At 67.1% G+C, this 42179-nt stretch carries 39 protein-coding genes and 1 pseudogene; 20 read left to right on the forward strand and 20 right to left on the reverse strand.

Annotation, left to right across the window (positions count from 1 at the left end):
* Positions 1 to 360, forward strand: a 360-nt coding sequence (locus A5686_RS02890) for an HNH endonuclease signature motif containing protein (RefSeq protein ID WP_197520460.1), incomplete at its 5' end; no start/stop codon positions are given.
* 137 nt (positions 361 to 497) lie between these two features.
* Here the strand turns inward: A5686_RS02890 and A5686_RS02895 are convergent.
* The 5 genes from A5686_RS02895 to A5686_RS02915 all read right to left on the reverse strand — a co-directional run bounded on the left by A5686_RS02895 (position 498) and on the right by A5686_RS02915 (position 5960).
* Positions 498 to 1826: an SRPBCC family protein gene (locus A5686_RS02895; RefSeq protein WP_067930791.1), complete on the reverse strand. Its 1329-nt coding sequence runs from the start codon at positions 1824 to 1826 to the stop codon at positions 498 to 500.
* A 10-nt stretch (positions 1827 to 1836) separates the two neighbouring features.
* A complete protein-coding gene (locus tag A5686_RS02900) occupies positions 1837 to 3597 on the reverse strand; it encodes an amidohydrolase family protein (RefSeq protein WP_067930792.1) in 1761 nt (586 codons plus the stop codon).
* Positions 3598 to 3726: 129 nt separating this feature from the next.
* Entirely contained in the window at positions 3727 to 4863 is a 1137-nt protein-coding gene (locus A5686_RS02905) for a phosphotransferase (protein WP_369829665.1), read from the reverse strand.
* A 216-nt stretch (positions 4864 to 5079) separates the two neighbouring features.
* Positions 5080 to 5523: an ATP-binding protein gene (locus A5686_RS02910; protein ID WP_082947447.1), complete on the reverse strand. Its 444-nt coding sequence runs from the start codon at positions 5521 to 5523 to the stop codon at positions 5080 to 5082.
* 59 nt (positions 5524 to 5582) lie between these two features.
* Positions 5583 to 5960 (reverse strand): STAS domain-containing protein, encoded by a 378-nt coding sequence (locus A5686_RS02915; RefSeq protein WP_067930796.1) that lies wholly within the window; start codon positions 5958 to 5960, stop codon positions 5583 to 5585.
* 354 nt (positions 5961 to 6314) lie between these two features.
* On the opposite strand from A5686_RS02915, the gene A5686_RS02920 reads away from it, so the two are divergent.
* The 3 genes from A5686_RS02920 to A5686_RS02930 all read left to right on the forward strand — a co-directional run bounded on the left by A5686_RS02920 (position 6315) and on the right by A5686_RS02930 (position 9061).
* Complete coding sequence (locus A5686_RS02920) at positions 6315 to 7466, forward strand: catalase family peroxidase (protein ID WP_369829666.1); 1152 nt, start codon at positions 6315 to 6317, stop codon at positions 7464 to 7466.
* The gene (locus tag A5686_RS02925) at positions 7463 to 8029 is read left to right on the forward strand and encodes a cytochrome b (RefSeq protein ID WP_067930802.1); all 567 of its coding nucleotides are present in this window, start codon (positions 7463 to 7465) and stop codon (positions 8027 to 8029) included. Before A5686_RS02920 ends, A5686_RS02925 begins: the two co-directional genes overlap by 4 nt.
* Before the next feature lie 138 nt (positions 8030 to 8167).
* Entirely contained in the window at positions 8168 to 9061 is an 894-nt protein-coding gene (locus tag A5686_RS02930) for a fructose bisphosphate aldolase (protein WP_067930889.1), read from the forward strand.
* Position 9062: 1 nt separating this feature from the next.
* Here the strand turns inward: A5686_RS02930 and A5686_RS02935 are convergent, their stop codons facing one another.
* Both A5686_RS02935 and A5686_RS02940 read right to left on the reverse strand, forming a co-directional pair.
* A complete protein-coding gene (locus tag A5686_RS02935) occupies positions 9063 to 10136 on the reverse strand; it encodes a DUF190 domain-containing protein (protein WP_067930806.1) in 1074 nt (357 codons plus the stop codon).
* Positions 10137 to 10494: 358 nt separating this feature from the next.
* A complete protein-coding gene (locus A5686_RS02940) occupies positions 10495 to 11091 on the reverse strand; it encodes a TetR/AcrR family transcriptional regulator (RefSeq protein WP_067930809.1) in 597 nt (198 codons plus the stop codon).
* Between the two features lie 223 nt (positions 11092 to 11314).
* Between A5686_RS02940 and A5686_RS02945 the strand changes: the two genes are divergently transcribed.
* Genes A5686_RS02945 through A5686_RS02955 form a run of 3 tightly spaced genes read left to right on the forward strand, consistent with a single transcriptional unit; the run spans position 11315 to position 15180 of the window.
* The gene (locus tag A5686_RS02945) at positions 11315 to 13549 is read left to right on the forward strand and encodes an acyl-CoA dehydrogenase (protein WP_067930812.1); all 2235 of its coding nucleotides are present in this window, start codon (positions 11315 to 11317) and stop codon (positions 13547 to 13549) included.
* Between the two features lie 8 nt (positions 13550 to 13557).
* A complete protein-coding gene (locus A5686_RS02950; protein ID WP_067930815.1) occupies positions 13558 to 14766 on the forward strand; it encodes a thiolase family protein in 1209 nt (402 codons plus the stop codon).
* 3 nt (positions 14767 to 14769) lie between these two features.
* Entirely contained in the window at positions 14770 to 15180 is a 411-nt protein-coding gene (locus A5686_RS02955; RefSeq protein ID WP_067930820.1) for a Zn-ribbon domain-containing OB-fold protein, read from the forward strand.
* Between the two features lies 1 nt (position 15181).
* On the opposite strand, the gene A5686_RS02960 is transcribed toward A5686_RS02955, so the two are convergent.
* Entirely contained in the window at positions 15182 to 16159 is a 978-nt protein-coding gene (locus A5686_RS02960; protein WP_067930823.1) for a LacI family DNA-binding transcriptional regulator, read from the reverse strand.
* Positions 16160 to 16453: 294 nt separating this feature from the next.
* Here A5686_RS02960 and A5686_RS02965 point away from each other — a divergent pair, with 294 nt between their 5' ends.
* Genes A5686_RS02965 through A5686_RS02990 form a run of 6 tightly spaced genes read left to right on the forward strand, consistent with a single transcriptional unit; the run spans position 16454 to position 22752 of the window.
* Entirely contained in the window at positions 16454 to 17809 is a 1356-nt protein-coding gene (locus A5686_RS02965) for an amidohydrolase family protein (protein WP_067930826.1), read from the forward strand.
* A 2-nt stretch (positions 17810 to 17811) separates the two neighbouring features.
* Positions 17812 to 20145 carry a CoA transferase gene (locus A5686_RS02970; RefSeq protein ID WP_067930828.1) on the forward strand — a complete coding sequence of 778 codons (2334 nt, stop codon included), beginning with the start codon at positions 17812 to 17814 and terminating at the stop codon, positions 20143 to 20145.
* 1 nt (position 20146) lies between these two features.
* Positions 20147 to 20488 carry a hypothetical protein gene (locus tag A5686_RS02975; RefSeq protein ID WP_067930830.1) on the forward strand — a complete coding sequence of 114 codons (342 nt, stop codon included), beginning with the start codon at positions 20147 to 20149 and terminating at the stop codon, positions 20486 to 20488.
* Between the two features lie 19 nt (positions 20489 to 20507).
* Positions 20508 to 21674 (forward strand): thiolase family protein, encoded by a 1167-nt coding sequence (locus tag A5686_RS02980; RefSeq protein WP_067930833.1) that lies wholly within the window; start codon positions 20508 to 20510, stop codon positions 21672 to 21674.
* Positions 21671 to 22105: a Zn-ribbon domain-containing OB-fold protein gene (locus A5686_RS02985; RefSeq protein ID WP_067930836.1), complete on the forward strand. Its 435-nt coding sequence runs from the start codon at positions 21671 to 21673 to the stop codon at positions 22103 to 22105. Before A5686_RS02980 ends, A5686_RS02985 begins: the two co-directional genes overlap by 4 nt.
* Positions 22102 to 22752: a PadR family transcriptional regulator gene (locus A5686_RS02990; protein WP_067930838.1), complete on the forward strand. Its 651-nt coding sequence runs from the start codon at positions 22102 to 22104 to the stop codon at positions 22750 to 22752. The genes A5686_RS02985 and A5686_RS02990 overlap by 4 nt, the downstream gene beginning before the upstream one ends.
* On the opposite strand, the gene fadD1 is transcribed toward A5686_RS02990, so the two are convergent.
* The 3 genes from fadD1 to A5686_RS03005 form a co-directional block, all read right to left on the reverse strand.
* Positions 22691 to 24433, reverse strand: coding sequence for a fatty-acid--CoA ligase FadD1 (fadD1, locus tag A5686_RS02995; protein WP_067930840.1), 1743 nt, complete (start codon positions 24431 to 24433; stop codon positions 22691 to 22693). The two genes, A5686_RS02990 and fadD1, sit on opposite strands and share 62 nt — an antisense overlap.
* 434 nt (positions 24434 to 24867) lie before the next feature.
* The gene (locus A5686_RS03000; RefSeq protein WP_067930843.1) at positions 24868 to 25638 is read right to left on the reverse strand and encodes an SDR family NAD(P)-dependent oxidoreductase; all 771 of its coding nucleotides are present in this window, start codon (positions 25636 to 25638) and stop codon (positions 24868 to 24870) included.
* A gap of 57 nt (positions 25639 to 25695) precedes the next feature.
* The gene (locus A5686_RS03005; protein WP_067930846.1) at positions 25696 to 26526 is read right to left on the reverse strand and encodes an alpha/beta fold hydrolase; all 831 of its coding nucleotides are present in this window, start codon (positions 26524 to 26526) and stop codon (positions 25696 to 25698) included.
* A gap of 67 nt (positions 26527 to 26593) precedes the next feature.
* On the opposite strand from A5686_RS03005, the gene A5686_RS03010 reads away from it, so the two are divergent.
* The gene (locus A5686_RS03010; RefSeq protein WP_067930849.1) at positions 26594 to 27202 is read left to right on the forward strand and encodes a TetR/AcrR family transcriptional regulator; all 609 of its coding nucleotides are present in this window, start codon (positions 26594 to 26596) and stop codon (positions 27200 to 27202) included.
* A gap of 135 nt (positions 27203 to 27337) precedes the next feature.
* Here A5686_RS03010 and A5686_RS03015 read toward each other — a convergent pair whose 3' ends face one another.
* Positions 27338 to 28285 (reverse strand): PHB depolymerase family esterase, encoded by a 948-nt coding sequence (locus A5686_RS03015; protein ID WP_067930850.1) that lies wholly within the window; start codon positions 28283 to 28285, stop codon positions 27338 to 27340.
* 74 nt (positions 28286 to 28359) lie between these two features.
* Between A5686_RS03015 and A5686_RS03020 the strand changes: the two genes are divergently transcribed.
* Positions 28360 to 28818 (forward strand): MarR family winged helix-turn-helix transcriptional regulator, encoded by a 459-nt coding sequence (locus A5686_RS03020; protein ID WP_067930853.1) that lies wholly within the window; start codon positions 28360 to 28362, stop codon positions 28816 to 28818.
* Positions 28819 to 28894: 76 nt separating this feature from the next.
* A complete protein-coding gene (locus A5686_RS03025; protein WP_067930856.1) occupies positions 28895 to 29164 on the forward strand; it encodes a DUF4242 domain-containing protein in 270 nt (89 codons plus the stop codon).
* Positions 29165 to 29171: 7 nt separating this feature from the next.
* Here A5686_RS03025 and A5686_RS28260 read toward each other — a convergent pair whose 3' ends face one another.
* Positions 29172 to 32072, reverse strand: coding sequence for a helix-turn-helix transcriptional regulator (locus A5686_RS28260; RefSeq protein WP_067930859.1), 2901 nt, complete (start codon positions 32070 to 32072; stop codon positions 29172 to 29174).
* Positions 32073 to 32227: 155 nt separating this feature from the next.
* On the opposite strand from A5686_RS28260, the gene A5686_RS03035 reads away from it, so the two are divergent.
* Complete coding sequence (locus A5686_RS03035) at positions 32228 to 33604, forward strand: FAD-binding oxidoreductase (RefSeq protein WP_067930862.1); 1377 nt, start codon at positions 32228 to 32230, stop codon at positions 33602 to 33604.
* 12 nt (positions 33605 to 33616) lie between these two features.
* Here A5686_RS03035 and A5686_RS03040 read toward each other — a convergent pair whose 3' ends face one another.
* The 5 genes and pseudogenes from A5686_RS03040 to A5686_RS26350 all read right to left on the reverse strand — a co-directional run.
* The gene (locus A5686_RS03040) at positions 33617 to 34426 is read right to left on the reverse strand and encodes a polysaccharide deacetylase family protein (protein ID WP_067930865.1); all 810 of its coding nucleotides are present in this window, start codon (positions 34424 to 34426) and stop codon (positions 33617 to 33619) included.
* A gap of 252 nt (positions 34427 to 34678) precedes the next feature.
* Positions 34679 to 36079, reverse strand: coding sequence for an alpha/beta hydrolase family protein (locus tag A5686_RS03045; protein WP_067930868.1), 1401 nt, complete (start codon positions 36077 to 36079; stop codon positions 34679 to 34681).
* Between the two features lie 173 nt (positions 36080 to 36252).
* On the reverse strand, positions 36253 to 38538 hold the full coding sequence (locus A5686_RS03050; protein WP_067930871.1) for a cation-translocating P-type ATPase: 2286 nt from the start codon (positions 38536 to 38538) through the stop codon (positions 36253 to 36255).
* Complete coding sequence (locus A5686_RS03055) at positions 38535 to 38747, reverse strand: heavy-metal-associated domain-containing protein (RefSeq protein WP_067930873.1); 213 nt, start codon at positions 38745 to 38747, stop codon at positions 38535 to 38537. Before A5686_RS03055 ends, A5686_RS03050 begins: the two co-directional genes overlap by 4 nt.
* Before the next feature lie 120 nt (positions 38748 to 38867).
* Positions 38868 to 39023: pseudogene (locus tag A5686_RS26350) on the reverse strand (SDR family mycofactocin-dependent oxidoreductase); the annotation flags it as partial.
* A 152-nt stretch (positions 39024 to 39175) separates the two neighbouring features.
* Between A5686_RS26350 and A5686_RS03060 the strand changes: the two are divergent.
* The gene (locus A5686_RS03060) at positions 39176 to 39646 is read left to right on the forward strand and encodes an SRPBCC family protein (protein ID WP_067930876.1); all 471 of its coding nucleotides are present in this window, start codon (positions 39176 to 39178) and stop codon (positions 39644 to 39646) included.
* Here A5686_RS03060 and A5686_RS03065 read toward each other — a convergent pair whose 3' ends face one another.
* Positions 39647 to 40204 (reverse strand): pyridoxamine 5'-phosphate oxidase family protein, encoded by a 558-nt coding sequence (locus A5686_RS03065; protein ID WP_067930878.1) that lies wholly within the window; start codon positions 40202 to 40204, stop codon positions 39647 to 39649.
* A gap of 73 nt (positions 40205 to 40277) precedes the next feature.
* On the opposite strand from A5686_RS03065, the gene A5686_RS03070 reads away from it, so the two are divergent.
* Together A5686_RS03070 and A5686_RS03075 are read left to right on the forward strand one after the other, a co-directional pair.
* On the forward strand, positions 40278 to 40976 hold the full coding sequence (locus tag A5686_RS03070) for a TetR/AcrR family transcriptional regulator (protein WP_082947444.1): 699 nt from the start codon (positions 40278 to 40280) through the stop codon (positions 40974 to 40976).
* A gap of 69 nt (positions 40977 to 41045) precedes the next feature.
* Positions 41046 to 41531 (forward strand): YkgB family protein, encoded by a 486-nt coding sequence (locus A5686_RS03075; protein WP_067930881.1) that lies wholly within the window; start codon positions 41046 to 41048, stop codon positions 41529 to 41531.
* Here the strand turns inward: A5686_RS03075 and A5686_RS03080 are convergent.
* A partial coding sequence (locus A5686_RS03080) for a TetR/AcrR family transcriptional regulator (RefSeq protein WP_231986264.1) occupies positions 41493 to 42179 on the reverse strand: 687 nt, incomplete at its 5' end. The genes A5686_RS03075 and A5686_RS03080 overlap by 39 nt on opposite strands.

Genomic DNA, 42179 nt, shown 5'->3' on the forward strand with positions numbered 1-42179 from the left:
CGCGCACTCGAGTATCGCGACCGCAGCTGTGTGGTGCCCGGCTGTGGCGCCACCCGCGGTCTGCACGCCCATCACCTCGAGCATTGGGAAGACGGCGGCCCAACGGAATTGGCCAACCTGGTGCTGCTCTGCCCATATCATCACCGATTGCATCATCGTGGTGTCATCACGATTACCGGACCCGTCGGCGCACTCCTCGTCAGCGACGACGTCGGCCGACCACTGAGCCCGGGGTCACTGGCGCGCCCACCAACCAAACCCCTGCCGGCGGTGGCGCCCTGCCCGGGGCCCACCGGCGAGCGCGCCGACTGGTGGTGGTACACACCCTTCCAACCCCAACCACCGCCGACCAACAACTGATGTCGTTACCAAGACCGGCCGCTGCCGGCAATGCCTTGAAGCTCAAACACGCGGGGGCATAAGAGGGTTCGTTCGCGCTATCCGGCTGGCGACCGCGTCGTGGACATCGCGGCCGGCGACCCGCTACCCCGAGACCCTCAGCAACACCCGCCGCCGGTCATGCGCTCGGACTCGGGCAGGTCGAGGTAGCGCTCCAGGTTGCGGTGCATGTTGATCACGCGCCGCTCCTCGCCGGAGAGCACCAGGTGGGTGAAACCTGGTTGGTGCAGCCCGCGCTGCAAGCCTGCGAGCAGCTGGATGTCCTGGGTAAGCACCAGGCCCGGTTCGGCCTCCCCGGCGGTCGTTCGCATATCCGTCGGCTTGTTGTGCGGCGCACCGGGTGGCATCCGCATCATCAGAAACATGACCATCTCGCCGTGATCGGGATCCGGTCCGGGCCGCGAGCACATGATCGTCAGGTGGTCGGCGTTGGTCAGAAACGTCATGTTCGGGAACACGTTGTACTGGTGCAGCCGGGTGATGCGATCGGTATCGGCCCAGGCGAGATCGACGCCGCGCTCGGCCGCGAATGCCCTTGTGCGCGTGGCGATTAGGTCCTGAACGGTCTGGCCGGACTCCCGCGCCTGGAACGGCGTGCCTTCGGCGACGCCCATCAGCGCGCCCTGGGTCTCAACGTAAGCATTCCAGACCTCTTCGTCGCTCAGCGCGCCGTCAAAGCGTGGGCTTTGCACACCGTACGGCTGATCGGATTTCCCGGTGTGGCCCCAAATCTGTTGCGGCGCATGAATATCGTCGACACAGCGCAGCAGTTCGGGATGCAGGGTCTGGATATGGTACGTCTCGCTGTACCCGTCGGCGATGGTTTTCCAATTGGCGTCGACCTCGACGGTCAGCGTGGCGTAGCAGCGGAAATCCTCCAGGTGGCACCAGGCGATGTCGTCGGGCACCGCCTCCAGGTATTCGGACAACGAGACCGCGCCCGGGTCGAGGTTGACGAAGACGAGCCCGGCCCAGGTCTCGACGCGGGCCGATATCAATGGAAAATCGGACATCCGCAACGCGCCGAAGCCCTTGCGGTCGGGCACCCGTTTGAGAGCGCCGCCCAGGTCCCAGGTCCAACCGTGATAGCCGCATTTGAGTTCGCGCAGAGCCGAACCGGATCCGGTGCACAGCGAATTGCCGCGATGCCGGCAGACGTTCTGGAACGCGCGCAGCGTCCCGTTGTCGTCACGAACGATCAGCACCCCATACGGGCCGCACCGGTACTCGAAGTAGTCGCCGGCCGCGGCGACGTGGTCCACCATGCAAGCCAGTTGCCAGACCCGCGGCCACATCCGTTGCGCCTCGAGCGCGGCGAATGCGGGGGAGTAGTAGCGCTCGGCGGGCACCAGCGTCGGGCCTTCCGGCGGGGTGCCGATGGCATCCTCGTCTCGGGTTCGCGCCGGATTGCCGGCCTTCGTGGCCATCGAGGAGTTCTTAACGCGCTCCGCGGACCAGTTGCCCGGGCCGGGCGCCGGTGTCGACGTCGTTGCGCCGCGTCACCGTTCCGCTGACGATGGTCGCCGCATAGCCGCTGGCGCCCTGCAGGATTCGGTTGCCACCCGCGGGCAGGTCGAATGCCATCACCGCCGGGTGCAGGGTCAGAGCATCCATGTCGATGACGTTGAGGTCGGCCTTCTTGCCCGGCTCGATGGTGCCGCGGTCGGTCAGGCCGAACAGGTGAGCGGTGTCGCGAGATTGCTTGCGGATCACATACTCCAGCGACAGTTTCTCGCCCCGGTGCCGGTCCCGCGCCCAGTGGGTGAGCAGGAACGTCGGATACGAGGCGTCGCAGATCATCCCGCAGTGGGCGCCGCCGTCGGACAGTCCGAGCACGCCGGCGGGGTGCAACATCATCTCGCGGATCGCGTCGTGATTGCCGTCGGCGTAGTTGAACAGCGGCAGCATCAGCATGGACGTCGCATTGGACTCCAGCATGAGGTCGTACAGCGTGGACAACGGATCCTCGCCGCGAGCCTTGGCGATGGCCGCGACGGTGCGGTCCGGCGTGGGCTCGTAGTCCGGCGGATTGCCGAGCGCGTACAGCCTTCCCAGCGAGTGCTGCACCAGTGCGAACATCCCATCGAACAACAGCGTGGGGTCGGGCGGCAGGTCGTCCTCGGAGAGGATCGCCGCCTTCACGGCGGGGTCGGCCAACCGGTGCGCGAGCTCGTCGCGGCTGGACTCGGCCTTCAGCCGGCGATAGGTGGGCCGATGACTGAAACCGTGATGCCCCTGGAAGCCGATCATCATGCCGAACGGACGAGCCGCGATCTGCGGGTACAGTCGGGCGCCCGCGGCGTGCGCGTCCGCCGAAAGGTCCAGCATCTCGCGCCACAATTTCGGATCGGCATCCACCTGGATGAGCGCGAAGGACACCGGGCGGTCGATCTCGCCACTGAGCCGACGCATCCAGGCCAGTTCTTTCTTTGGCCCGATGATGTCCTCGCCCGCCGCCCCTTGGGGGGCCAGCTCGAACACCGCCTGACCGCCGGCGGCCATGGCGCGGCCGAGGCCGAACAGTTCCTCCTCGGCGGCGAACGTGCCGGGAACCGGTTCGCCGTCCATAGCGCGGTGGCCCATCGTGCGCGAGGTGGAAAACCCGAGCGCCCCGGCCTCGATCGCCTCGCGAACCAGCCGGCCCATCGCCTCGATGTCGTCGGGGGTGGCCGGTTCGTTGCGGGCGCCGCGCTCGCCCATGGCGTAGGCGCGGATCGCGCCGTGCGCGACCTGGCTGCCCACGTCGACGGCGTAGTTGTGCTTCCCGATCGCATCGAGGTACTCGGGGTACGTTTCCCAGCCCCAGGTGATGCCCTCGGTCAGCGCGGTGCCGGGGATGTCCTCAACGCCCTCCATCAACTCGATCAGCCACTGTTCGCTGCCGGGCCGCACGGGGGCGAAGCCGACGCCGCAGTTGCCGGTCACGATCGTGGTCACACCGTGGCCGCTGGACGGCTCGAGCAGGCTGTCCCAGCTCACCTGGCCGTCGTAGTGGGTATGGATGTCGACGAAGCCGGGGGCCACCACATGGCCTGTCGCATCGATGGTTTCGGCCGCCTCCCCGCTCATCGCGGGGCCGTCGGCGGAGCGGCGGAGGATGTCGGCGATCTTGCCGTCCTTGATGCCGATGTCGGCCTGATAGCGTTCCGCGCCCGTGCCGTCGACGACCGTTCCACCGATGATCTTCAGGTCGAACATGAGACTCCTCTTCGCCGCCGTGGGCTGTCTCCGGAGGGCTGAGCACTGAGACGCGCAGCATTTCGATACGGTACGTAGCGTAACTCTTGGCGCGACGATGGCAATAGCCTCAGCCGAATTGGTTCGGTCCTACAGCGAGCGCTTCAGGGCGGCGACGGTCTCCAGATCGTCGAGCGCAGCGACTCCGCGTCGCACGCCTTCCATCGCGATGTTCTCCGCCTGCATTCCGCCCATGCCCGCGGTGATCAAGGGGGCGACGTACGCGTACAGCGCGCCCTGGCGAAACCGCAGCCACAGGTCGTCGCGGTCCAACTCGGGGCCGCCGGCCGCGATCAGTGCCCGCCGGTAGGCGTCGAGAAGTTCGCGCTGGTTGGTCCGCCGATCCTCCGGCGTCAGGCTGGTGATCAGGGTATAGGCCAATTCGCGCGACGGGTGTCCCCGGCGCACCGCCTGCCAGTCCAGCAGCCCGGCCTTGCCGCCCTGGAAGTAGATGTTTCCCGGGTGGGCATCACCGTGCATGACGGTGTGCGGCGGAGTGTCGATGAGTGCGGCGACGGCCCGGTAGTTGTCGGCGATGAAGCCGCCGTCGGCGACCGGAATACTGGTGCGCTCGGCGAGACGCTTGATCGAGGAGTGCATGAGCGAACCGGTCAACAACGAAGTGGCATCGCCGGACGGCGTGTACAGCCAGCCCATCGGGCCGCGCCCGTCGCGCGGCAGCCGGCCCCAAAAGGTGGCGTGCAGGTCGGCCAGCAGTTCGATGACCAGGCTGGCCTGATCGGCCGACAACGGATGCAAGGTGTCCGGGAACTCACACGACTCGGCCGGCAGGTCCTCCAGGACCAGCAGATAGCGGCCGGTCCAGGCGTCGAACGCCGCGCCGTGGCAGTAGGGGACGCCGACGACCTGCGGCGCGAGGTCGCGGTAGAACCGCACCTCGGTGTGTCCCAGACGTCCGAGTTCGCCGATCAGCCGGGTGGCCGCGCTCTGCGCCGCGACCTTGACGAACACCGAATCGGGCACGTTCTTGCCGGTCAGCACCAGCCGGCCCCGCGAGGAGGTCCCCGCGTCCCAGCTCAGGACGCGGACCGACCGAACCCTAGTTCCCATCACCCGGGACAGGACCGCGGGGTCGATGCCTTCGATCGTCCGCGGCAGACCGAATCGAGGACCCACTACCGCGTCGGTGGCCACCCGGCCCGCACCGCGGCCGAGGTGGGCGGCCAGACCCAGGATAGAAAAGGCTTGCGCCAGCGAAGTCTTCATGGCCATCCATCCTGACTTGCGGGCCGGCCGCGGCGCCGCGCGCTTCACACCGGCGGCTCGGTTGCATGCCGGCGATGGTACGGGCCGCGATGTGCGGCTTGGGTGTCGGACGCGAGCAGAGTGCGCCTTGCCCGTTTCAGCGATGAATCCCATTGCAGCACAAGGCCAACTGGGCATCGACGAATCTTCCGGCGGGCACCGGCGGGGCAGTGCTGATCAAGCCTTACAGGTGGGACGCGCCAGGCCGGTCCACGTCAACGTGACACGGGTGCCCTGCTGGGTGCGGTCGATGATGACGTCGTCGGCGAGCGCTTCCATCAGCGGGATGCCGCGGCCGCGCATCTGCTGTTGATATAGCCGCGGCTTTTTCTGTCGCCACCGACCGCGGTCGTCGACCGAGACCGACAGGGTGTCCGAATCGCCGTCGTAGGCTGCCCGGACGGCGACCGTCCCGCGCTTTGCGGCGTCGACGTAGGCGAACTCCGCGGCATTGGCGATCGCCTCGTTCACCGCCAGCAGCAGATCACTGAAGCGGTCGTCGTCGAGCGAGAAATAACGTTCCAGCCACACCGCGAACTCGGCGCGGGTCCGGGCGGCGCTGCGCGCGTCGGAGGCTACTCGCGTCCGGACGAAGCGCGATCGGTCATCGACATTGGACACGTTCTGCGGCTGGCCGGAGCGGCCCATCGTCCCCAGTTGCGTCGTCACTGCGTCGAGGCTCACTCACCAGCGATACCGCTCAGCGCAGCGTCAAGGCTGCTGTAGAGCGAGAGGACGCTGTCGATTCCCATCAGTTTGATCGGCCGGCTGGTGGCCGAGCCGTTGGCGACCACCGCGAACTTGGTTGGCGGCTCGATCTCCGCCTGCGCGGTCACCAGGACGGTCATCCCCGCCGAGGCCAGAAAACCGACCTTGGACAGATCGACGATCAGTGCTGCGGGCTTGGTGGCCACCGCGGTCTGAATCGCATCGGCCAGCAGCGGCGAGCTGAGCATGTCGACTTCGCCCGAGACGGTGAGCACAACCGCCTGATCTACCTGGTGTTTGCCCACTTCAAAAGCGGTTGGATCGACAAAATCGCCGGATTGTTCACCCATGCTCTATCACTCACATTCGGTCCCGTGCGGGACACCGCTAGCTTTAACCGCCACTGCCATATCCGGGGGCTGTGGATTCAACCCCTCGGGAACACGCTTGCCTACCGAGGAGACGCACCCCGTCGATCTGCGCTACTAAATGGAGAACGGTTACAAGTGTTTAGTTAATGGTAGGCCACGCGGTGTACCACGCTCAAAACGCTGAACCATTTCGGGCGCCCCGACGTAGTCCGGATGTGCGCGACGGGTCACGCAAAAGTTGCACGGGCCGCTGGCCCGTGCGTGAACTGCTGTCACCGGCTTCGTCTCCTCGTTGTGTGGCCTGGCCTGCGCAAACGGTAAGGGCGGTGGGCTGTGGGGCCCGGTGATCGCGCCAGCGGGCAATACGCGGGCGAGCCGCCCGGCGGCCCCCCTGGGACCGCGCCGACCGGGTCGCAATTCGGTGCGCTGAATCGCCGGCGTGCGCTACTGGGCATGGGCGCGGTAGCCGGAGTCGCCGCGGCCGACGTGGGCGGCTTCGGGTACGCCGGCGGCTGGTTGCGCCCCGGCGCTCTGACGCCGCCCCGGTTCGCGGATCGTTTCGAACACGTCTACGGCCGCCATGACGGATTCCGGCGAAACCATGCCAAGGGGCTGAGCGCCACCGGGACGTTCGTCAGCAACGGGGCGGCGGCGGCGGTCTGCCGGGCCGCGGTCTTCGGGCGCGGCAGCGTTCCCGTGATCGGCCGGTTCTCGCTGTCCGGTGGGCTGCCCGACCAGGCCGACAAGCTCGACACCGTCCGCGGGCTGGGCTTGCTGTTCGACGGGCCCATGGGCCAGCAGTGGCGCACCGCGATGGTCAACATCCCAGTCTTTCCGGACAGCACGCCTCAGGGTTTCTACGACCGGTTGCTCGCATCCAAAACGGTCCCGGACACGGGCAAGCCCGACCCGCAACAGATGGCCGCCTTCCTGCGGCGTCATCCGGAGACCGCGGCGGCCATGCGCTTGATCAAGCAGGCACCGCCGAGCACGGGGTTCGCCGACAGCGCGTTTCACGCGTTGAACGCCTTCCACGTCACCAACGCCGCCGGCGCGACGGTGCCGGTGCGCTGGTCGGCGATTCCCCAGCAAGGCGTTGACGTGGCGGTCCCGCCATCCGGGCCGCCGGCCAAGGATTACCTGTTCGACGCCCTCATCCATGCGCTGGCACACACGCCGTTGAACTGGCGGCTGGTCCTCACCATCGGCGAGCCGGGCGACGCGACCAATGACGCCACCAAACCCTGGCCCGCGGAGCGGCGCACCATCGATGCCGGCACCATCACCATCTCTGCGGTCCAGACGGAAGACGCCGGAAACGCCCGCGACGTCAACTTCGACCCGCTGGTGCTACCAGACGGCATAGCCGCCTCCGACGACCCGCTGCTCGCTGCGCGATCCGCCGTTTATGCCCGCTCGTTCACGCGCCGCGCCGAGGAGCCCAAAACAGCCAGCGCGGTCGACGTCGAGGCGGTCCTCCGATGACGCTTGCGACCGCCCCGGCCGGATTCACCCTGCCGTCGCGCATTCTGCACTGGCTGATGGCGCCGATGGTCATCGCGCAATTGCTCATCGGCGTGACCATGATCGCCGCGCTGACTTACTACCCGCTCCTGCTGGCGATCCATCGGCCGCTGGGGCTGCTGATTCTCGTGTTCGCGCTGGTCCGGCTGGCGAACCGGCTCAGGCACCGGCCACCGGCTTTCCTGGCCACCATGAGCCCGGCCGAACGCCGCATCGCGACGTGGTCGGAATACCTGCTCTACGGCCTGTTGCTGGTGCAGCCGGTGACGGGGTGGGCCATGATTTCTGCTTCGCGATTCCCGCTCACGCTGCTCGGGCCCGTCGCGCTACCCCGCATCGCGCCCCGCAACATCGACTTTTTCGCGGTGCTCCGGGAGTGTCACAGCGCCTTCGCGCTGCTGCTCTTCCTCGCGTTTACCGCGCACGTGACGGCGGTACTCTTCCACACGCTCGTATTGCGTGACCGCCTCCTCGACCGCATGGCGCTCTGGCGCACCAAAGCTCGCCAGCCAGACCGGCGCTGAGGAAGAAATCGCAGTCTGACGGCCTGTCTGCCCGGGCTCGAGGTGGCCGAATATGATCGGCACGATTCAGACTTGAGTGCGCGGGCATTGGCCGGGCGCGCGGTGCCCGTGAGGGCCATGAGGAACCGGGAGAGTTCAATGTCGAACCAGCAGCAAGCGGAACGGATGACGTCGGGGAAGGGATTCATCGCGGCGCTCGACCAGAGCGGCGGTTCGACCCCCAAGGCGCTGCGCCTCTACGGCATCGAGGACAACGCATACTCCTCCGAGGAGGAGATGTTCGACCTCATCCACCAGATGCGCTCGCGGATCATCACGTCTCCGGCGTTCACCGGTGACCGCGTGCTGGCCGCGATTCTGTTCGAGCAGACGATGGATCGTGACATCGCGGGCAAGCCGTCGACCACCTACCTGTGGGAGACCAAGGGCGTGGTGCCCTTCCTCAAGATCGACAAGGGTCTGGCGGAGGCGTCCGACGACGTCCAGCTGATGAAGCCGATCCCGGGACTCGATGAGCTGCTGGACCGGGCCGCCGGGCTGGGTGTCTTCGGCACCAAGGAGCGGTCGGTGATCGGCGGCGCCAACCCCAAGGGCATCGCGGCCGTCGTCGCCCAGCAGTTCGAGCTGGCCCACCAGGTGCTCTCGCACGGCCTGGTGCCCATCATCGAACCCGAGGTCACCATCTCGATCTCGGACAAGGCCGAGGCCGAGGGCATCCTGCGCGACGAGATCACCAAGCAGCTCGACTCCGTGCCCGAGGGCCAGCGCGTCATGCTCAAGCTGAGCCTGCCCACCGAGGTCAATTTCTACCGTCCCCTCATCGAGCACCCGAAGGTGATGCGGGTGGTTGCCCTTTCCGGTGGCTACTCCCGTGAGGAAGCCAACGAGTTGTTGGCGAAGAACACCGGTTTGATCGCCAGCTTCAGCCGGGCTCTGACCGAGGGCCTCACCGTCGACCAGTCCGACGAGCAGTTCAACGCCACCCTGGACCAGGCGATCCAGTCGATCTACGACGCCTCCGTCGCCGGCTGATCTAGTAACGGTGCCGGGCCATGCGCGGCGGCCCGGGATCGCCTTCGTCAGAGACCAGAGCGGGCACCATTTCACTGGTCACCAGGCCCTCGTGTTGGGTCGATTCGTCGATGATGGCAAAGGATTCGGCGATGTTGGCCGGCGTGTCGATCACGATGGTGACGACGGGCACCCGGCGCGTCAGCGAGAACAGTCCGTCACCGTGGGGCGGGTGGTCGCCGTGAAAACCCCAGACGCCGCGTAGCACAGTCGCACCGTCGGCGGTCTTGGTCTGCCGCAGCCGCTGCACAATCGCGCGGTGGATCGGCACACCGCGATGGTGTGCCGACTCGGACGTGTAGATCGTCACTTGCTGGAAAAGCGGCAGGCCGCGCTCGTCGACGCCGGGCAGAGCGTGCGGCCGCTCCAGGAACCGGCCGTCGCGCTTGCACACCTGAACCCGTTCGAGGGTGAACAGGGGCCTGCGCAGCAGTTCGCCGATATCCGGTAGCACGCGACCGATCCGTTCACCGGATCCGACCACGACGATCATCATCGGGACGTCGGCGTTGCGTCCAAAAAAGCTGGCGCGCTGGCGTTCTCCGTGCGCGACGCCGTCGACGCCGAGCAGCACCGTGGCGCCGGCAAGGCCGCGCCGGTGCATCAAATCGCACAGGGCGATGTAGGCGGGTGAGCCGTTGACGCGTTGCTTGCGCCCAACGTAGATCGTCAACTTGACGGCGCCGCTCAGATCCTGGGCCTGCGTCGCCGCCCCGATGTTTTCGTGGAGCAGCCGAGCGCGTTCCAGGGTCACCAAACCGCGCTGCTTGATGGTCAGCACCGGGTCGAGCAGGGCCTCGATCTTCCTTCTCGTGTCCACCGCGATGATCGCGACCGGGGGATCCTCGGACAGCGTCAGGGACTCGTCGGTACGCAGATGGTGACCGGTGCCGAACCCGCCGATGCCGCGTAGCAGGACACCGCAAGCGATCCGATGCTGTGCGTACAAGCCGAGCAGAACATCGGAGACAAAGCTGTTCCCGGTCCGCCTGCGCTCTGCCAAATAGGTGGTGAGCTTCAGGCAATCGTCGTCCATCGCCGCTCCCGTCGCCTTGTCGGCGAGCCTACTCCGCTCGCAGACATCAAGCGCCGCAGCGGTGTTCGACGCGGGCCGAATCTGCGCAGCTGTTCGGTCGACACCCCGTACCGGTCCTGGTAGGCGCTCCCCGGCTCGCGTACCGCCGCGGCGGCCAGCCCCGGGTCCGACCTGGTGTACCGGTTGCGCCCCCCGTCCGAGGGGTGAGAGGCGAGGAAATGGCCCAACTTCTGCCCGGCGTCGGCGCGCGGCCCGCGGTCGAATCGCCATAGATGCGGCTTCACCGAGGTCGAAACCGAAATCCGCGAATTAGCCACGCCGGCAAGCTCATCGATACGCTGCGGATGAACCGTGACCGTCAGGTCCCGGTGAGGGCTTCGACGATGAGCCGGGTGGTCCGTTCGGCGCGCCGTCGTGAATATGGTTGCGCTCCGGACAGAATCGGGTAGACCACGCCGCCGACGATCGCGTCCGCCGCCGATTCGGCGATGGCCTCGTTGATGCCGTCGGCCAGCAGCCGGGCCCGCACGCTGCCGTGCAGCGGGGCACTGAATCCGGCGCGCAGTTTGACGGCGGTGTCCTCATGTTCCATGCAGGCGACGGTCAGCGTTCGAAGCATGGCCGAACCCCGCGGCGTCGTCAGGCTTGCGAACAGTTTGCCGACCCACCCGACCAGGTCGGTGCTGAGGTCGCCGCTGTGGTTGACCGATGCGAGCAGCTTGTCGGCATCTTCCAGCATGACGTCGGCGACCAGCGCGGGGCGGGTTGGCCACCAGCGGTAGATGGTCTGCTTGCCCACACCGGCGCGGGCGGCGACGGCCTCGATGGTCAGCCCGTCGAAGCCGCGCTCGAGGAGCAGTTCCCGGGTGGCGGTGACGATCGCCGTGCGGGACTTTTCGCTGCGCCTCCTGGGCGAACCCGCTTGCGCGTTCACGCCGCTCAGATCGGTTGGCATCCGTGGTCCTCGCTTCCGCGAACTCAGATCGAAAGCCGGTGATCGTGTGCGCTTTACATATCCTGACTCGCGCCGGTAGTCTTCCGCAAGACGAGACGGTCCGTCTTGTGACGCGGCAGTCGCAAGCGACGGCCCCAAGGGCCGGGCGCGGCGGGTCGCCGCCATCGGACGCGAAAGGATGACAGCTCGTGCGGCCAGCGCCAGTCATCTCTCGGCTGCCCTCGTGACCCTGGGACTGAGCCCGGAGCAGCAGGAGCTCAGCGACGCCGTGGCGCAATTCGCAGCCCGCAACGCTCCGATCGCCGCCACGCGCAACAGCTTCGACGACCTTGGGGCCGGACGAATACCCCCATGGTGGGATGCATTCGTCGCCAATGGCTTTCATGCGGTGCATCTGCCCGAAGATCTCGGCGGCCAGGGTGGACGGCCTATCGATGCCGCATGCGTCCTTGAATCGGCCGGCAAGTCACTACTGCCGGGACCGCTGTTGGCGACGGTGGCCGCCGGCGCGGTCGCTTTACTCGCCGATCCGACGCCGGGCGCACGGGCATTCCTGCGTGAACTCGCGTCCGGCATCACCTCGGCGGTCGTGTTACCCGACGACGATGACGGCGCCGGCCTGCGGGCACGAACCGAGGACGGGCACTGGCTGATCAGTGGCACGTCACAGGTCACCCCGGGGGTGTGCGCGGCGCGGGTCATCGTGGTGGGAGCCCGGACCCAGGACTCCGAAGTCATCTGGGCTCTCGTCGACCGCGAAAATCCCACGGCCACAGTCGAAGCCATCGCCGGCACCGACCTCGTCGCCGACGCCGGGACGCTTCGCCTCGGCGACTGCCGGGCGGGCGACGACGACGTGCTCAGCGGCATCGACGCGGAGCGCGCCCGCTGTGTGGTCGCCGGGTTCGTCGCCAGCATGACCGCCGGCATCGTCCAGTGGTGTGTGCAGGCCGTCACCGCGCACCTGCGCATCCGCGAGCAATTCGGCAAGGTGATCGGCACCTTCCAGGCGCTGCAGCACAGCGCGGCAATGCTATTGGTCAACAGCGAACTGGCCACCGCGGCCGCCTGGGACGCGGTACGCGCCGCGGACGAACCACTCGACCAGCACCGAATCGCCGCCGCCGGCGCGGCTGTCATCGCGATCTCGCCGATCCCGGACCTGGTGCTCGACGCCCTGACGATGCTCGGCGCCATCGGCTTCACCTGGGAACACGACGTGCACCTGTACTGGCGGCGGGCGATCAGCCTGGCGGGATCCATAGGTCCGGCGAATCGCTGGGCGCGACGGCTGGGGCGGCTCACGTGCACCCAGACGCGCGACATGTCGGTCGATCTCGGCGACGCGGAATCGGAATTCCGCTCGTGGGTGGCCGAGACGCTGGATGCGGCCATGCAGTTACGCAACGACAAACCCGCACCGCACGGCGATTACGAGCACCTCGCCACCGGGCCGCAACGCACGTTGATCGCCGACGCCGGTCTCATGGCGCCGCACTGGCCGGCGCCGTGGGGTGTCGATGCGGATCCGTTGAAACAGCTCATCATCGACGAGGAGTTCGCCAAGCGACCCGGGCTGGTTCGGCCATCGTTGAACATCGCCGAATGGATCCTGCCCTCGGTGTTGGCGGCCGCGCCAAAAGAACTGCAGGAGCGGTTGATTCCGGCGACGCAACGCGGCGACATCCTGTGGTGCCAGCTGTTCAGTGAGCCGGGAGCGGGCTCCGACCTCGCGTCGCTGACCACCCGGGCCACCAAGGTCGATGGCGGCTGGCGGATCAACGGCCACAAGATTTGGACGTCGCTGGCGCAGTACGCCGACCTGGGTGCGCTTCTCGCGCGCACCGACCCCGAAGCCAGCAGGCACCGCGGCATCGGGTATTTCATCCTCGACATGCGATCTCCCGGGGTTCAGATCCAACCGATCAAGACCGCGACCGGGCAGGCGCACTTCAACGAAGTCTTCCTCGACGACGTCTTTGTTCCCGACGAGATGCTGCTGGGCGGGCCGACCGATGGTTGGGGCCTCGCCATCGCCACGATGGCCGAGGAGCGTTCGGCCATCAGCGGATACGTGAAGTTCGACCGGGCGGTCGCGCTGCGGCGGCTCGCCGCTGAGGCCGGACCCGATCGTGACGACGCGTTGCGCGCGCTCGGCGAACTCGACGCCTACACCAACGCGATCAGAGCGCTCGGGGTGCGGGAAACCATCCGACTGCTCGACGGCCAGGCGTCCGGTCCGGCGTCCAGCATCGCCAAGGTCGCGATGAACGTGTTGCTGCGGCGCACCTTCCAGGCGACGCTGCAGTTGACCGGGCAAGTCGCGATGGTCGACGACCCCGACGCTGCGGTCGTGGAGCCCTATTTGCATCTGCCGGCCGAGTTGATCGGCGGTGGAACGAGAGAGATCCAGTTGAACATCATCGCACAGATGATTCTCGGCCTACCCCGAAAGTAAGGCACGGCATGGGATTACGTGGCGAAGCCGCAATCGTTGGATACGTCGAGCTGCCGCCGGAGCGGCTCAACAACGCCGCGCCCGCGCCGTTCGTCCTCGAACAATGGGCGGAACTGGGCGCCGCCGCGCTCGATGATGCGGGTCTGCCGGGCGACGTCGTCAACGGGATCGCCGCGTCACACTTGGCCGAGTCTGAGATCTTCGTCCCCTCGACGATCGCCGAATACCTCGGTGTCGGTGCGCGCTTCGCCGAGCATGTGGATCTGGGGGGTGCCAGCGCCGCCGCCATGGTGTGGCGCGCCGCCGCGGCCATCGAATTGGGGATCTGCGACGCCGTCCTGTGCGCGCTGCCCGCGCGTTACATCACGCCGATGTCCAGTAAGAAGCCCAAAGCCTATGGCGACGCATTGTATTTCGGCTCGTCGAGTAACCAATACGGCTCTCCCCAAGCGGAATTCGAGATCCCCTACGGCAACCTCGGCCAGAACGGGCCATACGGTCAGGTGGCGCAGCGCTACGCCGCTGTTTATGGCTACGACGAGCGCGCGATGGCCAAGATCGTCGTCGACCAGCGGGTGAATGCCAACCATACCGACGGCGCGATCTGGAGGTACAAGTCGCTAGGCGTCGACGACGTGCTGGCCAGCCCGGTGATCGCGGACCCGCTGCACATGCTGGAGATCGTCATGCCCTGCGTCGGCGGCGCGGCCGTCGTCGTCGCAAGCGCGGACGTCGCCAAGCGGTCGCGCAATCGTCCGGTGTGGATCAAGGGATTCGGCGAACACGTCCCGTTCAAGACCCCGACGTATGCCGAGGATCTGCTCAACACCCCGATCGCCGCAGCGGCGGACACCGCGTTCGCCATGACCGATCTGACCCGTCAACAGATGGACATGGTCTCCATCTATGACTGCTATACCATCACCGTCCTGCTATCGCTGGAAGACGCCGGCTTCTGCGAGAAAGGCAAGGGCATGGAATTCGTCGCCAACCACGACATGACCTTCCGCGGTGACTTCCCGCTCAACACGGCCGGCGGGCAATTGGGCTTCGGGCAAGCGGGTTTGGCCGGCGGCATGCATCACGTGTGCGATGCCGCTCGCCAGATCATGGGCCGCGCGGGTGCCGCGCAGGTCGCCGACTGTAACCGGGCTTTCGTGTCCGGCAACGGCGGCATCCTGTCCGAGCAGACCACGCTGATTCTGCAGGGGGACTGACAGATGAAGTTCGAACGGCCGATGCCGGTGAAAACGCCTACCAGCGCACCGTTTTGGGATGCACTGAGCGAGCATCGCATCGTCATCCAATACTCGCCGTCGCTGCAGGCCTACGTGTTCTACCCACGGGTGCGCGCGCCCCGGACCCTGGCCGACGACCTGGAGTGGCGCGAGATCTCCGGAACGGGCACGCTGTACTCCTACACGGTGGCCCACCGGCCGGTCAGCCCGCACTTCGCCGATGCCGTGCCCCAGTTGCTCGCCATCGTCGAATGGGACGAAGGCCCAAGGTTTTCCACCGAGATGGTTAACGTCCACCCATCCCGCCTCAAGGTGGGGATGCGGGTGAAGCCCGTGTTTTGCGACTACCCGGAGCACGAGGTCACGCTGCTTCGCTACGAGCCCGCTGACTGAACTAGGTCGACGACCGCACCACCAGATTGGCGATGTCGGTCAGCTCGGGAGACGCCTGCGCGGGGTGACCGAGCCGCTCGAAGACTTCGGCAAGCGCGGCGTCGGCGACTGCGCAGGGATCGAATTGCACGGTAGTCAATGGCGGTGTGCTTACCATGCCCATCGGGCTGGCGTCGACGCCCATCACCGCGAGGTCGCCGGGGCACCGGAGCCGGGCCTGGTGAATGCCGTACAGGACAAGGCAGGCGATTTCGTCGCTTTGCGCGCACACGGCGGTCACCCCGTCGCCCACCCAGCCGGTCACCACCTCGGCGGCGTTGTCCAGGGTGACCTCGGCGACCCGCGGCGTCGGCAGCCGGCGCAACCGCGCCGCGCGCGAAATCCCCTCGAACCAGTAGTCGCCCAGCGGCCGCCATCGGGGAATTCCGGTGTAGGCGAACGCGATTCGGCGATGCCCACGCTCGATGAGGTGATCGACACGCATCTCGCCCACCGACAGATGTGGATCCTTGAGCGCGGGCAATGTTCCGATCTCGATATGGGGGATGCCCGCCGTGGTCACCGCTTGGCGGGCGGCGGCGCTCAACGGGAACAGGCTGGTGATTGCGACGGGGTCGAGATTCTCGATCGCATCGACCACGTGCTGGTCGTCGTCGGTCTCGAAAATCTGTACTTGCAGAAAGCCCTCGCGGGCCAGCGCGGTGGTCATCCGGCTGCCGGCCTGCATCGGCATCTCGCCGACGGCCACATGGGGCACCACGTAGAGCACCACACCGCTTTTGCCGCGAGCCAGGTTACGGGCGGCGAGGTTGGGCCGGTAACCCAAGAGCTTTGCCGCGCGGTACACCGCGTCCCGGGTTCCCGGGGAGATGCGGCGGCCCTGCGCGTTGTTCAGCACATAACTGACCGTGGCGGTCGACACCCCGGCCAATCGGGCCACGTCGGCGGTGGTCGGACGCGCGGCTTTATTGATGCTCAACTTCCGCTACCTTCCGGGCCCGGTCATGCCCCATGGTGGCACGCAATAGTGATTGGTATCGAGACATATCGCGCCGAGAGTTCGCACCAGGCGCGATCAGTTTGACTAATAGTCCGTATATACATGCCGCCCGAGAGATCCGTTTTGGCGCGGCGATGGATCTGCGCGGGGCCTGCGCGATTGTGTCCCAGCGTATTAACGGTCGAGTGCCGTCGCCGATGCGCGGGGGCCTGGTTGACACTGTGATGCGTACCATTATCTACTAGTCGCGGACTGTCGACCGAGGAGCGCGGCATGCACAAGGACGATCTGATCCTGATCAGCGTGGACGATCACATCGCCGAGCCCGCCGACATGTTCGACGCACACGTTCCCGCCGCATATAAGGACCGCGCCCCCCGGGTGGTGCTCGAGCCCGACGGCGTCCAGCAGTGGTACTACGGCGAGATCCGCGGACGCAACATGGGCCTGAATGCGGTCGCGGGAAAACCGCGCGAGATGTATAACATCGACGCCTCACGCTATGACGAGATGCGGCCGGGCTGCTTCAACGTGGACGAGCGGGTGCGGGACATGAACGCCGGTGGCCAGTTGGCGGGGTTGAACTTCCCGAACTTCACCGGGTTCTCAGGTCAGGTACTCAACCAGGGCTCCGACCGCGAGACGAACCTGGTGATGATCAAGGCCTACAACGATTGGCATGTCGACGAATGGTGTGGCGCGTACCCGGGCCGATTCATCCCGTGCGGCATCCTGCCGTTGTTCGACGTGGCCGAGGCCGCCAAGGAAGTGAAACGACTCGCCGACAAGGGCTGTCACGCCGTCACGTTCTCCGAAAATCCAGAGGCCTTGGCGATGCCCAGCATTCACACCAAGTACTGGTACCCGCTCTTCGAGGCCGTCTGCGAAAGCAACACGGTGCTGTGCACCCATGTCGGATCGGCGTCGCGGTCTCCGCAGGTGTCGACTGATGCGCCGCCCAGTGTGCAGATGACCGCCTCGTCGATGATGAGCATGTTCACGTTCACCGAGCTCATTTGGGCCCAGTTCTGGGCCGACTTTCCGCAATTGAAGTTCTCGCTGACCGAGGGTGACGTCGGCTGGATCCCGTACTTCCTCTGGCGGGCCGAGCACGTCTACAACCGGCACTCGGGCTGGACGCTGGCGACCTTCCCGCCCGGCTACGACGGGCCCACCGATGTATTCAAGCGGCACTTCTACACCTGCTTCATCAGCGACAAAGTCGGTGTGCGAAACATGAATTGGTTCAACGAGGACATGCTGTGCTGGGAGTCCGACTTCCCGCACTCCGACAGCAACTGGCCCTTCGCACCGGAGGACATCGTCGCCACCATGGGCCACCTCGACGACTCGGTCATCGACAAGATCACACATCGAAATGCCATGGCCGCATACTCATTCGACCCGTTCCAGCACATCCCGAAGGAGCAAGCACGGGCCGGTTACCTGCGCGCGCAGGCCACCGACGTCGACGTGGTCACCCATGTCGGCCGCAAGGCCAGTCAGCGCGACCGTGACGCGTGGACGCGGATGACGCAGTTCGCCCTGCAAGCACAGGTCTTGGCGCAGTCGCCGGGAACGGTTGAGGCGTCCGGTATCGCGGGCCGCGCCACCACTCTGGGCAACTGAGCGTGGCAGCCGAGGCGCCCTTCGCAGACTGGCGCGTGCTGGAGTTGTGCAACGGCCTGGCGGCGTCATACTGCGGCAAGATGTTCGCCGACGCCGGTGCCGACGTGGTCAAAGTCGAGTCCTCCCTAGGAGACGCGGTGCGCGGCTGGTCGGCCGGCGGACCGCCCGGCGCGTTGTTCGGCTATCTGGCTGCGGGTAAGAAGTCCGTCGTGAATCATGGTCAGGCCGAAATCAGCTCGCTGCTGGCCGGCGCCGACCTGATAGTCACCGACCTCACCGACGGATGGACGCTCGATGCCATCACGGCACACACCGCCGGGTCGGCCGTCGTGGTTGCCGTCACGCCATTTGGCACCACCGGTCCCTACGTCGAAAATCAGGTTGTTGCCAACGAATTCATCCTCCAAGCGTTGTGCGGATCGATCGCCGGCCGCGGTTGGCCGGACGACGAGCCCGTCCAGGCGGGCGGCCGGCTCGGCGAATGGCTGGCAGGTACGTTCGCGGCCGCGGTGGCTGCCGCGACAGCCCGGCATGCCGCCCGAAGCGGTCGCGGCGAGGTCATCGACGTCTCGACATACGAGGCCATGGCGGTCGCCATGGGCGGCCTGTCCGCCATGTCGGCCAGCGTGCTCGGCGCCGATTCGCTGCTGCACGAGCGTAGTTTGGAGCTGCCGTCGATCGTCCCGACGGCCGACGGTATGGTCGGCTTCTGCACCATCACCGCACAACAGTTTCAGGATTTTCTGGTGATGATCGACCGCGCCGATCTGGTTGACGACGCCGAATTGGCATCTTTCGCCGGGCGGGTCGAGCGCCGCGACGAGTTCCTGGGCATGGTCACCGAATGGACCGGCTGCCGGACGACCCAGGAGATCGTCGATCTCGCCGTGGCCTTCCGGATTCCGGTGGCCCCCATCGCGACTCCGGAGATGCTCCCCAAGATCGACCACTTCGTCGAACGCGGGGTGTTCGTCGAATCGCCGGCTGGGGTGCTGGCGCCGCGGGTGCCGTATCGCAGCGACGCGATAAAGACCGGGGTGCCGGCCGAAGCGCCGCAACTCGGTGCCGATAACGGGCGCGTGCGATGGCCCGCGCGTCCCGAGTCGCCGCACGCTGACAGCGCCGACGCACTGCCGTTGTCCGGCGTCCGGGTCACCGACTTCACCGCCTTCTGGGCCGGCCCGGTCGCCACCCAACTTTTGGGCGCCCTTGGCGCGGACGTCATCAAGATCGAGGGCGTGCGCCGCCCTGACGGCATGAGGTTCTCCGCCGGTCGCCCGCTCGACTGGGACCAATGGTGGGAATGGGGCCCGGTGTTCTTGTGCAGCAACAACAACAAGCGCGGCGTCAGCATCGAACTGGGTATCGATGCCGGACGAAAGCTCGCGCTCGAGCTCATCGCCGCGAGTGATCTCGTCATCGAGAACTTCTCCCCTCGAGTGATGGCGAACTTCGGCCTGGAATGGGATGCGGTGCGTTCGGCCAACCCGCGCGCGATCATGGTGCGGATGCCCGCATTCGGCCTCGATGGCCCCTGGCGTGATCGGGTCGGCTTCGCCCAGACGATGGAACAGGCAACCGGCATGGCGTGGATGACCGGACACGCCGACGGCCCCCCGGTGATCCCGCGCGGTGTGTGCGACCCGATCGCCGGCCTGCACGCCGCCTTCGCCGCAGTCGCGGCGCTGGTGATCCGCGACCGCGGGGGCAGCGGAATGCAGGTGGAGTCGACGATGGTCGAGGCCGCGTTGAACGTGGCGGCCGAAATGCTGGTCGAGTATTCCCGCAACGGAATTACGATGCGCCGCAGTGGGAACCGCGGTCCGGGGGCGTGCCCCCAAGGGGTCTACCGTTGCCGCGGTGAGAACGAGTGGGTCGCGCTGGCCGCGATTGATGACGTCGCCCGCGCATCGCTGGCCGGCCTTCTCGGGCAACCCGGGCTGCACGAAACCGGCTGGGCGGAGCGGGCGGACGACGTCGACAAACTGATCGGCGCCTGGGCCGCAGGGCAGTCGGTGGCCGAGGCCGTCGATGCGCTGCGAACCGCCGGGGTGGCCGCCGCGCGCGTCACACCGGCCGCGGCGCTGCTGACCGATCCGCAGCTGCAAGACCGCGGCTTCTGGGAGACGGTCGACCATCCCGTTGCGGGCTCCTTTCTGTGCACCGGAATGCCTTTCGCATTCCTCGGCAGGCCGCGGCGCTGGATCCGGCGGATACCGCCGCTTTACGGCCAACACACGGAGGAAGTGCTGACCGAGGTCCTGGGGCACAGCCGGGCCGACCTTTCCGCGTTGCGGGAATCCGGAACTGTCAGCGCCCGGCCGGCGGGTTTGTGACATGGCGGTCAGCCTGTGCGTGCCGCCCCGGGCCGGAGAGCTGTGTGCGCCAGTGCGGTTTTTGCTGCGCCAGGACTCCGTGGTGATGGAGTTGACCGCCCGCCACCGCATCACCAGCGTCGAATGGGACGACGACGAGCGCGCGGTCGCGATGGTCGTCGAGATCACCGATCCACAGACGGCACGGCCGGTGGACGTGCGCATCGATGTCGTGGGAACCGGTTCGGTGGCCGGCGTTGGAAAGGGTGACGCGCGCGCCACGACGATAGGCACCATCACCCGCGACGGGCGTCGATACGAAGTCCGCGGCACGTATTTGGGTGTCGTCGCGGACGAAAATTGAAGGGCTGGAACGGAATGGGATGTCAGTGACGGCGGCGAAGCGCACCGCGGCGATCGTCGGAGTACACAACACCCGGCAGGGGCGCCGCCTGGAGGGCGAAACCTCGCGCGGCCTGGCGATCAAGGCGATCTTGGGCGCACTCGATGATGCGGGCCTGACTCTCGACGACGTCGACGGCATCAGCGCCAGCCCGCAGTCGACGTCGTTGGTCTACGACCTGCGTATCGGACCGGCCTGGCAGGGCCTGGCCTTCGGTGTCGGCATGATCACCGAAGCGGTCACCGCCATCGAGCACGGCATGGCCGACGTGGTGGTGTTGGTCGCGGCCCAGGCCGGCGAGTACCGGGACCACGAGGCCACCGCCCCCTGGACCCGGCCCGAAAACGAATTCGTCGCTCCCTGGGGCATGTTCACCGCCGCTGAGTTCGCGCTCATCGCTCGGCGGCACATGCATGTCTACGGCACGACGCGCGAACAACTTTCGATGGTGGCAGCGACCATCCGCAACAACGGCTCCCGCAATCCCGAAGCCGTCTATTACGACCGGGGGCCGTTCGGCCCGGACGACATCACCGCGTCGCGGCCCGTCGCCGATCCGTTCCATCTCTTGGATTGCGCCACCACCTCCGAAGGAGGGTGCGCCCTCGTCGTCGCGAACGTCGATGCAGTCGACGTTGCGGGCCGACCCATCTATGTGCTGGGCAGTGGGGCGGATTTCCACGGCCCGTCCTACCAGCACCCACCGGCATATGACCTTTCGGGCCGGCGCGGCGATCACGTCAACGGTGTGGTGGGTCGGCGCGCCGCGGAGTGCGCGTTCAACCACGCCGGGTTGCGCCGCGACGACGTCGACGTGCTAGAACTCTACGACCCGTTCTCGTTCGAAATCATCCGCCAACTCGAGGCTTTCGGCTTCTGCGGCGACGGCGAGGGCGGCCCGTTCGTCGCCGACGGCCACATCGCGATCGACGGCAGTCATCCGATCACCACCGACGGGGGAACCATGTCGTTCAGCCATGCGGGGGCCAATCCGCAAATGATGCAGAGGGCGATCCGCGCGGTGCAGCAGCTGCGCGGTCAGGCCGGCGGCCTGCAGGTCCCCGATGCCCATATCGCGTTGTGCAGCAACGGGGGAGCGGGGGCCCTGTTCACGACGGTCCTGATTCTGGGAGATGAACCACGGTGACTTCAGATCCGTTGCGGCCCCAGAACGGGCCTGTCCCGCACGCGAGCAGCCACGTCAGCGGCCCGTTCTGGGAAGGATGTCGATCACACGAGCTGCGCTACCAGCGTTGCGCGGCCTGCGGATCGGCGAACTTCCCGCCGACCGAGCATTGCCGGCAATGCCTTTCGGAGGACATCAGCTGGCGGCAGGGCAGCGGCCGCGGCGAGATCTACAGCTGGACAGTCGTTTATCGGCCGGTGACGGCGGAATTCGAATCGCCCTATGCCCCGGCGATCATCAACCTGGACGAGGGCTATCAGATGCTGACCAATGTAGTCGGCGTGACACCCGAAGACCTCGATATCGGTATGCGGGTGCGCGTTCAGTTCCACGGCGTCGGCCCCGGCGTGACCCTTCCGTACTTCACCTCCGCGGAAACGGACAGTTCGTGAACCCCAGAACCAGCAACGGCCTGCCGGTCACCGCCTACCTGGTCCTGGGCGTGCTGGCGGCCAACGACGAACAACTCACCGCCGGTGAAATCAAGATGCGCGCCGAACTGTCGGTCGGCCACTTCTACTGGTCACCGTCGGTCAGTCACGTGCGGCGGGAGCTGACCCGCCTGCTGGCGCGGGGCATGGTCAGCGAGACCGGCGCACAATCCGGCAAGCGAGCCATCACCTTGTACGAGACCACCGATACCGGCCTCGACGCGCTGCGCCGCTGGGTCCAGCACTTCCCGGGTCAGGACCGGGTGGTCATCAAACACCCCGTCATCCTCAAAACGTGGTTGGCCCGCGGCCAGGACCCCGAACATGTCCTCGACGTCCTGGACCGGCACCTCGACGCGACCCGGGCCCGGTTGGACGAGGCGCTGTGGTCGCGCCAGCGCTCGATCGATCTCGGCATCACCGATGACCCCGCGCAGCGCTACTCCTTCGCGGTATTGGACTATGCGATCCGCGGGCTGTACGCGGAGATCTCCAACATCTCGCAGCTGCGCGACGAGATCGCCGGCGGCACCACCCGAGACCCCGTCAAGCGGGTGCGGCGGTCGAAGGGTCAGATCCGGCGCCGGGTACCGAGGAGCCGCGCGTAGCTGCTGGTAGCGACCCGCTGCGCCCGGCTGTGCCGCCCTTGCGATCGCTACTAGCCGTTGGTAGCGACCCGCTGCGCCCGGCTGTGCCGCCCTTGCGATCGCTACTAGCCGTGTAAGCCGTCCCCCGAGGTTCGCGCTCCCACAACGTCTCTCCCGCCCCGACCTCGGTTCCCCGCGCGATCAACTCGCGCTTGAGTATCTTGTGCGTCGCGGTGCTGGGCAGGTCGGCCGCGATGCGGACGAAGCGCGGGCGGGCCTTGGGGGACAGGTCGGGTTGCGCGTCCAGGAACGCCGCGAATTCTTCCGGCGCGAGGCTGTGGTCGTCGTTGAGCACGATCGCGGCCATCACCTGATCACCGACGTGACCGTCCGGGACGGCGTAGACCGCGGCCCGGCTGATGGCGCTGTGGCGCAACAGAATTCGCTCGATCGGCGCCGCGGCCAGGTTCTCGCCGTCCACCCGCATCCAATCCGCCGTGCGTCCGGCCAGGTAGATCCAGCCGTCGGCGTCGCGGTAGGCCAGGTCGCCGGACCAGTACATGCCGTGGCGCAGACGCTCGGCGTTGGCGTCCGGGTCGTTGTAGTAGCCGGTGAAAAAACCCGAACCCGCCGTGTTGACCAACTCGCCGACCGCTTCGTCAGCGTTGACGAGCGCGCCGTCGGCGTCGAACCGGGCCACCGCACATTCGGTGACGGTGTCGCTGTTGTAGATCGAGATCCCATCCATACCCTTGCCGATCGAGCCCTTGGGGGTGCCTTCCTCGCGGATGACGATGACCGCATTCTCGGTGGAGCCGAAGCCGTCCTCGACCTGAACACCGAAGCGGCGGCCGAACTCGTCGATGTCCTTGTCGTTGGCCTCGTTACCGAAGGCCACCCGCAGGGGATTGTCGGCGTCATCGTCGCGTTCCGCGGTGGCGAGGACGTAGGCCAGCGGCTTCCCGACGTAGTTCATGTAGGTGGCGCCGTAGCGGCGGATGTCGTCGAGGAAACCGCTCGCCGAGAACTTGGCGGGCACCATGGCGGCACCGGAGCAGACCGCGGGCGCCCATCCGGCGACGACCGCGTTGGAGTGAAACAGCGGCATCGAGACGTAGCAGGTGTCGTGTTCGGTGAGGGCGAAGCGCTGAACCAGGTTGAGGCCGGCGACCGTCGCCATGAGGTGTGATACTTGCACAGCCTTGGGATTTCCGCTCGTCCCCGAGGTGAAGATCAAAATGAAGGGATCCATCGCGGTGACCTCGCGGTGAGGTTTCAGCTCCCCTGCGGCGCCGAGGAATTCGCTCCATTGCGGTGTCGAGGAGTCGAGGATCTGGGTCGGCCCGAGATCCAAGCCGTCCAGTAGCGGCCGATGTTCGGCGTCGGTGACGACAAACTGGCAGTCCGCGCGCCGGACGTCGGCGGCCAGCGCCGCACCGCGCCGCGTGGTGTTCAGGCCGCACAGGACGTATCCGCCGAGCCCGGCCGCCGCCATCTGGCTGACCATCTCGGGGGTGTTCCCCAGGAGGGCGCCGATGTGCATCGGCCGTTGTGGGTCGGCGGCGGCCAGCAGGGCGGCGGCCCGCGTCGTGGCGCCTGCCAGATACTCACGCCAAGTCCACTGCAGGTCACGGTATTTCACCGCGACTCCAGGATCCGATAAACGCTTGCGCAGCAGCGCTTGAATCGTGTCGTCAGCCATCCGTCGGATTCATCCTCATTTCACCGCGCCCTACGAGACGAGACGGTCCGTCTTATGCTACCGGGCGGCCGAGCTCCGACCTCGTGCCCGCCGACGAAACCGCGACCGCCCGGGCCGCGGCCGTACGCCGTGCACCCCTCGTGTTGTGGAAACTTCCCTCCTGTGTCACCCAGGATTCCCGATCGAGGACCGCGCGTATAGCCATCCTGTTCGCATTCAACCGCCATCATTGCCCCATGCTTTTTGAGTTGCACAGGTCGCTGATCCTGCTTCGGAACCGGGCGCGTGGATATCGGCGCGCGGTCTCACGGTCACGGTCGATCCGCATCCCCGGTCGCCGGCGTCGCGGCGGTCAGCCGGCCAAGTCGAAGGATAGCGATTAAAGCTGTTGTCGTTCAGTGTGATTGGCCATCATGGCCAAGGCCGTGGGCTGCCTATCCCCCCACCATCATCAGGCCGCCGTCCACCGCCAGTAGTTGACCGGTGATGAACCCTGACCCGGGTCCGGCCAGGAACGCCAGCATCGGACCGAGGTCGCGGGCGGGATCGCCCAAGGTGCCGCCGAGCGGGATCATCATTTGCATCTGCTGGTCGATCAGGGCCGCGGCGTCAGGTCCGAGGAAATCGCGCAGCCGGTCGGCACCCGGCGTCTGCACCGCGGGCGCAAGGGCGTTGACGGTGATGTTGTCGGAAGCCCAGGCCTTGGCGGCCGACCGCGTCCACGCCTGCACCGCTCCCTTGGTCGCGGCGTAGACGGCCGAGATCGGGCTGCCCATCACGGCTTCCGATGACCCGAAGTTGATGATGCGACCGCCCTTGGGTCGTTGGTCCTTCATCACCGCATAGGCAGCCTGGTTGGTGAGGATTGTCGCCTTGACGTTGGTGTCCAACAGGAACGAGATCTCGTCGGCGCCGATGTAGCCGGGAATCCCCGCTTGCCACAACCCCGCGGCGTTCACCAGCACATCGAGTCCACCGAGGCGTCGCGCTGCCTCACCAACCATCGCCGAGACGGCCTCGGCCTCGCGCACGTCGCACTGCAACCACTCGGCGGCGAGGCCGTCCGGTGGTGGTGTCTTGTGATGAGTCGCCGCGACCTTGGCTCCCGCCGCCGCGAGGACTCCGACGGCGGCAGCGCCGATGCCGGTGGCGCCGCCGGTGACCAGGATCCGCCTGTTAAGAAGGGGAGACGTCGAATCTGACATGGCCAGAACGCTACCGCGATCGGTGGGAACCGCCGCGGTAGCGTTGCGGGCGCTCGGTCAGGTGCGCACCGCGACAGTCGAGAGCAGATCGGCGAGGCGGTCGGGCTGATCGACCATGGAAAAGGTCCTGGCCCCTGAGATGACTTCAAGGCGGGCGTTGGGGATGGCCGCGGCCAGCCGCGGCCCGTCTTCCTGCTCGAAGAACAGGTCGTCGGCCGACCAGGCAATAAGCGCCGGCTTGTCGAAGTCGTGCAGCCGGGCCGCTACCGTCGTCGTCACCTCGGTGCGCATCGAAAGCGTGAACTGCCGCAGGTCCTCGGCGACCGCCGGAAGCGACAACGCCGGCCGCACCCAGAGTTTGGTGAGGTCATCGATGTTGCTATGTGCCAGGCCGTTGAACGCCCGTGCCCGCACGACCGGCGCGCGTACCGCCTGAATCGCGCTGCGGAACAACGTCTTCGACTTGGCGGCCAGGAGCAGCGGCCGCAGGATCGGCGGCGGGAAATGTTCGAACGCATCGCAACTCGTGAGCACGAGCGCACCCAGCCGCTCGCGATGGTGCACAGCCACCAGCTGGGTGACAACCCCGCCGGTGTCGTTGCCGACCAGCACCACGTCCTGCAGGTCGAGAGCGGCGAGCACCTCGGCGACCATGCCGGCCACACCGGTGATGGTCTTGTCGGCGCCGCGGCGCAGCGGCTCCGGATGCGCGCCCAAGGGCCAGGTCGGGGCGATGCAGCGCAAACCGCGAGCGGCCAGGCGTTCGCTGACCTGGCGCCACAACTGCCCGCCCATCATGTATCCGTGCACGAAGACCACCGGCCTGCCATCCACGGGTCCGGTTGCTTCGTAATGGATGGTTCCAGCACTAATGTCGATCGTCGACATAACAAACTCCTAATTCAGCGGTACACTTACAAACAGGCTGCCTGTTCGTAAGTTACCAACAGGTTGTATGGAAATCAAGAGACGGACCCAGGAAGAGCGCTCCGCGGCGACCCGCGACGCGCTGATCGCCGCTGCCCGCCGGCTGTGGGGGCAGCGTGGTTACGCCGAGGTGGGGACGCCGGAGATCGCCGCCGCCGCCGGGGTGACCCGAGGTGCGATGTACCACCAATTCGCCGACAAGGCAGCGCTATTCCGCGAGGTCGTCGAGGTTGTCGAGCAGGACGTGATGGCGCGGATGGCCGTTGTGGTGGCCGAGTCCGGAGCCACCACGCCGGCGGAGGCGGTCCGGGCCGCGGTCGACGCATGGCTCGACGTCTCCGGCGATCCCGAAGTACGCCAGTTGATCCTGCTGGATGCGCCCAGCGTGCTCGGCTGGGCCGAATTCCGCGATGTCGCCCAGCGTTACAGCCTGGGCATGACCGAGCAGATGCTCACCGAGGCGATCCGGGCCGGCCAACTGGCCGAGCAGCCGGTCCGTCCGTTGGCGCACGTGCTGATCGGCGCGCTCGACGAGGCGGCCATGGTCATCGCGACCGCTGACGACCCGAAACGGACCCGCCGGGAAACCGGACAGGTGCTACACCGGCTCATCGGCGCAATGTTCGACGCGCGGTAAGGTTCGGCGGCGGCCGCCGACCGAAACCCTCGGGCCGCGTGGGCGCGGCGTGCATCAATGGAGCGCGGGTCCGGAAACGGAACGACGTGGTGACCGGGCGCGCCGGCATGGTCTCGATCTCGGAGATGGCTTGGGCTACCGATGTTTCTGGCTGAAGAATCGCCAGATGGTGTCCGTTGCATCGAGCGCCGTCGACGGCGCCGGAATTCCGGCGACCTTTTCAGCCAGGGGACTCGGCTCGCCGCCGGGCCATTGATGGCCGGCCCCGGCCACCGAAATCAGCTCCACCGTACGCCCGTCGGCACAGTCCGCCGTCTGCGTTGTCACGGCGCCCGAGGTGGTTGAGTTCGGCGCTCGGCATCCGTCGATGGCGCGCCAGGTGGCGTTGACGGATTCTGCCGATGGCCCGTCGACGCGCGGAGATCCGTTGGCCGCGACGGCTTTTCCAGCGCCGCCGTCATACGGGACTCTGTCGTCGGCGGTGCCGTGGATCTGTAGAACCGATGCCGGCCGTGCCCCAGAGCAGTCCGTCAGCAGGGTGCCGGCCACCGGGGCGATCGCCGCGAAAGTATCAGACTGACAGCCCATTCGAAGTGCCATCATGGCGCCGTTCGACATACCGGTGACATAGATACGCGCGCGATCGACCGGGATTTCCTGTCCGATGGCGCCGACCATGGCGTTGATGAAGCCGACGTCGTCGGTGTTGAGGTGTCCGGGTTCGCCACAACAGGTTCCGGCGTTCCATGCCCGGTTGAGGCCGTCGGGGTAGGCGACCAGGAAATGCCCGTTATCGGCCTCGGCGTCCCAGTGGTAGTAGCGCTCGGCCTGCGCGCCGTTACCAAAGCCACCGTGCAGCATGACCACCACCGGCACGGCGTCGGCCAACCCCGGGGGTCGGTACAGGTGGAAGGCCCGGCTGATGCCGCCCGACTGGATTCTGTGTGTAGATTGCCCGACCGGGATCGATTGCGAGTCAGGCGTGCCGAGTGCGTGGCCGCCGCAGCCAAGGCTTACGCCCAGCACGGCAGCCAGGACGGCGATGAGGCTGACGCTGACGGCCCGGCCATGAAGCGATCGCATGCCGTCATCGTGGCAGCCGATGTTGCATTTGACAAGTAACTTGTCAATCTCCGTCGGGATGGCACACTCGTTTCATGCGACGCCCTCTGCAGCCCGATTGGCAGCCCACCGTGCCCGCACTGGTGAATCTGCTGGCCGCGTCGGGGGGGCCGCGATTGCGGGCGGCGTTTGCCGCGACGGGACTTGACGGGATCCGCCCGGCGCAAGCGGGCGCGCTCGTGCCGCTGGCTGCCGGCGGGCTGCACGCATCGGAGCTCGCCGATCGACTCCAAGTGACCCGGCAGGCGGTCGCCCAGGCGATCGCCGGGCTGGAGCGGCATGGCTACGTCACCCGAGTGCCCAATCCCTTAGACGCGCGAGCCCGAATCATCGAGCTGACACCGAGGGGCCGACAGGCCCTGCGTGTAATGCGTTCGAACGCGGTCGCTTTGGAGCGGCGATGGGAACGGGTCCTGGGTCGGCAGCGAATGGGTGAACTGCGCGAGACCTTACAGATGTTGCTCGCCGATCCCGGCGAGGCGGCTGGGGAGTGACACCCGCGGGAATTTCTATGTCGCGATTGACGCTGAGACCTTAGGCTCGACCCAACACAGTGAACAGGAGTCCGCCGTGCCCATCTTCATGGTCGAGCGCAACTTCGCCGAGGAACTGGAACCGGACCTCGAAGTTGCCGACGGTATCAACCGGATCAACGACGAAGCGGGCGTTCGCTGGATGTACTCGTTCCTGTCGGCGGACAAACGAAAGACCTACTGCCTGTATGAGGCGCCGTCACCGGAGGCCATCAGATTGGCGGCCGCACGCGCAGGCCTACCTGCCGACTCCGTCGTCGAAGTAAAAGAGCGGTTGACGCCGGACGGGGCCCTGTCCGAAATCTGAGGACACGCTACCCGAGAAGCTCGTGATCTGAGGCGTACATCGCCGCCTGCGTGCGGTTCGCCGCCCCCGTCTTGATCAGGATGTTGCGTACATGGTTTGCGGCGGTGTTGGTGCTGATGAAAAGGCGTTCGCCGATCGCCCGGTTGCTCAACCCCTCAGCTAGTAGCCGCAGCACCTCAACCTCCCGCTCGGTGAGGCCGTCCGGACCAGTTGTCCGCAGCGAATCCACCAGCTCGACGACCCGGGTCTGGCCGATTGCACCGGCGATTGCGCGCGTCTCGTCGGCCAGGCGGCGGGCGTCCTCGGTGCGACCGCACGCCGCCTCGAACATCGTCTGCCGGGCAAGGGTCTCGGCGATATGCACCACCGATCCCATCCGGCGATCCATCTCGATCGCGGCGGCGAAGTGCCGCTCGGCCGCGGCGACGTCCCCGCAGAGCGCCGCCATCCGGGCCAGATATCGGTCGGCGCTGCCGAACAGCGCGACGAACTGGCCCGCCACCAAATTCTTTCCGGCATAACGCGCGACGAATGGGCGCAGCGCGTGGACCGCTTCACGGTGCGACAGCTCCAAGGCCGCCTCGACCATGAACACCAGTTCCATCGGCCACTGCGCGTCCTCGAGGCGGTCGCCGAGGTTGCGGTTGAGCAGTTGGTTGAGCGCACGGGTCATCCCCCGTTCGCAGTTGAGCTCGGTATATAAGGCAAGCAGGCCGGGCACCCAGCGGCCGGTGAACGTCTCACTGCCGTCAATGAACCTGCCGAACTTCTTCAGGTCGCCGGTCTCACGGCGAATCATGAACATCTGCACCCCGTTCGAGCCTTCGGTGTCGTCGGCGCCGAATAAATCGCCTGTGTGCAAAGCGATGTCGGCCCAGCGTTCGGCGCCGGTGAAGTCGCCGCGCAGGTAGGCCAGCGCCTGCTCCATGCAGGCGCCGACAAACCCGAAAGCCGGTTGCCCGCACGCCTGGGCCGCGCGCCGCATGTCGGCCGTCGCAGCGGCAAGGCCATCGGGGCGGCCGGCCAGGTAGCTGACCAGGGCGTGGAAATGTGACGCCGCGCCCAATGACTCGTAATCGCGACGCGACAACGCCATCTTGGAGACCTCGGCCGAGCGCCGCTCCTGGATTTCGCTCATCTCGGGCGTGAGGCCTTGCCACAGGCTAGTTTTCAGCGTATGCAGGAGCACTGCGCCGTCGTTGACGGCCCGTGCCCGCGCGATCGCGTCGGCGCCGACCTCGCGGGCTCGCGCCGCTTCGCCGGCGAAGGCCAGCGCTCGCCCGAAGCTGGCGAGCGCCTGCACGTAGCGCGGGTCGTCGGCTTGCAGTCCGCAGGATTCCAGCGCCGCCGCGAGCAAGTCGGCCGCCTTCGAATTCGCCTGCGCTGGCCGCCAATTAGCTTCCTCGTAGCCTACGGCGGCCTCCAGCCGCATCAGTGGATCGTCCATCGCGCCGATGCGTTCGTAGATGACCCGTGCCCGCGCGAACGAGCCGCCGCGCACGTGGTTGGCGGCGGCGTCAAGGTGCAAGCGGGCGCGTTCGGTGAGATTGAGCTCCGGCAGCGACGCTGCCCGCTCGAACCACTTCGCCGCGTCCTCGTAGGCCAAACTCTGCTCGGCCATCCGGGCCGCCCGGCGCGCGTACCGCAGCGCCTGCTCGTGATAGCCCAGCACGTGCGCGGTCAGGAAGTGATGGGCCAGGCGCGGAACGAGCGACGGGTCGGCGCGGCCCTCGAGCGCCTCGGCGGCGCGCGCGTGCATGACCCGCAGCCGCGAGGCCGCCATCCCGCCGAGAACCGACTCACGGGTCAGCGCGTGGACGAACGCGAATTCACCGTCGGAGTCGTGAACCGCGCGGACCAGCCCGACGGCCTCGGCTGAATCGATCGCCGCCAGTGTCGCGCCGACCTCCGTGTCACACGTCGAGATGAGCGCCGGGAGGTCGAACGTCTGGCCCAGCACGGCCGCCTGCTCGATGACCGCGCGCACGCCGGTACCCAGTCCGGCAAGGCGGCGGGCGATCGCGTCGCCGATCGAGGCGGGGACCGTCTGCTGCGTGCTCAATGTGGCCAGGCCGCCGCGGATTTCAAGGTCGTTGACCAGTTCGGTCAAGAAGAACGGATTGCCGCCGGTTCTCTCCCGCAGCATCGCGGCGGCCGTGCGTGCCGACGCCGGGGCCAGCTGCTGGGTCCGCGCCACGAACTCGGCGATCGCCTCGGTGTCGAGGCCCGCAAGGTCCAGGCGCCGCACCCCGTCGAACCGGTGCAGCTCGGCCAGCCGGGCCGCGAGATCATCGGACCGGTCGGGCTCGGTCGTGCGGAACGTGACCACCACCAGGACCCGCACATCGGAGCAGCCGATCAGCACGTGCTCGAGCAGCGCGAGCGTAGGCAGCTGCGCCCAGTGCAGGTCGTCGAGTATCAACGCGACCGGGCGATCGACCGCCAGCCGGCGCAGAAAGCCGGTGAACGCGTCGAACAGAGCCTGCCGTTGCACCCCGACATCGGGCGCCGGGCCGACGTCGGGCAAGTGCCGCCCCACCAGCGCTGACAGCCGCCGCAGCTGCGGCCCTACGTCGTCCAGTAGCTCGGCCATCGAACCCGGCGGACCAGCGATCAGCAGCCGATCGAGCGCCTCGGCGAAGGGCGCGTAGGGCAGATCCTCATCCGCGGTCGAACCTCCCACCAGCACCGCGACGCCGTGGTCGAACAGCGACCCGGCCACCTCCGCGGCCAGGCGCGTCTTGCCGGCCCCGGGTTCACCGCCGATGAAGACCGCCTGGCGGTTGCCCCGCTCCACCCGTTCCCAGGCCTGCTCGAACACCGCGAGTTCCGCGGCGCGACCCACGAGTGGGCCACGGCGGCGAGCGATCAGTTCGGCCGGGAGCGGCGGCGGCACCCACAGCGCCATGCAAACAACGTAACCGCAGCGATCGGGTGGGTCGATAGTCAGATGTGACTATCGTGGAAAGCCTCGGAAATGCTCGGTTGTGGTCATGACGCGGGCTCACCGGCCTCGTAGCGTCGCGGCATCGACACTTGCGAGCAAACAAGGAGGTGTGGGCGATGAGCCTCACAACCGCAACCGATGAACTACGGGCCAGGCTCGGCTCGCAGGTAATCCTGCCCGACGACCCGGGATACGACGAGGCGCGCGCCGTGCACAACGGCATGATCGACAAGCGGCCGGCGGTGATCGCGCGCTGCGGATCTGCCGCGGATGTCACCGCCGCCATAGAATTCGCGCGCGCCCGCAACCTGGATGTCGCCGTGCGCGGGGGCGGCCACAACGGGCCGGGGTTCGGCACCGTCGATGGCGGGCTGGTTATCGACCTGTCGCCGATGAACCGGGTCGACGTGGACGCCGACAGGCGCACCGCCCGGGTCGAAGGTGGCGCAACGTGGGCTCAAGTGGACGGGGCGACGCACGCACACGGTTTGGCGGCTCCTTCGGGCATCATCTCGAGCACCGGGGTTGGGGGCCTGACCCTCGGCGGCGGTCATGGTTACCTGTCTCGCAAACATGGCTTGACCATCGACAACCTGGTGGAGGCCGAGCTGGTGCTGGCAGACGGTCGCGTGGTGCGGGCGTCCGAATCCGAGCACCCAAACCTGTTCTGGGCGCTGCGCGGGGGCGGCGGAAACTTCGGCGTGGCTACGTCTTTCACGTTCCGGCTCCATCCCGTGCACACAGTGATCTGTGGTCCCACCGCCTGGCCCGCATCGGCCACCGCTGACATCCTCAATTGGTACCGCGAGTTCATCCCGGCACAGGACGATGATCTCTACGGATTCTTCGCGGCGATGACCGTCCCTCCCGTGGCGCCGTTCCCGGAGGCGTTCCACTTGCAGAAGGCCTGTGCCGTGGTCTGGTGCTACACGGGTGATCCCGCGGCCGCCGAGGAGGTGTTCGCGCCGGTGCGCCAAATGGAACCAGCCTTCGACGGTCTCGGTGCCGCGCCCTTCCCCGCGCTGCAGTCCACCTTCGATGGCCTGTATCCCAAAGGGCTGCAATGGTATTGGCGAGGAGACTTTTTCCGGACGATCGCCGACGGCGCGGTTGCCGCCCACGCCCGCTTCACGGAGGAATTGCCGACCATGCACTCCACGATGCACCTGTACCCCATCGACGGCGCGGTCCACCGGGTCGGCCAGACAGACACGGCATGGGCCTACCGGAACGTGAACTTTTCGCAAGTCATCGCCGGAGTGGACCCCGATCCCGCGAACGCCGAACTGTTGAAACACTGGGCCGTCGACTACTGGGACGCCACCCACCCGTACTCGGCCGGCGGTGCCTATGTGAACTTCATGATGGACGAGGGACAAGAGCGGGTCCGGGCGACCTACGGTCCGAATTACCAGCGGCTTACCGAAATCAAGGCGCAATACGATCCCGGCAACCTCTTCCACATCAACCAGAACATCCGTCCGGCCCGATGAATTGCGCAGGGTCTACGGCGTTTTGAGGAAGACGTCGTTGAGGGTGACGGTGCGCAGGTTGCGCTCGCGGATGGTGTCGACGAGTTGCGGATAGACATGCGTCACCGGCAGATGATTGAGGTGGCCGATGACGATGGCCTGCGGCGTGAAGTACTGATCGGCCATCTGCACGATGTACTCCTCGGTGATCAACGTTGAATCCGACAGCGAGCCCGACCACAGGGTGGGGACCTTGTAGCCGAGGTCGGCGGCGACCGCGTCCACGGCGGCGTTGCGCTTCGCGTAGGGCGGCCGCCAATACGGTTTCGCGCCGATGCCGTACGTGTTCTTCAGGAACGCATCATTGCGCGAGAGCTGTTCGGCGACTTGCTCTTTCGGCAGGGTGGTCATATCCGGATGCGACCAGGTGTGGTTGCCGAGTTGGATCTGCCCGCTGTCGACCAATGGTCGAAGCAGGTCGAGGTTTTCGGTCCACGAGTCGTAAATCCCGTTGACGAAATAGGTCAGCCGTACGCCGGTGTCCTTGGCGAACTGCGTGTAGGCCCGCACCACCTCGCCGTTGACGCCGTCGTCGACGGTGAGCGCGAGCAGATCACCCTCGCCGGGGATTTTCGTCAGGGCCCCGCCGCCGGGCAGCGGGATGCGGGCACTGAGCGGCGGGGGCGGCAACAGGGCCTGTGGGGCGGTCGGGCCGGAAGTCGCTATGTCGGCCGCCGCGCTTTGGGCAAACGTGCGGGGCTGCGGATCGACGATGAGCCGCGCAGCGCCTACGCCGGCGACGACTGACGCGGCGAGCGATCCCAGGAACTGGCGGCGGTTCATGACTGACAAGCGAGTGCGTCGATCACATGATCACGCGGTGACAGAAATAGCGAATTCAGCCCGAGTATTCGCCCGCTCATCGTGGCAGGCGCACCAGACGGGTCCCCGCAGGAACCGCCACCGGTGCAAAACATCAAGGCCACAGCCGCGAACCGTACCATTCGCCGTGCCCAGATGTCGGCTTCGTCACGGGAGGGTCAGCTGTGAATATTGCCGAGCTCGATTGTCACCGATGCAAGCCGACCGGCGAAATCAACGCGGTTCGGCAACCGTCCGTTGCGGCAGCTGCACCGGTTCGGCATTCGGCGTGCCCAGCGTCGAGGCCAGCCAGGGCAGTGCCGTGGCAAACGCTTGCGCCGCGAACGGCCAGTCGTGCTTGCCCGGCTGGGTGATCACCGCGCAGGCGATGCCGTTGGCGGCGCCGACGGCGCACAGCGTGTGCGCCGCGACATCCTGTCCTTCCGGGTTGGCCGCCGGATCACTGCTGGACGCAATGAGGGCGGGACTGCCTTCCGGCGCGACGTCGTGTGCACCGTCGGACCCAGGCACGTCGAACCATCCCGACAGGTCGTCGTAGTGACCGTGCTTCGTCATCACCGTGACCGGGTCGAAGGCGGCCCAGGCGTCGTGATTGCCGCCGAACAAGCGGGCCACGGTTTGATCCGCTGAGCCGCCGTTGGGCCCGCGATCGCCCGCGATGTCCACGAACGCCCTGAACAGCTCCGGGTGCATGACGGCCAGGTCTACGGCGCAGGTACCGCCCATTGACCATCCGGCGACGCCCCAGTTGGCCCGGTCGGCGCTGACGCCGAAGTTCGACACCATGAAGGGCTTGATGTCCTTCGTCAGATGATCGGCGGCATTGCCCCGGGTGCCGTTGACGCATTCGGTGTCGTTGTCGAAGGAACCGGTGGGATCGACGAACACCAGCACCGGGGAGAACCCGTGGTGCGCGGCGGCGAAGTTGTCGATGGCGGTGAAGGCGCCGCCGGGGCCCAGCCAGTCGGCCGGGGTGTTGAAGGCGGAGCTGACCATCATGACCGCCGGCAGCCGCGGTGGCGGGTTGCTGTTGAACCATGCGGGAGGCAGATACACCAATTCTCGGCGGTGAGCGAAGTGGGAGCCAGAAGGGCCGTTGCCGTCGATGTCTACCGGCACCACCACGCCCTTGGTCGGCCTGGTCCCGGCGACCTGCATCTCGGTGACCCGGAGTCGGTCTATTTGGTCGGGCAGCGGCACGGACGTCAGTTGGTTCCACGCGGCGAGTGCCGTCGGGAAGTAGCCGACCCAGCCGTTGAGCGCCATGCCCGCGCACAGGACGCACAGCGGTATCGCCAGCACCGCCACCGCCCGCCGCCACCAGCGAATTCCCCGCCAGCCCACCAAAAACACCGCGGCGGCCAGGCCGCTCATCGCGATCCAGAGCCACAGCGTCGTCGGTGCCGGGTCGCCGGCCACCCCGAGCGAGGTGATGTACCACCGGGCCAGCATGGTCACCGCGACGGCCGCCATCACCGCCACCGGCAGTACCCGCTTGAGCCAGCTCGGTGAGCGCCATTGGATCGCGACAACCACGACGAGCAGAGCCAGGCCCTGCACGGCGGGCGGAAACCAGCCGTGCAACAGGGACAGTTTTCCGAAGAACTGCTCCAACGGTCGTGACCTTCGCTATATCGATCGCTGCGCGCGGGTGAGGTGAGTTTCGAGGGGCCGGTCGGCGTCACCGAAGGCGGCGGCCGGACCAACTATCCCATACGATCGCGGCCCGCCCCCCGACCGTTTCCGCGTGTGGGCCCACCAGATCCGCGTGGCCCGCGTTCTCCATTTCACGCGTCTGCGGTGACGCTGGTGAACGAGCGCAGCCGCAGGCTGTTTGCGACGACCAGAAGGCTCGAGGCCGCCATCGCGGCGCCGGCGAACATCGGGTTGAGCATGCCGAGCGCGGCCACGGGGATCGCGGCGACGTTGTACCCGAACGCCCACAGCAAGTTGGTTTTGATGGTGGCCAGCGTTTGCCGAGAGAGCCGGATGGCGTCGACGGCGGCGCGCAGGTCACCACGGATGACCGTGAGGTCGGCGGCCTGGATCGCCACGTCGGTGCCGGTGCCCATGGCCAGGCCCAGGTCGGCGGCGGCCAGCGCCGCGGCGTCGTTGACGCCGTCACCGACCATGGCGACCACCTTGCCCTCGGATTGCAGGCGTTCGACGGCGGCCACCTTATCGGCGGGCGTCGCATCGGCGATGACCTGCGCGATGCCGAGTTCGCCGGCGATGCGGGCGGCGACGGTGGCGTTGTCGCCCGTCAGCAACACCGGCGTCAGGCCCAGGCCGGTGAACCGCCGCACCGCCTCGGCGCTCGACGGTTTGAACGTGTCGGCGATCACCAGGATGCCCCGGGTCAGGCCGTCCCAGCCGACGGTCACCGCGGTCTTGCCCTCGCTCTCGGCGCGGGCCTTGGCCGCGGACAGGCTGGCGTCGAGGGGCATTCCGCATTCGGTCAACAGGCTCTCGCGTCCGACGACGACGTGGCGACCGTCGACGGTGCCCCGCACGCCCCTGCCGTTGACGCCGGTGAAGTCGGTGGGTGACGGTAGCGCGCCGAGTTGCGCTGCGGCACCGCGCGCGATTGCTTGCGCGACGGGATGCTCGGAGGCGTCTTCCAGGGCGCCGGCGTAGCGCAGCAGAGCGGCGCGGTCGGTATCGGCGCCGGCGATCAGGTCGACCAGGGTCATCTTGCCGGTGGTGACGGTGCCGGTCTTGTCGAGCACGATCGTGTCGACCTTGCGGGTCGACTCCAACACCTCGGGCCCGTTGATGAGCACGCCGAGCTGCGCGGCGCGGCCGGTGCCGACCAGCAACGCGGTCGGAGTCGCCAGCCCCAGCGCGCACGGGCAGGCGATGATCAGCACCGCGACGGCCGCCGTCAGCGCGGTCGTGAGCGCGACGCCCGCCGCGAGCCAGCCGGCCAGGGTCGCCACGGCCAGCGCGATGACGACGGGCACGAACACCCGCGAGACGCGGTCGGCGAGGCGCTGTACCGGCGCCTTGCCGGATTGAGCCTGCTCGACGAGCTTGGCCATCTGCGCGAGCCGCGTGTCGTCGCCGACCCCGGTGGCGCGGACGACGAGCCGGCCGCCCGCGTTGACGGTGGCGCCGGTGACGGCGTCACCCTCGCCGACCTCGACCGGGAAGGACTCGCCGGTCAGCATGGAGGCGTCCACCGCCGACGAACCCGCGACGACGATCCCGTCAGTGGCGATCCGCTCCCCGGGACGCACGACGAACTCGTCGCCGATCGCGAGGTGTTCGATCGGGACACGGGCCTCGACCCCGTTGCGCAGCACGGCGACGTCCTTGGCGCCCAGTGTCATGAGCGTGCGCAGCGCGGCACCCGCCGTCCGCTTGGAACGCTTCTCGAAGTAGCGGCCGGCGAGGACGAACAGCGTTACACCCGCGGCGACTTCGAAGTAGACATGGCACGGGGCGTCGTCGCGCCCGACGGTCAGCTCGAAGGCATGCTGCATGCCCGGTTGGCCCGCCGTTCCGAAAAGCAGGGCGTAAATCGACCACAGGAATGCCGCCAGGGTGCCGAGCGAGACGAGGGTGTCCATGGTGGCCACCCCGTGTTTGAGGTTGTTCCAGGCGGCCGCGTGGAACGTCCGGCCGCACCATACGACGACCGGAGCGGTCAGGGCCAGCGAGACCCAATGCCAGTGCGGGAATTGCAGCGCGGGGAACATGGCCATGGCAATGACCGGGCCGGCCAGGACGACGGCGGTGATCAGACGCCGGCGCAGCGAGGTCAGCTCGGGATCATCCTGGCCGGCGCGGGCCCCGTCGTCGCGGCGCTGCGGCCGCGACGAGGCTGCGGCGTAACCGGCCTTCTCGATCTCGCCGATGAGAATCCGCACGTCGTAGCCCGCCGGAGCCGTAACGGCCGCCTTCTCGGTGGCGTAATTGACGGTCGCGGCGACGCCGTCGAGCTTGTTCAGCTTCTTCTCGATCCGGGCCGCACAGGAGGCGCAGGTCATTCCGGTGATTGCCAGCTCGATCCGGGTCGCCCCGGCACCGGAAAGGGCGCCCTCGTGGATTTCTCGCGGGGGCGTGCTCATGCGACCAAGACGGCCTCATAGCCGGCCTCGTCGACCGCGCCGAGCACGGCGTCGGCATCGATGGGCTGCGTACTGGTGACGACGAGCCTGCCGGTGGTGGCGCTGATCCTCACGTCGTCGACGCCGGGGATCTGGGCCACCTCGCTGCGGACTGCGGCCTCACAGTGCCCGCAGCTCATCCCGCTCACACGATATTCGCTGGTGGGCATGCCGCTCCTTCGCTATCCGCCGGCAGGTCTTGACCATTCCATTCTGCCCGCTCGGCGAAGCGGCCCGTTGCCGCAGGTGCGGTCCGCCGCGTGGGCGTAACACCTCACCTCAGACTCAGATCAGACATAGCCGACACCGATATCGACCGAAACCTGGCTTGCGGGGACCAATCTCGATTGGTCGGAGGCCAGCCAGGCGAAGGCGTCAGCGATGTCTTCGGGCTGGGCAATGCCGTCGGGCAACGGGGGCTTGTGCAGGCCCCGCAGATGCATGCCGTAGTCCCGTCGTCGTGTTGCGCGAAGAGGTCGCCGGGCCGACCACTCGGGGTTCTGGACGGCGTGCGTCGTGCTGTCTCCGGGGGTGCCGAACACTCCCAATCAGGAGAACGAGACCGGTTACGCTGCCGGGTAGCGGAAGGAGATTCTCAATGACCGTCACGGTTGTCGATCGAGGACCCCGACAGGTGAGCCGCAGGGTCGAGGTGGCCGCACCGGCCGCGGAGTTGTATGCCATGGTCGCCGATCCGCGCCGTCACCACGAACTCGACGGGTCTGGCACGGTGCGCGACAACATCAGTGTGCCCCCGCAACTCGTTGAGGGATCAAAGTTTTCGACGCACATGAAGATGTTCGGCGTTCCCTACCGGATCACCAGCACGATCACCGCGCTGACCCCGAACGAACTGGTCGAATGGCGTCATCCGTTGGGCCACCGCTGGCGGTGGGAATTCGAGGCGCTATCTCCGACGCAGACAACCGTCACCGAGACGTTTGACTACCGCGACGCCGGTGCGCTCAAGAACAAGCTGAAGTACTACGAGCGGATGGGTTTCGCCAAGGCGAACGCCTCGGGCATCGAAGCGACGCTGGGCAAGCTGCGTGACCGCTACGCGGGTTGATCAGCCCGCCGGATCGGCTGCGTCCCAAGGTATTACGCGGGACACCCAATGGCTGAGCTCCTTAGCTTGGTCGTTGCGATGCAGATGGCGCGGCGGCGTGGCAAAAGTGGAGTAGGGCCGGCAGCGGATGACCACCCGGTTTTCACGCTCGCACATTTCCCGGATGTGTGGGCGGGCGTCGTCGCCGAGTGGTTCACCGGACATCCGGCCACCAACCGCCATCATCACGTCGACTGTCAGATTCCGGTCTTGATCGATGGTGGCGTCGGCGTAGACCTGCAGGTACGCGAACGGCCATCGCTCGTCGAGGATGCACAGGCTCACCTTCGGCTCGCGTTCGACGCTGCGAGCCTTGCCGCGACCGGCCATGGTGGAGACCAGCAATTCGCCGGAGTCGGTGGGGATGTAGTAGACGATCGACATGGCAGGGCCGTCGTTGCGGCGGCGGTACCCGAACACGCAGGTGCGATGTGTGCGCACGAACTCGCGCCGTTCGGAGGGAAGCATGTCGCGATCGGTGGGAGCGGTGAAGGGCTCTGCCGCCAAGGGGAGGAGCATGGCGAAAGTTCCTTGCTGTCAGGGTGTTCGCGCACGTGTATTTACGGATACAGTGTGTTCATAATATGTCGAGATGTCAACCGGCAGGAACGCGACCTTGAATGATGTGAGCGACACCAATCCGCCGCGCCGTTCTCGCGGCCGCCCGCCCCTGCCGGTGGACCGCATCCTGGCCGCGGCGGTCGAACTCGTGGACGAACAAGGTCCCGAGGCGCTGTCCATGCGGTCGCTCGCGCAGCGCCTGGAGTCCGGTACCGCCACGCTGTACCGGCACTTCTCCAATCGGTCGCAGCTGGTCTCGCTGGTGATCGACCACATACTCGGGGAGGTCGACATCGACGCGGCAGAACTCGCAGCGTTGCCGTGGCAAGACGCTTGTACCTTGTTCGCGCAGCACATGTTCGAGGCGCTGAGCCGGCATGGCAATGCCGCGCCGCTATTGATCGAGTACACGCCAATGGGCCCGAATGCGTTGGCCAATCGTGAGCGCTGTTTGGCCGTTCTACTCGACAACGGTTTTCCGCCGGCGGTCGCGGCCCACGCATACGCGACGCTGGCGCGCTACGTCCTGGGCTTTGCGATACAGGTGTCTGCAGTGACGGCCCACGGCGATCGACGGGACGACGAACTCTCGGCGGAGTTTCGCAGGCTCGATCCGTCGCGCTTTCCCGCGACCGTCACCGTCTCCGATGACTTGCCAGTCCCGCTGGCCGACGAATTCGTGTTCGGGTTGCGGCTCATCGTCGCCGGCCTTGAGCGGTTGCGGATGTGAACGCTCTCGGGGCCTGAACCGTGGGTTGGGTGGTTGCTCGCGTTTCAGTTTCCGGAAGGACTTCGCCCGATGATCGAACGAACCTTGGCGCCACCCGCGGTGCCGGCACTGACCCGGTGGGGCCACATCGTCAGCCGCTACGGCCTGGTGCTCGTCTTGGCGTGGATCGGGGTGGGCAAGTACGTGAAAATGGAAGCGCGCGTGCTCATTCAGCACAGCCCCCTGATGAGCTGGGTCTATGACGTCTTCAGCGTCACCTTCGTCGCGCGCGCACTCGCAACGATGGAAATCGTTGCCGCCCTTCTCATCGCGCTACGACCTTGGTGGCCGCGGGCCTCGGCCGCGGGCAGCGCGCTGGCGGTGGTGCTGTTTGCGGGCACGCTGAGTTTCCTGTTCACCACGCCGGGGGTGGTCATGGCGTACGCCCACGGTCTTCCGGTGCTCTCGGCGCTGCCAGGCCAATTCCTGCTCAAGGATCTGGTTTTGCTCGGGGTGGCGTTGTGGACTCTGGGCGACTCACTGAGGGCCGTCGGTGAACAGCGTTCCCCGCAGTAGCCCCTTAGCCGAATCGAGCGTGGCGGCATAAGCGTCCGGGCCCAGACTGGCCGCTCGTTCCGTCAGACCGCGAGCCAACGCATGGAGCGCATTCACCGCGGCGCCCGCATCGGTGCCGGCGGGCAGCGCGCCCTGCGCCTGCGCATCATCGACGACCTCGGTGATGATGTCGCGCAACGCCTTCAATCCGGGGCGCTTCGACCGCCTGCCACCGCGGTGCTCGTGGCCGGCCAGCCCACCTTCGCGAAATGCGTCCGCGACGATGCCGTCGATGATCTCGCGGAAAGCGTGAAACTCGCCCGTCCTCGTGGCATCGACGGCAATCGCATTCTCCACCCGGATCACCCACTCGAACGCCGCCAGGTCGGGATATTCGCGCATCAGCCGGCCCGATTCGTCGAGGACCGCTTCCAATCGTGCGATCGCGTTGCCCGGGCGGGCGGCCGCCTGTCGCAGTCGCGGGACCGCGACGTCGGTCCGCGCGGCAACGGCGGCCTCCATCAGTTCGGCCTTGTTCGCAAAGTAGTTATAGAGGCTGGCACTGGTGACGTTCGCGGTACGGGCGATTTGACGAATCGTCGCCCGGGTATAGCCCACCGTGGCCACACACCGCATCGCCGCGGTGACGATTCGTGCCCGGGTCTGCTC

Origin of the sequence: Mycobacterium sp. E2479 (assembly GCF_001667925.1) — a bacterium.
Lineage (GTDB): Bacteria > Actinomycetota > Actinomycetes > Mycobacteriales > Mycobacteriaceae > Mycobacterium.

Excerpts from the sequence above, each read along its gene's own strand:
- A5686_RS02895 (WP_067930791.1), bottom strand. The coding sequence starts at position 1,826 with ATGGCCACGAAGGCCGGCAATCCGGCGCGAACCCGAGACGAGGATGCC.
- A5686_RS02900 (WP_067930792.1), bottom strand. The coding sequence starts at position 3,597 with ATGTTCGACCTGAAGATCATCGGTGGAACGGTCGTCGACGGCACGGGC.
- A5686_RS02905 (WP_369829665.1), bottom strand. The coding sequence starts at position 4,863 with ATGAAGACTTCGCTGGCGCAAGCCTTTTCTATCCTGGGTCTGGCCGCC.
- A5686_RS02915 (WP_067930796.1), bottom strand. The coding sequence starts at position 5,960 with ATGGGTGAACAATCCGGCGATTTTGTCGATCCAACCGCTTTTGAAGTG.
- A5686_RS02925 (WP_067930802.1), top strand. The coding sequence starts at position 7,463 with ATGACGCTTGCGACCGCCCCGGCCGGATTCACCCTGCCGTCGCGCATT.
- A5686_RS02930 (WP_067930889.1), top strand. The coding sequence starts at position 8,168 with ATGTCGAACCAGCAGCAAGCGGAACGGATGACGTCGGGGAAGGGATTC.
- A5686_RS02935 (WP_067930806.1), bottom strand. The coding sequence starts at position 10,136 with ATGGACGACGATTGCCTGAAGCTCACCACCTATTTGGCAGAGCGCAGG.
- A5686_RS02940 (WP_067930809.1), bottom strand. The coding sequence starts at position 11,091 with ATGCCAACCGATCTGAGCGGCGTGAACGCGCAAGCGGGTTCGCCCAGG.
- A5686_RS02950 (WP_067930815.1), top strand. The coding sequence starts at position 13,558 with ATGGGATTACGTGGCGAAGCCGCAATCGTTGGATACGTCGAGCTGCCG.
- A5686_RS02955 (WP_067930820.1), top strand. The coding sequence starts at position 14,770 with ATGAAGTTCGAACGGCCGATGCCGGTGAAAACGCCTACCAGCGCACCG.
- A5686_RS02965 (WP_067930826.1), top strand. The coding sequence starts at position 16,454 with ATGCACAAGGACGATCTGATCCTGATCAGCGTGGACGATCACATCGCC.
- A5686_RS02975 (WP_067930830.1), top strand. The coding sequence starts at position 20,147 with ATGGCGGTCAGCCTGTGCGTGCCGCCCCGGGCCGGAGAGCTGTGTGCG.
- A5686_RS02980 (WP_067930833.1), top strand. The coding sequence starts at position 20,508 with ATGTCAGTGACGGCGGCGAAGCGCACCGCGGCGATCGTCGGAGTACAC.
- fadD1 (WP_067930840.1), bottom strand. The coding sequence starts at position 24,433 with ATGGCTGACGACACGATTCAAGCGCTGCTGCGCAAGCGTTTATCGGAT.
- A5686_RS03000 (WP_067930843.1), bottom strand. The coding sequence starts at position 25,638 with ATGTCAGATTCGACGTCTCCCCTTCTTAACAGGCGGATCCTGGTCACC.
- A5686_RS03005 (WP_067930846.1), bottom strand. The coding sequence starts at position 26,526 with ATGTCGACGATCGACATTAGTGCTGGAACCATCCATTACGAAGCAACC.
- A5686_RS03010 (WP_067930849.1), top strand. The coding sequence starts at position 26,594 with ATGGAAATCAAGAGACGGACCCAGGAAGAGCGCTCCGCGGCGACCCGC.
- A5686_RS03015 (WP_067930850.1), bottom strand. The coding sequence starts at position 28,285 with ATGCGATCGCTTCATGGCCGGGCCGTCAGCGTCAGCCTCATCGCCGTC.
- A5686_RS03020 (WP_067930853.1), top strand. The coding sequence starts at position 28,360 with ATGCGACGCCCTCTGCAGCCCGATTGGCAGCCCACCGTGCCCGCACTG.
- A5686_RS28260 (WP_067930859.1), bottom strand. The coding sequence starts at position 32,072 with ATGGCGCTGTGGGTGCCGCCGCCGCTCCCGGCCGAACTGATCGCTCGC.
- A5686_RS03035 (WP_067930862.1), top strand. The coding sequence starts at position 32,228 with ATGAGCCTCACAACCGCAACCGATGAACTACGGGCCAGGCTCGGCTCG.
- A5686_RS03040 (WP_067930865.1), bottom strand. The coding sequence starts at position 34,426 with ATGAACCGCCGCCAGTTCCTGGGATCGCTCGCCGCGTCAGTCGTCGCC.
- A5686_RS03050 (WP_067930871.1), bottom strand. The coding sequence starts at position 38,538 with ATGAGCACGCCCCCGCGAGAAATCCACGAGGGCGCCCTTTCCGGTGCC.
- A5686_RS03055 (WP_067930873.1), bottom strand. The coding sequence starts at position 38,747 with ATGCCCACCAGCGAATATCGTGTGAGCGGGATGAGCTGCGGGCACTGT.
- A5686_RS03060 (WP_067930876.1), top strand. The coding sequence starts at position 39,176 with ATGACCGTCACGGTTGTCGATCGAGGACCCCGACAGGTGAGCCGCAGG.
- A5686_RS03065 (WP_067930878.1), bottom strand. The coding sequence starts at position 40,204 with ATGCTCCTCCCCTTGGCGGCAGAGCCCTTCACCGCTCCCACCGATCGC.
- A5686_RS03070 (WP_082947444.1), top strand. The coding sequence starts at position 40,278 with ATGTCAACCGGCAGGAACGCGACCTTGAATGATGTGAGCGACACCAAT.
- A5686_RS03075 (WP_067930881.1), top strand. The coding sequence starts at position 41,046 with ATGATCGAACGAACCTTGGCGCCACCCGCGGTGCCGGCACTGACCCGG.